Annotated in this window: 54 protein-coding genes and 1 riboswitch (2 of these 55 running past the window's edge); of the genes, 3 read left to right on the top strand and 51 right to left on the bottom strand. The window is 41.7% G+C overall.

From position 1 onward, the window contains the following. The 21 genes from atpD to prfA all read right to left on the bottom strand — a co-directional run. A protein-coding gene (atpD, locus tag ACFSFY_RS15060; RefSeq protein WP_381539429.1) for a F0F1 ATP synthase subunit beta crosses the window boundary here: on the bottom strand, position 1 shows a 1-nt sliver of it. Its footprint begins 1,415 nt before the window's first position; only 1 of the gene's 1,416 nt is visible here; its start codon straddles the left edge of the window (only 1 of its three bases is visible, at position 1); the stop codon falls past the left edge of the window. A gap of 137 nt (positions 2–138) precedes the next feature. Beyond that, positions 139–996 (bottom strand): ATP synthase F1 subunit gamma, encoded by an 858-nt coding sequence (gene atpG / locus ACFSFY_RS15065; RefSeq protein ID WP_381539430.1) that lies wholly within the window; start codon positions 994–996, stop codon positions 139–141. Positions 997–1,056: 60 nt separating this feature from the next. Continuing rightward, on the bottom strand, positions 1,057–2,568 hold the full coding sequence (gene atpA / locus ACFSFY_RS15070) for a F0F1 ATP synthase subunit alpha (RefSeq protein WP_381539432.1): 1,512 nt from the start codon (positions 2,566–2,568) through the stop codon (positions 1,057–1,059). A 19-nt stretch (positions 2,569–2,587) separates the two neighbouring features. Continuing rightward, positions 2,588–3,133 (bottom strand): F0F1 ATP synthase subunit delta, encoded by a 546-nt coding sequence (locus ACFSFY_RS15075; RefSeq protein ID WP_381539434.1) that lies wholly within the window; start codon positions 3,131–3,133, stop codon positions 2,588–2,590. Beyond that, positions 3,130–3,690, bottom strand: coding sequence for a F0F1 ATP synthase subunit B (atpF, locus tag ACFSFY_RS15080; RefSeq protein ID WP_381539436.1), 561 nt, complete (start codon positions 3,688–3,690; stop codon positions 3,130–3,132). Before atpF ends, ACFSFY_RS15075 begins: the two co-directional genes overlap by 4 nt. A 149-nt stretch (positions 3,691–3,839) precedes the next feature. After that, complete coding sequence (atpE, locus tag ACFSFY_RS15085; protein WP_381539437.1) at positions 3,840–4,064, bottom strand: F0F1 ATP synthase subunit C; 225 nt, start codon at positions 4,062–4,064, stop codon at positions 3,840–3,842. A 125-nt stretch (positions 4,065–4,189) separates the two neighbouring features. After that, positions 4,190–4,897 (bottom strand): F0F1 ATP synthase subunit A, encoded by a 708-nt coding sequence (gene atpB, locus ACFSFY_RS15090; protein WP_381539439.1) that lies wholly within the window; start codon positions 4,895–4,897, stop codon positions 4,190–4,192. 7 nt (positions 4,898–4,904) lie between these two features. Beyond that, positions 4,905–5,285 carry an ATP synthase subunit I gene (locus ACFSFY_RS15095; RefSeq protein ID WP_381539441.1) on the bottom strand — a complete coding sequence of 127 codons (381 nt, stop codon included), beginning with the start codon at positions 5,283–5,285 and terminating at the stop codon, positions 4,905–4,907. 457 nt (positions 5,286–5,742) lie between these two features. Further along, a complete protein-coding gene (gene wecB, locus ACFSFY_RS15100) occupies positions 5,743–6,864 on the bottom strand; it encodes a non-hydrolyzing UDP-N-acetylglucosamine 2-epimerase (protein ID WP_381539647.1) in 1,122 nt (373 codons plus the stop codon). A gap of 25 nt (positions 6,865–6,889) precedes the next feature. After that, complete coding sequence (gene upp, locus ACFSFY_RS15105; RefSeq protein ID WP_381539443.1) at positions 6,890–7,519, bottom strand: uracil phosphoribosyltransferase; 630 nt, start codon at positions 7,517–7,519, stop codon at positions 6,890–6,892. A 204-nt stretch (positions 7,520–7,723) separates the two neighbouring features. After that, entirely contained in the window at positions 7,724–9,928 is a 2,205-nt protein-coding gene (locus ACFSFY_RS15110) for an EAL domain-containing protein (RefSeq protein ID WP_381539445.1), read from the bottom strand. Between the two features lie 83 nt (positions 9,929–10,011). Continuing rightward, on the bottom strand, positions 10,012–11,253 hold the full coding sequence (locus tag ACFSFY_RS15115) for a serine hydroxymethyltransferase (protein ID WP_381539447.1): 1,242 nt from the start codon (positions 11,251–11,253) through the stop codon (positions 10,012–10,014). A 67-nt stretch (positions 11,254–11,320) separates the two neighbouring features. Then, on the bottom strand, positions 11,321–11,869 hold the full coding sequence (locus tag ACFSFY_RS15120) for a TIGR01440 family protein (protein ID WP_381539449.1): 549 nt from the start codon (positions 11,867–11,869) through the stop codon (positions 11,321–11,323). Positions 11,870–11,888: 19 nt separating this feature from the next. Next, positions 11,889–12,326, bottom strand: a complete 438-nt coding sequence (gene rpiB / locus ACFSFY_RS15125) for a ribose 5-phosphate isomerase B (RefSeq protein ID WP_381539451.1) — start codon at positions 12,324–12,326, stop codon at positions 11,889–11,891. 97 nt (positions 12,327–12,423) lie between these two features. Then, positions 12,424–13,722, bottom strand: a complete 1,299-nt coding sequence (locus ACFSFY_RS15130) for a methyl-accepting chemotaxis protein (protein WP_381539453.1) — start codon at positions 13,720–13,722, stop codon at positions 12,424–12,426. A 2-nt stretch (positions 13,723–13,724) separates the two neighbouring features. After that, entirely contained in the window at positions 13,725–14,165 is a 441-nt protein-coding gene (locus tag ACFSFY_RS15135) for a low molecular weight protein arginine phosphatase (RefSeq protein ID WP_381539455.1), read from the bottom strand. A gap of 58 nt (positions 14,166–14,223) precedes the next feature. Next, on the bottom strand, positions 14,224–14,727 hold the full coding sequence (locus ACFSFY_RS15140; RefSeq protein WP_381539457.1) for a manganese efflux pump MntP: 504 nt from the start codon (positions 14,725–14,727) through the stop codon (positions 14,224–14,226). 69 nt (positions 14,728–14,796) lie between these two features. Continuing rightward, entirely contained in the window at positions 14,797–15,825 is a 1,029-nt protein-coding gene (locus tag ACFSFY_RS15145; RefSeq protein WP_381539459.1) for an L-threonylcarbamoyladenylate synthase, read from the bottom strand. A 59-nt stretch (positions 15,826–15,884) separates the two neighbouring features. After that, positions 15,885–16,457, bottom strand: coding sequence for a stage II sporulation protein R (locus ACFSFY_RS15150; protein ID WP_381539461.1), 573 nt, complete (start codon positions 16,455–16,457; stop codon positions 15,885–15,887). Positions 16,458–16,501: 44 nt separating this feature from the next. Next, positions 16,502–17,356 (bottom strand): peptide chain release factor N(5)-glutamine methyltransferase, encoded by an 855-nt coding sequence (prmC, locus tag ACFSFY_RS15155; protein ID WP_381539463.1) that lies wholly within the window; start codon positions 17,354–17,356, stop codon positions 16,502–16,504. Beyond that, entirely contained in the window at positions 17,349–18,425 is a 1,077-nt protein-coding gene (prfA, locus tag ACFSFY_RS15160; protein WP_381539465.1) for a peptide chain release factor 1, read from the bottom strand. The genes prmC and prfA overlap by 8 nt, the downstream gene beginning before the upstream one ends. A gap of 480 nt (positions 18,426–18,905) precedes the next feature. On the opposite strand from prfA, the gene ACFSFY_RS15165 reads away from it, so the two are divergent. After that, positions 18,906–19,778 (top strand): nuclease-related domain-containing protein, encoded by an 873-nt coding sequence (locus ACFSFY_RS15165; protein WP_381539467.1) that lies wholly within the window; start codon positions 18,906–18,908, stop codon positions 19,776–19,778. A gap of 344 nt (positions 19,779–20,122) precedes the next feature. Here ACFSFY_RS15165 and ACFSFY_RS15170 read toward each other — a convergent pair whose 3' ends face one another. From ACFSFY_RS15170 to ACFSFY_RS15205, 8 genes are all read right to left on the bottom strand, one after another. Beyond that, positions 20,123–20,731 carry a thymidine kinase gene (locus ACFSFY_RS15170; RefSeq protein ID WP_381539469.1) on the bottom strand — a complete coding sequence of 203 codons (609 nt, stop codon included), beginning with the start codon at positions 20,729–20,731 and terminating at the stop codon, positions 20,123–20,125. An 849-nt stretch (positions 20,732–21,580) separates the two neighbouring features. Next, complete coding sequence (gene rpmE / locus ACFSFY_RS15175) at positions 21,581–21,817, bottom strand: 50S ribosomal protein L31 (RefSeq protein ID WP_381539470.1); 237 nt, start codon at positions 21,815–21,817, stop codon at positions 21,581–21,583. Between the two features lie 185 nt (positions 21,818–22,002). Continuing rightward, the gene (gene rho, locus ACFSFY_RS15180; protein WP_381539472.1) at positions 22,003–23,286 is read right to left on the bottom strand and encodes a transcription termination factor Rho; all 1,284 of its coding nucleotides are present in this window, start codon (positions 23,284–23,286) and stop codon (positions 22,003–22,005) included. 111 nt (positions 23,287–23,397) lie between these two features. Further along, complete coding sequence (gene glpX, locus ACFSFY_RS15185) at positions 23,398–24,363, bottom strand: class II fructose-bisphosphatase (RefSeq protein WP_381539474.1); 966 nt, start codon at positions 24,361–24,363, stop codon at positions 23,398–23,400. An 82-nt stretch (positions 24,364–24,445) separates the two neighbouring features. Then, positions 24,446–25,723: a UDP-N-acetylglucosamine 1-carboxyvinyltransferase gene (locus ACFSFY_RS15190; RefSeq protein ID WP_381539476.1), complete on the bottom strand. Its 1,278-nt coding sequence runs from the start codon at positions 25,721–25,723 to the stop codon at positions 24,446–24,448. A gap of 19 nt (positions 25,724–25,742) precedes the next feature. Then, positions 25,743–26,390, bottom strand: a complete 648-nt coding sequence (fsa, locus tag ACFSFY_RS15195; RefSeq protein WP_381539478.1) for a fructose-6-phosphate aldolase — start codon at positions 26,388–26,390, stop codon at positions 25,743–25,745. A gap of 79 nt (positions 26,391–26,469) precedes the next feature. After that, positions 26,470–27,327 (bottom strand): class II fructose-bisphosphate aldolase, encoded by an 858-nt coding sequence (locus ACFSFY_RS15200; protein WP_381539480.1) that lies wholly within the window; start codon positions 27,325–27,327, stop codon positions 26,470–26,472. Positions 27,328–27,435: 108 nt separating this feature from the next. Further along, positions 27,436–27,801 carry a response regulator gene (locus ACFSFY_RS15205; RefSeq protein ID WP_381539481.1) on the bottom strand — a complete coding sequence of 122 codons (366 nt, stop codon included), beginning with the start codon at positions 27,799–27,801 and terminating at the stop codon, positions 27,436–27,438. A gap of 143 nt (positions 27,802–27,944) precedes the next feature. On the opposite strand from ACFSFY_RS15205, the gene ACFSFY_RS15210 reads away from it, so the two are divergent. Then, entirely contained in the window at positions 27,945–28,460 is a 516-nt protein-coding gene (locus ACFSFY_RS15210; protein WP_381539483.1) for a DUF2529 family protein, read from the top strand. Positions 28,461–28,511: 51 nt separating this feature from the next. Here the strand turns inward: ACFSFY_RS15210 and ACFSFY_RS15215 are convergent, their stop codons facing one another. From ACFSFY_RS15215 to ACFSFY_RS15320, 22 genes are all read right to left on the bottom strand, one after another. Then, the gene (locus ACFSFY_RS15215) at positions 28,512–30,107 is read right to left on the bottom strand and encodes a CTP synthase (protein ID WP_381539484.1); all 1,596 of its coding nucleotides are present in this window, start codon (positions 30,105–30,107) and stop codon (positions 28,512–28,514) included. A 157-nt stretch (positions 30,108–30,264) separates the two neighbouring features. Beyond that, entirely contained in the window at positions 30,265–30,849 is a 585-nt protein-coding gene (gene rpoE, locus ACFSFY_RS15220; protein ID WP_381539486.1) for a DNA-directed RNA polymerase subunit delta, read from the bottom strand. Positions 30,850–31,674: 825 nt separating this feature from the next. Beyond that, on the bottom strand, positions 31,675–34,932 hold the full coding sequence (icmF, locus tag ACFSFY_RS15225; protein ID WP_381539488.1) for a fused isobutyryl-CoA mutase/GTPase IcmF: 3,258 nt from the start codon (positions 34,930–34,932) through the stop codon (positions 31,675–31,677). Between the two features lie 21 nt (positions 34,933–34,953). After that, complete coding sequence (locus tag ACFSFY_RS15230; protein ID WP_381539491.1) at positions 34,954–35,580, bottom strand: TetR/AcrR family transcriptional regulator; 627 nt, start codon at positions 35,578–35,580, stop codon at positions 34,954–34,956. Positions 35,581–35,594: 14 nt separating this feature from the next. Then, entirely contained in the window at positions 35,595–36,734 is a 1,140-nt protein-coding gene (locus ACFSFY_RS15235) for an acyl-CoA dehydrogenase (RefSeq protein ID WP_381539493.1), read from the bottom strand. A 199-nt stretch (positions 36,735–36,933) separates the two neighbouring features. After that, entirely contained in the window at positions 36,934–38,073 is a 1,140-nt protein-coding gene (locus ACFSFY_RS15240; RefSeq protein WP_381539495.1) for an acyl-CoA dehydrogenase, read from the bottom strand. 30 nt (positions 38,074–38,103) lie between these two features. Further along, the gene (locus tag ACFSFY_RS15245; protein ID WP_381539497.1) at positions 38,104–38,955 is read right to left on the bottom strand and encodes a 3-hydroxybutyryl-CoA dehydrogenase; all 852 of its coding nucleotides are present in this window, start codon (positions 38,953–38,955) and stop codon (positions 38,104–38,106) included. Continuing rightward, positions 38,945–40,150 carry an acetyl-CoA C-acetyltransferase gene (locus tag ACFSFY_RS15250; RefSeq protein ID WP_381539499.1) on the bottom strand — a complete coding sequence of 402 codons (1,206 nt, stop codon included), beginning with the start codon at positions 40,148–40,150 and terminating at the stop codon, positions 38,945–38,947. The genes ACFSFY_RS15245 and ACFSFY_RS15250 overlap by 11 nt, the downstream gene beginning before the upstream one ends. Positions 40,151–40,300: 150 nt before the next feature. Next, entirely contained in the window at positions 40,301–42,451 is a 2,151-nt protein-coding gene (locus tag ACFSFY_RS15255) for a (Fe-S)-binding protein (RefSeq protein ID WP_381539500.1), read from the bottom strand. A 341-nt stretch (positions 42,452–42,792) separates the two neighbouring features. Beyond that, positions 42,793–43,383 (bottom strand): cob(I)yrinic acid a,c-diamide adenosyltransferase, encoded by a 591-nt coding sequence (locus ACFSFY_RS15260; RefSeq protein WP_381539502.1) that lies wholly within the window; start codon positions 43,381–43,383, stop codon positions 42,793–42,795. A gap of 2 nt (positions 43,384–43,385) precedes the next feature. Further along, on the bottom strand, positions 43,386–43,775 hold the full coding sequence (locus ACFSFY_RS15265; protein WP_381539504.1) for a bifunctional adenosylcobinamide kinase/adenosylcobinamide-phosphate guanylyltransferase: 390 nt from the start codon (positions 43,773–43,775) through the stop codon (positions 43,386–43,388). Further along, on the bottom strand, positions 43,727–44,317 hold the full coding sequence (locus ACFSFY_RS15270) for a histidine phosphatase family protein (protein ID WP_381539506.1): 591 nt from the start codon (positions 44,315–44,317) through the stop codon (positions 43,727–43,729). Before ACFSFY_RS15270 ends, ACFSFY_RS15265 begins: the two co-directional genes overlap by 49 nt. Further along, the gene (cobS, locus tag ACFSFY_RS15275) at positions 44,290–45,054 is read right to left on the bottom strand and encodes an adenosylcobinamide-GDP ribazoletransferase (RefSeq protein ID WP_381539508.1); all 765 of its coding nucleotides are present in this window, start codon (positions 45,052–45,054) and stop codon (positions 44,290–44,292) included. Before cobS ends, ACFSFY_RS15270 begins: the two co-directional genes overlap by 28 nt. Further along, positions 45,051–45,605 carry a bifunctional adenosylcobinamide kinase/adenosylcobinamide-phosphate guanylyltransferase gene (locus tag ACFSFY_RS15280; RefSeq protein ID WP_381539510.1) on the bottom strand — a complete coding sequence of 185 codons (555 nt, stop codon included), beginning with the start codon at positions 45,603–45,605 and terminating at the stop codon, positions 45,051–45,053. The genes cobS and ACFSFY_RS15280 overlap by 4 nt, the downstream gene beginning before the upstream one ends. Then, complete coding sequence (locus tag ACFSFY_RS15285; RefSeq protein WP_381539512.1) at positions 45,587–46,666, bottom strand: pyridoxal phosphate-dependent aminotransferase; 1,080 nt, start codon at positions 46,664–46,666, stop codon at positions 45,587–45,589. Before ACFSFY_RS15285 ends, ACFSFY_RS15280 begins: the two co-directional genes overlap by 19 nt. Continuing rightward, on the bottom strand, positions 46,653–47,609 hold the full coding sequence (gene cbiB, locus ACFSFY_RS15290) for an adenosylcobinamide-phosphate synthase CbiB (RefSeq protein ID WP_381539649.1): 957 nt from the start codon (positions 47,607–47,609) through the stop codon (positions 46,653–46,655). Before cbiB ends, ACFSFY_RS15285 begins: the two co-directional genes overlap by 14 nt. Beyond that, positions 47,609–49,081, bottom strand: coding sequence for an adenosylcobinamide amidohydrolase (locus ACFSFY_RS15295; RefSeq protein ID WP_381539514.1), 1,473 nt, complete (start codon positions 49,079–49,081; stop codon positions 47,609–47,611). The genes cbiB and ACFSFY_RS15295 overlap by 1 nt, the downstream gene beginning before the upstream one ends. A gap of 1 nt (position 49,082) precedes the next feature. Next, positions 49,083–50,078, bottom strand: coding sequence for a FecCD family ABC transporter permease (locus ACFSFY_RS15300; RefSeq protein ID WP_381539515.1), 996 nt, complete (start codon positions 50,076–50,078; stop codon positions 49,083–49,085). Beyond that, positions 50,071–51,042 carry an ABC transporter substrate-binding protein gene (locus tag ACFSFY_RS15305; protein ID WP_381539517.1) on the bottom strand — a complete coding sequence of 324 codons (972 nt, stop codon included), beginning with the start codon at positions 51,040–51,042 and terminating at the stop codon, positions 50,071–50,073. Before ACFSFY_RS15305 ends, ACFSFY_RS15300 begins: the two co-directional genes overlap by 8 nt. A gap of 209 nt (positions 51,043–51,251) precedes the next feature. Beyond that, positions 51,252–51,436: riboswitch (cobalamin riboswitch) on the bottom strand. 1,114 nt (positions 51,437–52,550) lie between these two features. Then, complete coding sequence (locus tag ACFSFY_RS15310; RefSeq protein ID WP_381539519.1) at positions 52,551–53,756, bottom strand: IS256 family transposase; 1,206 nt, start codon at positions 53,754–53,756, stop codon at positions 52,551–52,553. 254 nt (positions 53,757–54,010) lie between these two features. Next, positions 54,011–55,678 (bottom strand): arginine--tRNA ligase, encoded by a 1,668-nt coding sequence (gene argS / locus ACFSFY_RS15315; RefSeq protein WP_381539521.1) that lies wholly within the window; start codon positions 55,676–55,678, stop codon positions 54,011–54,013. Then, on the bottom strand, positions 55,675–56,106 hold the full coding sequence (locus ACFSFY_RS15320; RefSeq protein ID WP_381539523.1) for a YwiB family protein: 432 nt from the start codon (positions 56,104–56,106) through the stop codon (positions 55,675–55,677). Before ACFSFY_RS15320 ends, argS begins: the two co-directional genes overlap by 4 nt. A gap of 254 nt (positions 56,107–56,360) precedes the next feature. On the opposite strand from ACFSFY_RS15320, the gene ACFSFY_RS15325 reads away from it, so the two are divergent. Further along, positions 56,361–57,671: the 5' portion of a transglycosylase domain-containing protein gene (locus ACFSFY_RS15325; RefSeq protein WP_381539525.1), read on the top strand. The gene runs 747 nt beyond the window's last position; 1,311 of the gene's 2,058 nt are visible here — the first part of the coding sequence; its start codon is at positions 56,361–56,363; its stop codon lies off the right edge, out of view.

Raw genomic sequence — 57,671 nt, forward strand, 5'->3', positions numbered from 1 at the left:
TGTTGTTTCCTCCTGTCTTACTAGATAACTTTTATGTTCTGTGATTCATTGATTGTATGGTGTTTCCTTTTTGGCTCTAAGTGCCAAAAAGTTTTGGCCCCAACTTTTTCCGAGCCGTAAAGCAGAGTTTAGGCGGCTTTACTCTAAAGCCGCTACCCCACCGACAATCTCTGTAATTTGTTGTGTGATGGATGCTTGGCGTGCTCTGTTGAATGAGAGTGTTAGTGAATCGATTAAATCGCCAGCATTATCTGTTGCGCTCTTCATCGCTGTCATACGTGAAGCATGTTCACTCGCCTTACTATCGAGCAACGCACCGTAGATTAGGCTTTCCGCGTATTGCGGAAGTAATACTTCTAGAATTGCTTGGCCGGATGGCTCGAATTCATATGAAGTAGTTGCCGATTCTGATGCGATGTCGGTTAGTGGAAGTACCTTTTTCTCTGTTATTTCATGAGATATGGCACTAACGAAGTGGCTATAGTACATATAAAGTTCATCATACGTACCGTCAGCGAACATACCAACAGCTTTCTTCGCGATTTCTTTTATTTCAGCAAATGACGGTTGGTCGCTTAAACCAATTACACTGTCAACGACACTGAATCCGCGTTTCGTGAAAAATTCATAGCCGATACGTCCGATTGCAACAATCACTACATCTTCTTTTGCGTTGTGACGCTCCGTAATCGTGTTTGCAGCTGCACGTAAAATATTACTATTGTACGCTCCAGCAAGTCCACGATCAGATGTAATTATGATGTAAGCAGACTTTTTAACTTCCCGAGATATAAGCATTGGATGCGACAAATCTGTTGTGCCGGCTGCGATTGATGACGTAACTTCTTGGATTTTCTCCATATAAGGTACATATGCTTTCGCATTCAATTCAGCACGGTTCAGTTTCGAAGCCGATACCATTTGCATTGCTCGTGTAATCTGACTTGTTTTTTTCGTCGAAACAATACGGTTTTGTATTTCGCGTAATGATCCCATTGGTATTTCACCACCTTATTGTATTAGATTCCGCTCACGGCTTTCACCGAGTTACGGGGCTTAAGATTCTGTACGAGCGAATGTCTTCTTGAATGCATTGAGGGCTTCAGCCATCGCTTCATCAGCAGGAAGGTCTTTCGTCGTGCGGATATGATCTAAAATACTTGTGTGGTTCGATGCTAGCCAGCTTTCAAGTTCTGACTCAAAACGTAGGATATCAACGACAGGAATATCATCAAGGAATCCACGTGTAAGTGCATAAAGAATTGCTACTTGTATTTCAACACGAACAGGTTTGTTTAGATCTTGTTTCAAGATTTCAACTGTACGTACTCCGCGATCTAGTTTTGCTTGCGTTGCCGCATCAAGGTCAGATCCGAATTGTGAGAATGCTTCAAGTTCACGGAACGCAGCAAGGTCAAGACGCAGTGTACCTGCAACCTTTTTCATTGCTTTGATCTGAGCTGAACCACCAACACGTGAAACGGAAAGTCCCGCGTTTATAGCAGGTCGTACACCTGAGAAGAATAGGTCAGATTGAAGGAATATTTGTCCATCTGTAATTGAAATAACGTTTGTTGGAATGTAAGCAGAAATATCGCCCGCTTGTGTTTCAACAAATGGTAGTGCCGTAATTGAACCGCCACCTAGTGAGTCATTCAATTTCGCAGCACGTTCAAGTAAACGTGAGTGCAAGTAGAATACATCTCCTGGGTATGCTTCACGACCTGGTGGACGACGAAGTAGTAAAGACAGTTCACGGTAAGCCGCTGCTTGCTTCGATAGATCATCGTATACAATTAGAACGTGTTTACCTTGGAACATGAATTCTTCAGCCATTGTAATTCCTGTATATGGTGCAAGGAATAGAAGTGGAGCAGGTTGTGAAGCAGAAGCCGTAACGACGATTGTGTAATCAAGTGCGCCGTTTTTACGGAATGTTTCAACAACACCACGTACTGTAGATTCTTTTTGCCCGATTGCTACATAAATACAAATCATATCTTGGTCTGCTTGGTTAAGAATCGTGTCAATCGCAACAGTTGTTTTACCTGTTTGACGGTCACCGATAATTAACTCACGCTGTCCACGACCGATTGGTACAAGTGCGTCAATCGCTTTAATACCTGTTTGAAGTGGTTCATGTACTGATTTACGTGCCATAACCCCTTGTGCTGGGCTTTCAATAGGACGTGTTCTAGTTGTTGCGATTGGTCCAAGACCATCCACTGGTTGACCTAATGGATTTACTACACGACCGATTAATTCTTCGCCAACTGGTACTTCCATGATACGACCTGTACGACGTACTTCATCGCCTTCTTTAATGTCTGTGTATGGGCCTAGAATAATAATACCAACGTTGTTGGCTTCTAAGTTTTGTGCCATACCCATGACACCAGTAGAGAATTCTAAAAGTTCTCCGGCCATGACGTTGTCGAGGCCATGAGCACGTGCGATACCATCACCAATTGTAATAACTGTACCAACATCGCTAACTTTCATCTCAGACTCGTAATTTTCAATCTGCTGCTTTATTAGTACGCTGATTTCTTCAGCTTTGATGCTCATGTATGTCACCCCTTAAATTTCAGTTTTGAGATCCAATAAGATCCTGTTTTAGACGCTCAAGCTTACCGCTTATGCTGCTATCATAAATTTTATTTCCAATTTGAAGACGAATGCCGCCAATTAGACTTGGATCAATAATGTTTTCGATTTTCAATGAAACTTTACCAACTACTTTTCCGAAAGTTGTGGAAATAGACGCAGATTCAGCTTCTGTAAGCGGACGGGTAGAATAGACTTTCGCTTCAGCAATACCAGATGCATCATTTGCAAGTGTAATGAACTCATCAATACAATTCACAATTTCATCCATACGTTTTCGGTCAAGAAGAACATAGAGTAAATTCAAAATTAATGGATTTACATCTTTGAATATTCCTGCAAGTAGTTCCTTTTTACGAGCCATTGACAATTTTGGGTTTCCAAGCAATTGTCCAAGTTCTTTATTCTCTTTATACACAATTTTCATTTGAATAAGATCATTAAGAACTGAAGTTGTTTGCCCTTTTTCCTGCGCTAATTCAAACAGCGCTTGTGCGTAACGTTTTGCTGCTATTGACTGACTCACAGAGCATCGCCTGCCTTCGCAATCGTTTCCTCAATCAATGCACGGTTATCATCCTCGGAAATTTCTTTACCAAGTACTTTAGACGCTGCAAGAATGGAAAGAGATACGAATTCTTCGCGAACTGCTGATACAGCTTTTTCTTTTTCTGAAGCAATTTCAAGCATTGCTTCCTCTTTTAAGCGAACAACTTCATTGCGTGCTGCCTTGATGATGTCTTCACGTTGTTTTTCACCTTGTTCATGGGCGTTTTCAACAATCGACTGAGCGTCATTGCGCGCTTCTTTTAACAAGTTACGCTGCTCTTCAAGAAGGTCTTTTGATTCGATGCGGCTTTTTTCAGCAGCTTCGATTTCGTTGGAAATCATTTGAGCTCGTTGATCCATAACACCCATTAGCGGTCCCCATGCAAATTTCTTGAGTAGGACCATGAGTAGAAGGAATAAAAAGACTGTAACGATAATATCTCCGAGGTTTAGACCATCGGGGTTGTTTAATTTCTGTAAAAATCCTGCATCAGCTACGTTTGTAGCTCCGAGGACGAAGGTATCCAAAAACACGATTGTTTCACTCCCTTCAAGAGCACACGACTCTTTTAAATATAAGCTGTATTTTAGTTACTCATTCATGAGTTAGTATTTCGGCAATTCCTTATTAAAAAGCGAAGATTCTACACTCAAATCTTCGCCTCTTAAAATTCTTTAACTACTTATCGGTTCATAACGATAAACGCAATTACTGCTGCGAAAATCGGAACAACTTCAACAAGTGCTACTCCAACGAACATGTTTGTTTGAAGAATACCGCGTGCTTCTGGTTGACGTGCGATTCCTTCTTGTGTTTTCGAAACTACTAGACCTGCACCTAAACCTGCACCAAGTGCTCCAAGACCGATTGCGATTGCTGCTGCTAATAAACCAACTGAACCTACCATAGTATATTTCCTCCTAAAGTTTCTTATAGTTTTTTTATTCTGTCGTGGGAGCACTAGGCTCCCGTATTTCTCCCTACTAGGGTAAAAGTATTTTACCTTGACCTTTTCGGGGAACTCTATGTGTATTAGTCCGTTCTAACTTTATCGGACATATAGACCATTGATAACATAACGAAAATAAAGGACTGTATCGCTCCTACGAAGATGGAGAAGCCCATCCAAGCCATTCCCGGTACGATTGCTCCAATTAATCCAAACACACTTGATGCACCAAGACTTGCGATTAACGCGATTAAAACTTCACCAGCGTAGATGTTACCGTACAAACGTAGACCAAGTGTCAACGTACTTGCAAATTCCGCGATGAGATTAAGTGGCATTAAAAAAGGTAGCGGTTGAAAAAAACCTTGAGTATATCCTTTAGCACCCTTAATTTTAACCCCGTAATAATGTGTTAGAACAATTACCATAACTGCAAGTGTCAGTGTAATCATTGGGTCTGCTGTAGGTGATTTCCACCAGAGATCCCCTTTCCATACGACGGCAAATGGTAATCCAAGCACGTTCGATACGAAAAGAAACAGAATAAGTGTAATTCCTAATATGTGAAAACGTCCACCCGTTTTCCAATCCATATTGCTCTTTATAATCCCTTTGACGAAATCCATGATCCATTCAAAGAAGTTTTGCATGCCTGATGGTTTAATTTGTAAATTACGCGTTGAAATAAATGCGATAAGAAATACAACTATACAGGTTACCAAAAGCATCATGACGTTCGATGGATTGTAGTATATCCCAAATATTGATTCTACAGGATTCCCATGCTCCATGTTTCGTTCACCTCCCTTGTTCGTGTCTAACGTGGTAAATGATCCTGTCAACTAATAAGATGACATACGGTAGCCCGAACCCAGATACCGTACCGATCAGGTCAAACTGTTCCGGCATCGAAGTTGCAATTGCTGCTGCTGCAATACCAGATGCGAAACGCAACGCAGTTCCAAGCGAAACACTTCTCTTCCCATTCTCAATCGAAAGGTTGAAACGCTCCGACCTTCGAACGAGTAGCCAGAAATTGTACAAGCCAAACAGAGAACCCAGTATGAGCCCAGCAAATACAGTTTTCCATTCCGTAAATCCCCAACCGAGGACGAACAGTGCAAGCAATGGATATAAGGCTCTTCGTTGCCTGCTATGGATTTCCCGTAATGTTTGCATAGTTAGTAATTCTCCTGCTTCGTATTTCTGGAATTCGGATAAATATTTCGTGTAAGGACTTGCGGAGTGGTTCCCGTTTCGCTGTCCAGCCTTAAACCGGCGTAGACTCCGAAAAAGGTAAAAAGATGATAGATTTTGTATGTTAATACGCCATTGGTTTAGGTTCCATATGTATGAAACGCCTATCATTCTTACCATTAGTAATGATACAGTAGCAGAAAAATGAAGTCAATTGATTCCTATGAGATTTTCATGTCTGATTTGCACGCCGTCAAAAAATGGACAAATTTAAATTCAAAAAGACGTATAAGTTAGTGTAACCGAAGATAAACGCCGTTATACGTAGGCTTAGAGGCAAAGATACACGAGCAGTACATAGACTTTCCCGGGTTTACTGCTTTTATTTAAAATAGAAAAACGGCCCGAACACATGACTATTCTGAGGCCGTTTGCTTAATTAATTCAACATATGCAGATATTCTTTTAACGCTTTGACAATTCGTTCAGAAGCATGGCCATCTCCGTAAGGGTTGGACGCCTGCGCCATTTTTCGATATTCAATGTCGTTTGTTAGAAGTTCATCGGTTAACGTGAAAATCGTTTCTTCATCTGTTCCAGCAAGCTTCAATGTACCCGCTTCGATTCCTTCAGGCCGTTCTGTCGTGTCCCGTAACACAATTACTGGTTTTCCGAGTGATGGAGCTTCTTCTTGAATACCACCTGAATCGGTTAGGATAATATGAGATGCCGCAGCAAAGTTATGGAAGTCAACAACTTCTAACGGTTCGATTAAATGAACTCGTTCATTGTTCCCAAGAACCTCATCTGCAATTTCACGAACGACTGGGTTCATATGAACTGGATAGACAACTTGAATATCGTTGTGTTTTTCCAGCAGACGATTAATCGCTCTGAACATATTCCTCATAGGTTCCCCAAGGTTTTCTCTTCGATGCGCAGTTAGAAGTATTAACTTATCCGTTCCAATCTGTTCAAGGATTGGATGGGTATAGCCTTCACGCACTGTTGTTTGAAGTGCATCAATCGCAGTATTCCCTGTTATGTAAATGCGATTTTGCGGCTTCCCTTCATTTAATAAGTTTTGCGCAGATGCTTCAGTCGGTGAAAAATGGAGATCTGCGATTACACCTGTTAATTGACGGTTGATTTCTTCTGGGTACGGTGAGTATTTATCCCATGTTCGAAGACCAGCCTCAACATGTCCAACTGCAATCTGATTGTAAAATGCGGCAAGACTTCCGATAAACGTCGTTGAAGTATCTCCATGCACAAGGACGATATCCGGTTGTGCTTCTTTCATGATCTTATCAAGACCTTCAAGTCCCCGTGTTGCTACATCGACAAGCGTTTGACGGCTTTTCATAATATTTAAGTCATAATTGGGTATAATGCCAAACGTCTCAAGCACTTGGTCAAGCATCTCACGGTGTTGAGCGGTTACGGTAACAATGGATTCAATTTCATCTGAATGTTTTTCAAGTTCGAGTACCAGTGGTGCCATTTTAATAGCTTCCGGACGTGTACCGAAAATAGTCATTACTTTCCACTTCTTTTGCAAAGTCAAAGTATTCCCACCTTCCAAATCATTTTGTACCAAAAAGTCTGTCGCCTGCATCGCCCAATCCTGGAACGATATAACCTTTTTCATCCAACTTTTCATCAAGTGCAGCAATGTACACGTCAACATCTGGATGTGCTTCTGTAAATGCTTTAACACCTTCTGGAGCTGCGATTAAACACATAAACTGGATGTTTTTTGCCCCACGCTTCTTAAGCGAGTCTGTTGCTGCAATTGCTGAACCGCCTGTAGCAAGCATAGGATCAACAAGTATAAAATGACGTTCAGATACATCTGACGGAAGTTTAATATAATATTCCACAGGTAACAGTGTTTCCGGATCGCGGTAAAGTCCAATATGGCCCACTTTTGCTGCCGGAATTAAGTTCAAAATCCCTTCAACCATTCCGATGCCTGCACGTAAAATCGGTACAATTCCAAGCTTTTTGCCTGCAAGTACATTCGACGTTGCTTTACAAACAGGTGTATCAATCTCTTTTTCCATAAGCGGAAGTTCACGTGTGATTTCATAAGCCATTAATGTTGCGACTTCATCAACGAGCTCACGAAACTCTTTCGTTCCTGTGTTTTTATCCCGTATGTACGTAAGTTTGTGCTGAATAAGTGGGTGATCGAAAACATGTACTTTAGCCATTTTTTTATTCGCTCCTTTTGAAATATCTTTTTTCAGTATAGCAGAACTTCTCCTCTTCTACACACCATTAACTCGACCGACTATTCCAAAAGCGGAGGCACCTGGTCAGCCTCGACAGGCACAAGACGGTTTGCTTAAGTGGCGTTCTTCAGACACATAAGAAAAATGACTTGTGACCCGAGAGGTTAGGTGCCGGAGACTAGACTATTCCAAAAGTGGAGGCACCTGATCGCCATCTAGAAGCAAGCTCGCTTCATGAAGTGGCATCGGCTTGTAGTAGTAGAATCCTTGTCCGACCCCGCAGCCTAACGACAACAGTATATCTATATGTCTTTGTTCTTCAATCCCCTCAGCTACTGTTGTTAAACCTAAGTTTTTTGCCAGTTGAATAATGGTTTGAACAACAGCACGTGTTTCCGGTTCATCCAGAGCCTGAACGAAGGATCGATCTATTTTCAACTCGTTTACTTTTAGTTGCGCCAAATAACTTAAAGATGAAAATCCCACGCCAAAATCATCAATCGATATATCAAAACCGGCTTCTTTTAAGTGTTTAAATATCACTTTGGCCCCCGGATAATCGACAAGTCCAATGCTTTCCGTAATTTCAATACGGATGTATTCTGCTGGAACTTCATATTGTCGGACTAAGTCCAGTAATCTAGAAACAAAACCTGGATTGTAGAAATGATCCACGGAAATATTAATTGCAATTTGAAATACCTTCACGCCCGACCGCAAGCGCTCTCGCAACCAACTCAACACTTTTTTCAGGATTACCATTTCAAGACTGATTATTTTACCCGTGTTTTCAGCGACTGGAATAAAAATGCTTGGTGGAACTTGACCTAGTATAGAACAATTCCAGCGTGCCAGTGCTTCGAATGATGTAATTTCACCGTTTTCAAGATTTACTTTAGGTTGTACATACACTTCAAGTTCTTCATTCGTAATTGCTTTCCTTAGTTCATGAGACATCCTTACATCTCGAATCATTTCTAAATTAGTATCATTTTCATAAAGTCTTATCAAAGTTCCAGGCATTTTGCTAGCCTCAGATACAGCCACATCCGCACGTCTCATAAGTTCTTCAGCTTTTATCGATTCATCTGACGAGATTGCAACCCCAATTTTCAATGTCAAAAACATCTCATGGTTGAAGATCATAAACGGCTTAGCAACAATTTTTCGTAGCTCAGGGATATAAAACTCCCCATTTTCTTCATCAATATAATCATTCATTACAACTAGCGAAGAACTGGAATAACGCCCAATAAAGTTATCTTTCCCTCGTCCCACCTTTTCAATTCGCTTAGATAGCTGGATAAACAGTTCATCTCCGACAGCCCTACCGTATAAATCTACAATTTGAGAATATTCACCCGGTAATATAACCGCCACAAAGCAAGGTTCTCCTGTTTTTAATTTCGCTTCCAACTTTCTTGAAAAAGCATAGTTATTTGGCAATCCAGTTTCCGGATTTGTATAAGCTAGAAGCAGAAATTGTTTTCGTTGTTCAGAATACGTTTTCGCCATATGAATAATCGGTACTAAGCTATGCATGAACTCTAATTGAAATTCGTTCGGGGTACCTGTTTTTTTACGAAATACAGTGAAAAAATCATTTTGAGAAGCATCCTCATTCCCCATTGAAAGAATCCAACTTGAGTTAAAGCTTAATTTCTCAGAGTCCTTCGCTTCCAATTCGCGACCCATTACAGCCTCTAAATCCTCGATACAAATAATTTCATCCTTTATATAACCCTTTTCATTCCCCACTTTATGTATAACTTCTTGAATTTGCTTTATTGAAATTGGATCTGTCTCATTCGCTATCCTTACACCGTCTTCATCTGTTAAATGAATGGAACAACTCGAACCCTTCGAACAATAGGATTCAGCAACCGTACAGATTTTCTGCAGCAGTACACTAAGCTCTTCGCCATCATTAATTCCCTTGAAAATTTGTTTTGTTAAATCAAGTAAGGATTCATCCGTTTTCCTTTTCGTAATATCAAGAATATAGGATGCGATGAGTAAGGTTTCCCCATTTCCATTCACTAGTGGTTGAATGACAAGTTCACTCCAAAAAGGTGTTCCGTCTTTTCGATACAGCAAGAGTTCCGCATTTGCATGAATCGATTTTTTTAGATTACGATTCACTTCATGAACGACATTCATATTCGTACGTTCACCATGCAAGAACCGTAAGTTCTTTCCTTTGATTTCCTTATAGGTGTATCCTGACATTTCCATGAAAGCTTCATTGGAAAATACAATCTCATCTTTTCCCTCTTGGGGATCCGTTACTACAAAACCAAGTTGGAATCGGCTTCCGAAATTTCTGAGCCAATTGATCAAAGTTGTTTTCTCTGCAGTTCTTATTCTGTTATTTTCTGATTGGTCCAAAACGATTCGCCACCTTTTCCTTCAACTAAGTTTAATAAAAAACAAGCCGCCTTCCCGCGAACGGTAAGCGGCTTGTTGCCTAATTATGCATATAGTGGAAACCTGTCTGTGAGCGCATGCACACGGTCAAGAGACTCTTTTTTCACATTTTCATCTTCATGGTTCTTTAAAAGTGTTGCAATAATCGATGCAATCTCTTTCATTTCTTCTTCTTTAAATCCACGACTCGTAACAGCCGGTGTACCGATACGAACACCTGATGTAACAAATGGACTTTCCAAATCGTATGGAATCGTGTTTTTATTCACAGTAATTCCAACTTCATCAAGAACATGTTCTGCAACTTTACCCGTTAGTCCAAGTGAACGAAGGTTGATGAGCAGTAAATGATTGTCCGTTCCACCTGATACAATGTCAACTCCCTCAGCCATAAGTGACTCAGCAAGTTGCTTTGCGTTTTTCTTTACTTGTTGAATATATGTTTTGAATTCAGGTTGTTGTGCTTCTCCAAATGCGACCGCTTTTGCAGAAATAACGTGCATCAATGGACCACCCTGAACTCCAGGGAAGATTGATTTATTGATTTTTTTGCCGTCTTCTTCTGAACAAAGAATGAATCCACCACGTGGACCACGCAATGTTTTATGTGTAGTTGAAGTAACAAAGTGCGCGTGTGGAACTGGATTTGGATGTTCTCCAACTGCGACAAGACCTGCAATATGTGCCATATCGACAAATAGAATTGCGCCGACTTCGTCTGCAATTTCACGGAATTTAGCAAAATCAATTTCACGTGGGTAAGCACTTGCGCCCGCAACGATCATTTTTGGCTTATGCTCTAAAGCTTTTTGACGAACATCTTCGTAATCAATCAACTCGTCTTCTTTGCTCACACCGTAATCAACAAAGTTATAAAGTTCTCCTGAGAAATTCACTGGGCTACCGTGTGTTAAGTGACCTCCGTGTGAAAGATTCATGCCGAGTACTGTATCACCTGGTTCTAGGGTTGCAAAATACACTGCCATATTCGCTTGCGCACCTGAGTGGGGCTGAACGTTTGCAAATTCTGCACCAAAAATTTCTTTGAGGCGATCGCGTGCAATATTCTCAACGATGTCTACGTGCTCACAACCACCGTAATAACGTTTACCTGGATAGCCTTCAGCATATTTATTCGTAAGTACAGAACCTTGTGCTTCCATTACCGCCTCAGAAACGAAGTTCTCAGATGCTATCAACTCAATATTTGTTTGCTGACGTTTTTTCTCCGCCATGATTGCATCGTAAATTACTGAATCCTGTTGTTTAACATGTTCTAAGCTCATTATTTTGTCCCCTTTTTAAGTGATATATAGATCTGCATATAGCAGGAATAACCCTTTTTCAACGTACTCATTTTGAGTAGACGGCTCGTTCCCCGCCGATATTTTTAGGGCGAGTCGTTGCAATTGTAACAACCGCATCCCCAATTTTCGTGACGGATGTACGTAATGGAACGGCAACTGCCTTTAAATGCATCCCAATTAATGTTTGCCCAATATCAATTCCAGCATGGGCACTAATTTCTTCGACTACGACTGGATCTTTCAATTGCTTATAAGCATAAGCGGACATCGATCCACCCGCTTGAACAACCGGTACGACCGAAACGGGTTCGAGATGATACTTCATCGCCGCTTCACGCTCAATTGTTAATGCTCGATTAATATGTTCGCATCCTTGAAATGCTAAGTACAACTTATGTTCTTCTGCAAACTTTTTCAAAGGCTCGTAAAGTGTTTCTCCAATTTCAAATGCTCCTGCTGTACCAATTCGACTGCCAGCCACTTCAGATGTCGAACACCCAACGACGAACAATCCACCAGGTGCGAACTGAGTTTGTTCCGCCATTTCAACTAAAAGTTGTTCAAGCTGAAGCTTCCATTCATTTAGAGTATCCACAATAGTTCCCTCCTGCAGGTTAGTTCTCGAGTTTCATCATCTTCTCCACACGGCGTTCGTGACGACCGCCTTCAAAAGAAGTGTTTAACCACGTAGTTACAATTTCTCTTGCTAGACCCGGGCCGATTACACGCTCTCCCATGGCAAGTATGTTTGAATCATTATGCTCTCGAGTTGCTTTTGCACTAAAAACGTCATGGACGAGTGCACAGCGAATTCCTTTGACTTTATTTGCTGCAATAGACATGCCAATACCTGTTCCACAAATTAGAATACCACGGTCATACTTACCCGCTGCAACTCCATGTGCGACAGGTGTGGAGAAATCCGAGTAATCGACGGAGTCATCTGTAGCTGGACCGAGATCGTCGAATTGCACGTTTAGTTCAGTTAACAATTGAATGATTTCCATACGGAGCCTATTTCCCCCGTGATCAGAAGATATCGCGATTTTCATCATGTCCCTACTTTCTCAATATAGATACAACTCATTCTATCACTTATTCAACAAAAAAACACAGCCCCGAACAAAATTCGAGGCTGTTTTTTATAAATCATCTTTTTGTTAAGTCGAACTGGTTGATCACTTCGTATAGTTCTTCCGATTGTCTCTTTAAATCACTCGCAAGTGAATCTGCTTGTCCTATAGCACGAACTTGGTCTTCCGTCGCAGATGCAACTTCTTGTGCCCCAGCAGAAGTTTCTTCCGCAATGGCAGCAACTTCTTGGGATTGACGTGCCGTCGTTTCAATGTTTTTCAGCTGTAGTTCGACAAACTTTGTAATTTCAATGACTGAATCTGCCATCCCATTGACTTTTCCAGACATCGCTTCTACATTTCCTGTTGTTTCCGTTGCTCGGTCTGCTTCATTCATTGCCGTATGTACTTGTTGTTCAATTTCCACAACTACTTTAGAAACATCAGTTTGAATGGAAGCGACAAGACCTGATATTCCTTGCACAGCACGAGCACTTTCATCCGCTAGCTTACGTACTTCTTCTGCAACAACGGCAAATCCAGCACCGTGCTCACCTGCTCGAGCAGCTTCGATGGACGCGTTGAGGGCAAGAAGATTCGTTTGCGCAGCAATATTTCCAACCAATTGAACAATTTCACTAATTTTCTTTGCATTTTCATCGAGTTGCCGGATTGTGCCCAGCGATCTTTCACTTTGCGTCGACATAGTACGAATGCCTTCAACGAGGGAATGAAAAACAGCTGTTGTCGTACCTAACTCTTCCAGCATTTCTTTAGAACGTTCCGACGATTCTTCAGCTCTACTACTTACTTCAACTGCCAATAAACGTACGTCTTCAATTGCTTCAGCTGTTTCTTGAATCGCAATTGCCGATTCTTCAGCACCGGAAGAAATTTCAATAATTGTGGATGAAACAGCATGTGCTTGTCGAGCAGCCGAACCCGTTTCAGCTGATAAATTCCCTACAGTAGTGGCAGTCTTTTCAAAGTTTGTTTCAATTTGACCGACAATTGTTCGCAAATTAACGACCATATGTTGGAACGCCTCTGCTACAGAACGAATTTCATCCGACGAATTCGGCAACTTAATGTCGGTTCCAATGTCGCCATCCGCAACTTTAATCGCAGCAGCCTCAAGATCTTGCAACGGTTTCGTTAGAATTGTTCCAAATATCCCCGCTAGAACACCTGACCAAGCAATCCCCAATCCATACGTCATAACTCCAAACCAAAACGTGTTTGCATTCGGAAAAAACTGCGGCTGAATGATGTTAATAAATACTGCACTCGTCGAATACGTTGCAATTGCAAGTGCCGTTATGAAGATAACTAGCTTTAATCGCAAACCAAACTTCTTTTTCCCCCGTGTCTTCATTACTACCCCTCCGTCAGTTTCCGCTCAAGCGCTTCAATTGTTGTCGACAACTCACCAAATGTATATCGGTACGTCTCCAAATCACCGCCGAATGGATCATGTATATCTTTATCAAAGCCCGGTTTCACAAAGTCTTTTAATGTCCATACTTTTCCATCCACTTCTGGAAATGTTTCAATTAAGATTGCTCTATGAATTTCAGTCATCGTTAAAATGACATCCGCCCAGCCAAGGTCTTCTTTTGTTACTGCTTTAGAAACGGGTGTGTACGGCATCCCCGCTTCTTCAATAAGTGTTTTCGCATTTCTTGCAACCTGGTCCCCATTTGACGCATAAATACCTGCTGATTTAACAACCACATCTGCAATCTCTTTAGAACGGAGTATCGCTTCAGCCATTGGACTTCTACACGTATTTCCTGTGCATATAAAATAAATATTCATTTTCATCACCTACTTCATTCATAATACCCGACTTTTCTAAATAAAGAAATAGAGCTTTTCAACGAAAGAATGACATTACACCCATTCCGATTAAAGCCACTCCTACTAAACTCCTTAAAATTCTACTACCTTTGACACCCATATTCCCTTTATATCTAAGAGCCGCATACGACAATACTAATGTAAATAAGCCCGATGCAACAATAAAAATTAGTTTGTTCATATGAATCATACCAAATGAAACACTTACTGAAAAGGTGTCTACACTCACAGCCAACGCAATAATTAAGGGATTTACTCTTCCCACTTGGGAGCCATCATCACTTTCCTGCAAGATCATATGTAAACCAATTAAACATAATAAAGTTCCCGATAGCAGCGAACTCCAACCAATGAAGTAATGCGAGGAAAATTCGCCGGTTATGAATCCCAATAACGGAAAAGCCATATTTAAGAACGAAGTCGAAAGTGCAAGCAAAAACTTTCCTCTTCTGATTCGTAAAAAAGTATACACAATGATGACGTCTAATGAAGTAACGAAGGCAGCAAATATCTCGTTCAAAATAAAACCTCCCCGAATATCGCATCTTTTTATACTATGCGGCGTTCGGGGAGGTCATACGTATTCAGTTTAGTCGATATAATTTTTGCCTTCAGAAGCCTTAGATAATCGATTCATAACCGCTGCTCCAAAACCACTTAAGTCTGTTTCAACAGCAAGTATAATATCTGCTTCTGTCGAGTCACATTGACGTAAGGCACGATATAAGTTGACAGCCATTTTCTCACTGTCATGGATCGGTCCGACAGCAAAATACCAATCTGCATCCGTTGATTGAAATTCATCTGGGCCAATGACCGCGACTTTCTTACCTTGATTTTTGAGCGTCATTACAGCGCTACGAATTTTTTCTTCATTTGGAGAAATGACGTATAAAGGAGCTTCTGGTGCATAATGTAAGTACTTCATTCCAGGTGAACGAGGTGTTTTGTCACCCGTTTCACCCGCACTCGATTGTACAGGCCCGATCACTTCCTCAATCATTTCTCGTGTCGCACCACCAGGCCTCAAAATTACTGGTGGGTTTATCGTCATGTCAATTACGGTAGATTCAAGTCCGATACCCGTTTGTCCACCATCCAATATTAACGGAATTAAACCTTTTAAATCTTCTTCAACATGAGCAGCTTCGGTTGGACTCGGCTTACCGCTCCGATTCGCACTTGGTGCCGCAAGCGCCATTCCAAGTTCACGTAACAATCTTAGCGCAACGGGATGATCCGGCATTCGAAGTCCGACGGTATTTACTCCAGGTGTAACGTTCTCTGCAACAACCCCCGGAATTTTATCAAACACCAACGTTAATGGACCTGGCCAAAAAGCATCCATCAGTTTTTCTGCCGCTTCCGAAATGCCCGTCGCATATTTTGAGACGTCTTCTTTATTACCAATATGTACAATGAGTGGATTATCAGATGGCCGGCCTTTCGCTTCAAAAATTTTCTGTACGGCTTGCTCGTCTGTAGCAATAGCACCAAGCCCATAAACCGTTTCTGTCGGAAAGGCGACCACTCCACCATTTTTCAATATTTCCACAGCCTGTTCATAACTATCTTTGTTATCCAGAAAGTTATCCACTGAAATTAGTTTAGTGTTCATGTGTTACTCCTTTCTTATACACAGTTCATCGTTGTTATCCACAACTTTTGTTAGTAACCTTAAGAAAAGACTCCTTTTATCCACTCCCAAATAAAGAATGTGACCTCTTCCTCTTCTTTTGGTGCTTGTTCAGGAAAACAAATCTTCGGAAAAATCGAACACCACCAGTTATCCCCACGTCCGCTACCAATTGTTAATATATAAGAATCGTGCATAGATTGTGGATGAATAAAAAAACCGGATCTTTTTGGTGGAAATAACGCTTCTTTTCTCTCAAGCTTTATTGAATTTCCGTTTGAATGCACACTGGCTACTTCGATAATTGTCTTTTCGATTGCTGCTAAATTTGTCTCAAGTTCCGAAACGGACTGAGAAGTTGCCACAGCATTTTGAATGAGTGGCTCGATTTCCGCTTGGATTGCCAATTTTACTTGCTGGTCCACTTGAGCGTTTGAGTGGGCTAGAAGACGAAAGCGAATGACCTCTTCGTCCTCCGCCGCACCACTTGTCATAAATATAAGTGCAGATTGAAGTATGATTAATAATAAAATAAATTCAATATAAGGTACGATTCGTTCATATCGAGTCTTTTTTGGAATCGCGCTTTCACTAATCTGGTAATCTGTTAACATTATGATCCCCTCCTACTTCGCATTGTTGCCGAAGTAGAAAGATTTTATTCACAACTCTTACAAAATACTATTCTATCCTTGCCGTTAATATCTTTCACAGTCTCAACCACGGACCCCGGAAATGCATCTTGAAATAACTTATGCACAGCTGGTCCTTGCAAATAGCCAATTTCCACTCCAATGAGTGAACATTTGTTCATAAGTTGTGGAAGACTTTTTGCAAGTTTCCGATAAAAGTACAAACCATCTTCATCTGCAAATAAAGCCGAGTGCGGTTCGTGTGCTAAAACCGTTTCCGACATTTCCACAGCCTCACTACGCGCAATATACGGTGGGTTGGACAAGATAACATCCCACTTACTTTCTGAAAGTGGATCCGCCAAATCTCCTTCTAAAAATGCGATGTCCGCTTCAAGCGTTTGCGCATTTCGTTTCGCAACAGTGAGTGCTTCACCGCTTATATCCGTTGCTGTCACCAACGCTTCTGGCCATTCTTTTTTAAATGTAATCGCGATGGCTCCGCTTCCAGTACCAATGTCCGCAACGTTTATTTTTTTATTCGGAAAAAGAGATGCACATCGTTCGATGGCACCGTAAACAAGTTCCTCCGTTTCAGGACGCGGAATCAGGACATGTTCATTCACTTCAAACATACGCCCATAAAAACTTTCTTCACCAATAATGTATTGAACGGGTTTCCCTTGAAACAATTCTTCCGCTTTCACCCAAAACTCTTCTTGCTGCTCTGCCGGAAGGAAGTCTCGTATATCCGTGAACAGATCTGTACGAGACTTCTGTGTAATAAATTCCATTAAAATGCGTGCTGCGCCAGGGTCTAATTCCTTTTCCTCAAGTAAAGTCGAGGCCTTATTCAAAGCCTCATAGATGCGCTCAGTCATTTTGGTCCAAGTTTTCCAGACGGTATGCTTGTTCCTCAAGCGTAAGTGCATCAATTATTTCATCCAATTTACCTTCAATGATTTGGTCCAACTTTTGAATGGTAAGTCCGATGCGATGATCCGTCACACGATTTTGCGGAAAGTTATACGTGCGAATTCGTTCAGAACGATCCCCGGTACCTACTGCAGATTTCCGCTTCTCATCATACTTTGCTTGCGCTTCTCGCGTAATTTTGTCTGCGATACGCGCGCGGAGTACCTTCATCGCTTTTTCTTTATTTTTAATCTGAGATTTCTCATCTTGACACGAAACCGTAATTCCCGTTGGTGCATGGTAAAGTCGGACGGCTGACATTGTCGTGTTTACGGACTGTCCACCAGGTCCAGATGAAGCGAATGTATCCGTTCGAATGTCTTTTTCATGAATTTCAATTTCTACTTCTTCAGTTTCAGGAAGACAGGCAACAGTCGCTGTGGATGTATGCGTTCTTCCACCGGACTCCGTTTCAGGAACACGTTGAACTCGGTGTGCACCGTTCTCAAATTTCAATTTGGAATACGCACCCTTGCCGGTAATCATAAATATTATTTCCTTATAGCCGCCCAGTTCTGTTGGCGACGAATCCATCACTTCTACTTTCCAGTGATGAGCTTCCGCAAAACGTGTATACATCCGGTAAAGACTGCCTGCAAATAAAGCCGCTTCGTCCCCACCCGCTGCCCCGCGTATTTCCATAATGACGTTTTTTTCATCATTCGGGTCTTTCGGAACAAGGAGCATTGTTAATCTCTCTTCAATTGTTTCAATCTCATCATCCAGTTCCGAAATCTCGAGTTTCACCAACTCTTTCATTTCAGAATCCAGCGGTTCATCTAATAAACTCTTAGCGCTTTTCAGCTCATTTAGCTTCAATTTATATTGACGATACGTATCCACAGTTTCTTGTAATCCCGATTGCTCTTTCGAATACTCACGGAGTTTTGCTACATCGCTCACGATATCTGGATCACTGAGCATTTCGTTCAAATGATCGTATCGATCTTCCACCACTTCTAAACGTTCAAACATCGTACGCACCTCATTCCAAAAACTATTTTATCTATAATTGTACGGGAATTGCACCGCTAAATACAGTTTAAGCCTCATTAACCCACAATTCACACCACACGCGCAAAACTTCGCAACGCTTCCAGGAAACTTCGCAACGCTAAAGCTAAACCTCACAACGTTAATGCCAAACTTCACAACGTTTCACAAACCTCGCAACGCTTTCCGGAAACTTCGCAATACTCAAGCTTAACCTTACAACGTTTCTGATAAACTTCGCAACACTGTCAGTAAACCTCACAACGTTTTGCAAATTGATACATTATTATCTTCTCTTCGTAAATAAGACTTGATTCTTTCCATAGACTTATATATGATATGTTTGAATATTCGAAAAGGAAGTGATAATAAATTCATACAAAAAGACATCCGCCACCCGAATTGTTTGCATTAAAACGATTGCTTGCACGGCTACCCGTAAATCATAAGCTGGTAAATGCAATGACCTTAAAAGCCTATCAAATTGAAGCTGGCTATTCTGGAGAGCTCGACGTCGATCGCATATTACATGAGATCGAATTCCCCCGCGACACCAAAATCCTGAAAAATATCACTTTACAAATTAATCCCCTATATACGTTCCAAATCGACACACTCATCCTAACTCCAACCCGAGCAATAATTCTAGAAATCAAAAAGTATTCAGGCACAATACAATTTGACGAAGCCGGCGGAAAAACAATTAAGATATCCAATGACGGTTTTGTTGAAAAGTTCGATTGCGTCATTCACCAACTAATTCGCGCGAAAGAGGGTCTACGACGCTGGATGGAACTTCGCAATTTTAATATTCATATCGATGAAATACTTGTCATGGCTAATCAAAAAACCAATTTAGATAGTATCCCTGAGACCGTTCATATGATGTATGGGAAGCAACTTCCACGATATATAAGTGAACTTCCAGAATTAAATAGTTCTCTCAGTGCTCAGGAAATCAAATCACTCGCCTCACAAATAATGAAAAGTCAAGTTACCTGGAACCAAACACCACTTTGCGTAAAATACGAGATTAACCCAATGCTTTTAAGAAATGGCGTTCTTTGTCACTCCTGCAATGAAGTAATGTACAGAACTCAAGGGAGAAAATGGCACTGTGCTCAATGTGGTAAATACGGCGACCATGAAGTCGCACACTCTCTGCATGATTGGTTTTTACTCATCAAACCAACCATTTCAAATAAGGAATGTATGGATTTCCTTCTCTTGAAATCAAAATTCGCAGCAAGTACCACACTACGTAAATCGTCTCTTAAGCGGATAGGAAATCCCCCCGCTAGCATCTATATATTGAATTATAAACGCGATATATAATTGAACAGCTGCGCTAATTAAGGCAGTTGCTTTTTTTCAAATGAAAAGGAGTCTCTTTGCCGTTCTTTTTACGAACTTCGCAACGTTCTAGGGAAACTTCGCAACACAAAAGCTGAACCTCACAACGTTTTTGCTAAACTTCACAACGTTTCACAAACCTCGCAACGTTTTAGGGAAACTTCGCAACACTCAAGTCAAACCTCGCAACACTCCAGTCAAACCTCACAACGTTGTCAGCAAACTTCGCAACGCTCTAGTATATTCATAGCATTCTTACACAGCTCTTTAAATCCACTAAAATATAAAAAACCCGTCGAAGTTGCTGGACGGGCTAGGTATTTCATTTAGTTGGTATGCGCGTGGCTAGCTATGGATTGACCTTTTGGAATTTCATGGTGTTTGCGGCATCTTGCTTCATATGCTTCAGATGCACCAACTAAGATTACGGGATCTTCTTCACCAGCAGGTACGCCGTTTATGAGACGTTGAGTTCTGCTTGCCGCGGCTCCGCAAACCATGCAGACGGCTTGTAATTTTGTTACTTGTTCGGCAACTGCCATTAGTTCCGGCATCGGTCCGAATGGCTTTCCGCGAAAATCTTGGTCCAGTCCAGCGATGATTACCCGGAATCCACGGTCTGCCAAATCCATTACTACTTCAACAATGCCATCATCGAAAAACTGTGCTTCATCGATTGCAACGACATCATAGTCCTCCGTTACGGACTCGATGATGTGTAACGAACTCGCAACCGGGTTTGCGATTACTGTCGTTCCATTATGACTCACAACTGCTTCTTCACTAAAGCGATCATCTATTTCAGGTTTAAAAACAATGATTCTTTGTTTCGCAAATTGCGCTCTTCTCACGCGCCGAATGAGCTCCTCTGACTTACCCGAAAACATACTGCCACACACTATTTCAATCCAACCACCACGCAAAATTGGTTGCATATTAATTCCCCTTCCATTTCAAACGTTTTATATCGTCTTTCTTAGTTTCCTATGTGAGTCTTAATTATACTTGAAAACTCATTGAATGTGACCCCTCTTTTAAATGTTTGAAATGCGTCACAACTCTCGATAGAATACCCACAATTTACGCAATTATTTTAAGCCAAACAAAATGGTTCTTTGGCAAATGACTTTGATGAAAAAATTTAGCCAACTATAATTGAAGTTTTTAATTTGTTACAGGCGTGTCTAAATAGTCTACAAAAACTGATTTTAGAGCTGTCCTTTTCACATGGTATTTCAAGTACACCGTTGGTTGTTTCACCTGTCCCCGGGAAGAATTGAAATTCATTCTTCCTAAATCCTCCCAGAGTCATCTTTAGCCGCGGGCCCACACGAAGTGGGTCATGCAGTCGTTACGACAGGACGTCGTGGTTTTAGACTGCCTTGCACTCCAAGCATCTAAGATTGCACGTTGAAAAGTAAAGAGAGCTATATGGAAATTGCTCGAGTATGAGCCTTACTAGATCTTTTAAAAAACGCACTTATATTTCCCGCAAATTCTTGCTGATTGGAGTGCAGACCGGCGACTCCAATGGGATCAGCACGAATGTCGAGACCCCACAGGAGCGTGGTTTTCGCGACGAGGAGGCTCAACGAGTGGCCCTAAGAAGAATGGTTTTTATTCTTCGACACTGGAACGCGTCCGGTCGGAACGGAAATCAGCGAGTAGCAACACAATTCTTTTGTTCAGTATATACTTATTAAAAACTTCACCATCGTCATTTGACAAAGAACAAACAAAAATATCCGTCAGATGCATAGGCACCTGACGGATATTGGAAAGACTTATTCTTTGTCTTCTGTTTCTTCTTCGCGTCCTTCTTCTTTGAGGCCATACTTTTTGTTGAAACGGTCGACACGGCCGTCCGCTTGAGCAAATTTCTGACGTCCAGTGTAGAATGGATGACAATCTGAACAAACTTCGATACGAATGTCCTCTCTTACTGAACCTGTTTCAAATGAGTTTCCACATGAACAAGTAACTGTTGCAAGTTTGTAATCTGGGTGTATTCCTGTTTTCATCGGTCTTTTCTCCTCTCGCCCTGAACCATCTGGAACAGAGTTTTTATTAAGACTGATGCCTTACACGGCCCGTTTATGTCAGCCGGATATGCAGCAAATCGATTAATTATTACTAAATGAATTATAACAAGTATTTTTTTAGAATGCAACTATTTAATTTCGGAAGCATTCTTGTCTATTTACTTTTATAAAAGTCCTTTTCCATTGCGATGAGTTTTCATTTCCGAGTCTAGTTTCTCAAAGAATTCTTCGTTTGTTTTGGATTGACGAAGTTTTTTCAAGAAGCGTTCGACAAAGTCTGGTGCATCAGAAAATGTTTTTCGGATTGCCCATAACTTCGTAAGCTGATCCTCTGGAATTAAAAGCTCTTCTTTTCGTGTTCCTGAGCGACGAATATCAAGTGCTGGGAAAATTCGTCGCTCTGCGAGATGACGGTCAAGATGGAGCTCTAAGTTACCAGTTCCTTTGAATTCTTCATAAATTACTTCATCCATTCTTGAGCCTGTATCAATTAGTGCTGTGGCTAGAATAGTTAAGCTGCCGCCTTCTTCAAGGTTACGAGCTGCTCCAAAAAATCGTTTTGGACGATGAAATGCGGCGGGATCGATTCCTCCTGAAAGTGTTCGACCACTTGGCGGAATAATGAGGTTATACGCTCGTGCCAAACGTGTTATGGAGTCCATTAAAATAATGACATCCCGCTTGTGCTCTACAAGTCTCATCGCTCTTTCAAGTACAAGTTCCGCAACTTTAACATGATTTTCCGGCAATTCATCAAACGTTGAACTTACAACGTCTGCTTTAACCGAACGTTCAATGTCCGTCACTTCTTCCGGTCTCTCGTCAATTAATAGGACAATGAGTTCAGCATCCGGATAGTTTGTTGTAATTGAGTTCGCAATTTCTTTTAGCAGCAACGTTTTACCTGCTTTAGGCGGTGCAACTATCAAACCACGTTGGCCAAATCCCACGGGTGCAACAAGATCCATAATACGTGTTGATAGACTCGAAGCATCTGTTTCAAGTTTGATATGACGTTCTGGGTAAAGCGGCGTAAGTGCTGGAAAATGCACACGGCCACGAGCTTCTTCAGGGTCGTCTCCGTTTACAGCTTCAACTTGAAGAAGTCCATAATACCTTTCAGACTCTTTTGGAGGTCGTACTTTCCCAGTTACTTTGTCACCGTTTCGAAGATCAAAGCGGCGGATTTGTGAGGCAGAAATATAGATGTCTTCTGAACTTGAAGAGTAGTTGATAGGACGTAAAAATCCATACCCTTCTGATTGAATGATTTCAAGAACGCCTTCCATGAAAAAGAAGCCATCCTGTTCAGCTCTCGCCTTTAGAATAGAATACACCAGTTCTTTTTTTGTTAATTTAGCATAATAAGAGATTTTGAATTCTTTAGCAAGGGCGTACAACTCTTTTAGAGTCATGTTTTCAAGCACCGACATTGTCAATATTGTCATTTAATGCACCACTCTTTAATTTAATGGGTATGAATTTTGAGGTTTTCGTAAACTTAATAACGCAAAATACGAACGAAGATGCCCGGCATAGTCGCCGGACATAGAGGTTAGTTAGTCTTGCATAACAAGTAGAGGTTTTTTCTTCATGCTGTGTCGACCTTCAACGAATCGAATTGTTCCTGATTTGGAACGCATAACAAGTGAATGTGTTTCACTGTATCCGCCTTTAAATTGCACTCCGCGAAGAAGCTCACCGTCTGTTACACCAGTTGCGGCAAAAATAGCGTCATCGCCTTTAACAAGATCATCCATATAAAGGATTTTCTCTACGTCTAGACCCATTTTTATGCAACGTGCGCGTTCTTCATCATTCGAAGGAACAAGTCTTCCTTGAATTTCACCACCGAGACATTTTAAACCGACTGCAGCGATAACGCCTTCAGGGGCACCACCAAGTCCAAATAAAATATCAACGCCTGTATTATCGAATGCTGTATTGATAGCCGCTGCTACATCACCATCATTGATGAGTTTAATACGAGCACCTGCTGCACGAATTTCAGCAATAATATCTGCATGACGTTCTCTGTTAAGAACCGTTGCAACTACGTCTCCGATGTCTTTGTTTTTTGCTTTGGCAACCGCAAGTAAGTTTTCAGTTACGGTAGCATCAAGGCTGATTTTACCTACAGCTTCTGGGCCAACAGCAATTTTATCCATATACATATCCGGTGCATTCAAAAGGTTTCCTTTGTCTGCAATCGCAATTACTGCAAGTGCGTTCCAGCCACCTGCTGCAACGATATTCGTTCCTTCAAGCGGATCTACTGCAACGTCCACTTCTGGACCGACTCCAGTTCCAAGCTTTTCTCCGATATAAAGCATTGGCGCCTCGTCCATCTCGCCTTCTCCAATAACAACCACACCTTGCATTGGAATTGTATCAAAAACGACGCGCATCGCTGTAGTTGCTGCATCGTCTGCTTCGTTTTTCAAGCCGCGCCCCATCCAACGTGCCGATGATACTGCTGCTGCTTCCGTTACACGAACTAACTCCATTGATAAACTACGTTCCATTTTTGTTCCTCCTGTTTTTACGAAAACATCCGCAATATTTATTACTTGAATTATTGTATCACAAAATAAATGGAGATTTTATTTAATCGCGAACAATCGCTTCTTCTGAAACCGATACTTTACGAATATCTGCTCCAATACCTTGAAGTTTTTCGATGAGCGAACTATATCCACGTTCAATGTGTTGGATTTCTTGTACTTCAGTTTCTCCTTCAGCAAGAAGACCTGCAAGAACAAGAGCTGCCCCAGCACGGAGGTCTGACGCCACTACAGTTGCGGCTTGAAGTTTTGTCGGGCCAGACAAAATGGCTGAACGGCCTTCGATACGTCCGTCTGCATTCATTCTGCTGATTTCGTCGATTTGCTTGAATCTTGCTGAATATACCGTATCCGTGATGATTGACGACCCAATGGCTTGAGTTAAGAGGACAGAAAAAGGTTGTTGGAGATCTGTTGGAAATCCTGGATAGACAAGTGTTTTTACATCAACAGCTTGTAACTTTTCAGTCTTCGGAATGAAAATACGTTCATCTTCCTCGACAACGTTAACACCCATTTCCCGAAGCTTCGCAGTTAATGCTTCTACGTGAAAAGGAATTACGTTATCAATTGTGACGCCGTCTCCTGCTGCTGCTGCCATAATCATAAACGTTCCAGCTTCAATACGGTCTGGAATGATTGTATGTCTTGTGCCGTGTAATTTTTCAACGCCTTCAATACGAATTACATTTGTTCCGGCACCTTTAATATTGGCACCCATATTGGATAGCAATGTAGCAACATCAATAATTTCAGGCTCTTTTGCTGCGTTTTCAATTGTTGTACGACCCTTTGCTAAAACCGCCGCAAGCATAATATTAATGGTTGCCCCTACACTTACTACGTCTAAATATATTTTTGCTCCGCGTAGTTCTTCAGCACGCAAATAAATTGCACCGTGTTCATTTGTTACTTTGGCTCCAAGTGCTTCGAACCCTTTAATATGCTGATCAATAGGTCTTGGACCGAGATGACAACCGCCTGGAAGACCAATTACTGCATGTTTAAAGCGACCGAGCATCGCACCCATCAAATAATAAGAGGCACGTAATTTCTTCACATTTCCATTGGGTAGCGGCATAGAAATCATTTCAGAAGGATCGATTGTCATCTGTCCGTTTTCAAAATTCACTTTCCCGCCAATATCTTCCAGTAAGGCTTGCAAAGTGTGTACATCTGAAATTTCGGGAAGCCCATCGATTGTAACCATCGAATCCGCTAAAATGGAAGCAGGTATAAGAGCCACTGCACTGTTCTTAGCCCCACTTACTTTAATTGTACCTTGTAGGCGTTTGCCGCCTTTTATTTTATAAACGTCCATTTTGCTCTCCTTTAGTACATTACTTATTCTTTCTTGTTTCCCAATCCGATAGAAACGCTTCGATTCCTTTATCTGTTAAAGGATGCTTAAACATTTGTTGAAGTATATTGAACGGTATCGTCGCTATGTGCGCACCGTTTAATGCTGCATCCGTAACATGCTGTGGACTGCGAATCGATGCTGCGATAATCTCAGACTTAATATCATGAAGCATAAAAATATCAGCAATCGTGGCGATTAAAGTCATTCCATCCTGACCGATATCATCCAATCTTCCAAGAAACGGGGAAACATATGAAGCACCTGCCCGGGCTGCAAGAAGGGCTTGGTTTGCACTGAAAATGAGCGTGACATTCGTTTTAATGCCTTCATCTCTAAAAACAGAACATGCTTTTAATCCTTCAGGTGTCATCGGTAGTTTTACTGTGATGTTTGGAGCGATTTTTGCAAGCTCGCGACCTTCTTTTAGCATCCCTTCCGCATCCAAAGAAATTACTTCCGCACTAACGGAATTGTCAACAAGCTCCGTAATTTGTTTCAAACGTTCATGAAACGGCACATCTTCCTTTGCAACAAGAGAAGGGTTTGTCGTTACACCCGAAAGTATTCCCCAGCTGTGGGCTTCTTTAATTTCTTCAAAGTTTGCTGTATCAATAAAAAACTTCATGATTTTAACCTCCATTTAGTATCAAAAAAAGAGGAGAAATCTACCATTCTCGGTGCTTCTCCTCTTCAATAAAACAAACTCACGCTTTTCCGGAACTACCAAATTCACGCATTTTGCCGATAACCGTTTTTTTAATGGCATCTCGCATTGGTGTTAAATATTTTCTTGGATCATAAACTTCTGAATCTGCATTTAGTGTATCACGAACAGCTTGCGTACCTGTAATCTGACTCTCCGTGTTGACATTGATTTTCGCCGATCCCAGAGAAATTGCACGTTTAATGTCCTTCGTTGGAATTCCAGTTCCACCGTGTAAAACAAGTGGTAAATCCGATTGTTTCGAAATGACTTCCATTTCCTCAAAACCTAGATTCGGTTCGCCTTGATAGGGTCCGTGGACCGATCCAAGGGCAGGCGCAAGACAATCAATTCCAGTCTTATCGACAAGCTCCTTACATTCCGCTGGGTCCGCATAAATTACGCCATCTGCGATAACATCGTCTTCTTGTCCTCCAACAACACCAAGTTCCGCTTCAACGGATACACCGCGTTCATGTGCATACTCTACAACACTTTTTGTAATTCGAATATTTTCTTCAAGTGGTTTTGTTGATGCATCAATCATTACTGAAGTAAATCCAGCTTCAATGGCCTCTTTGCATTTCTCAAAGCTTGAGCCGTGATCCAGATGAATCGCTACTGGAACAGTTGTTTTATAATCGTGCATGAGTCCTTTAACCATATGAACGACAGTAGTAAAGCCGCCCATATATCTTGCAGCACCTTCTGATACGCCAAGGATTACCGGTGATTGTTCTTCTTCTGCTGCTTGTAAAATCGCTTGTGTAAATTCGAGATTATTTAAGTTAAATTGACCGATTGCATATCCTTCTTTTTTACCTTTTATCATCATTTCTTTCATTGAAACTAAAGCCATTGATGTTCCTCCTTGGATGTCTTGCTGTGTCATTCGCTTCTAAGTGATCCTGTTATTTACTACTATTATCATACCAAAAGCAGACAGTGTTTACCACTGTCTGCTTAGTTAGCTTCGCAAGATTTCGTTCACCGTACTCACCAATTCGGCAATATTAAACGGCTTTTCAAAAAAGGCATTTGCGCCATTTCTGATTATTTCCTCTTGTAATTCAGAATCAGAGTAAGCAGTCATCATTAAAACAGGCACTTCTGGCCATCTTTGTTTCATTCTTCTTAAAACTTCAAGACCATCCATCCCAGGCATGTTCATGTCCAAAAGTACGCAATCTGGGGTTTTCTGTTCCATTTCTTGGATTGCTTTCAATCCATTTGCTACAAGTGTTGTTAGATGTCCCTCTGTACGAAATATTTCATCAAGTAGAAGACGGATACCTGTTTGATCGTCAACAATTAACAGATTTTTCACATGCATCCTCTCTTTCTAGTAGCTCGTTGGCATTTCGCTTCATAATGGTATATTCTTCACTATAAGCGTAACATCCTTTTTTTAAGCTTATTTTCCTAAGATTAAGTTAAGGTTAAATAGTACTTCAATTATTTATCGGAGGGTCCAAAATGAAAATGTTAACCACACAAATCAATGGTTTATTGCAACGAATTGGTGCAAATAACGCAGATTCCATTGAAGAAACTGCAAGACTTCTGGCACAAGCGTCCATTGGTGAGGGACGAGTCATTCTTGCTGGTTTCGATGAAATGGAAGCAGTGTATTTATTAGCCAAACTCGGTGTCGAACCGTTCGAAAACATCCATCCCTATGTAATCGGCATGTCCATTGGAAAAGCAGATCGTGTATGGATTTTATCGAGAAACGAGGCCGATTTACGCGTTTTAGAACTTGCTCGACGTCTCGCAAGCGAGTTCATTCCATTCGCCGCTGTCGCTTCCGGAAAGCCTGAAGCGAACAATGAACTTGCAGACCTTGCAACAACATATATCTACACTGGATTAGCGCAAGGACTACTCCCCGGTGACGACAACAAGCGCATCGTTCAACCACATCTGCTTGCGACACTCTATGTATATGAGGGTGTTAAGCTCAGTTATGATGAAATGCTTTCAGATGAGTAAATAAAAAAGCATTAAAACGGTTTTTCCCGCTTTAATGCTTTTTTAATACTTCTATTCGTTTTTCATTGCTAACGCTGCACCAATAAACTCTTTGAATAAAGGCTGTGGGCGTGTAGGTCGTGATGCAAATTCAGCATGGAACTGGCATCCAACAAAAAACGGTCTGTCTTTAAGCTCAATAATTTCAACTAGGTGATCATCTGGACTCATTCCCGAGAAAATCAGTCCAACATTTTCCAATGGTTCACGGAATTCATTGTTGAACTCATACTCATGACGATGACGTTCATAAATCAATTCTTCACCGTATGCTTCGCTCGCCATTGTTCCTGGTGTTACTTTACATGGGAATAAACCAAGACGTCTTGTCCCACCATTGTCATCATTATAAGCGGGCACACTGATGATTGCATTTTTTGTTTCCGGATTAAATTCAGTCGAATGTGCATCTTTTAAGCCAACTACATTTCGAGCAAATTCAATTGCCGCTAACTGCATACCAAGTGCAATTCCGAAAAACGGAACATTTTGTTCACGGGCATACGTGATTGCTTCAATTTTCCCATCGATTCCACGATCTCCGAAACCGCCTGGAACAATAACGCCATCCACATCGCTTAAGAACTCCGCTACGTTTTCGCGCGTTACTTCTTCAGAATTAATCCACTTCACTTCAATTTCAGCATCATAGCTAAATCCAGCATGACGAAGTGATTCTACTACCGAGATATATGCATCTTGAAGTTCAACATATTTCCCTACAAGGCCAATGCGAACTTTTTTCGAAAGAGATTTCACAAGCGTTACAAGCTCTCTCAGTTCAGTCATATCTGGTTCATCCGTTTCAAGCTCAAGGAAATCAACGACAATCTTGTCCATATTTTGCTCATGCAATAACAAAGGAACTTCGTATAGTGAATCGGCATCAATTGCTTCAATAACCTCTTCAGGTTTTATGCTGCAAAACAGAGCAATTTTATCTTTCATATCTTGTGGAAGGTGATATTCACTTCGAACCACAATAATATTCGGTTGAATTCCAAGTCCACGAAGTTCTTTAACACTGTGTTGTGTAGGCTTTGTTTTCAGTTCACCCGCAGCTTGAAGATAAGGAACTAATGTACAGTGAATAAAGAGCACATCGTTTTTACCAAGATCCATTTTCATTTGACGGATTGCTTCGATGTATGGAAGTGATTCGATATCCCCTACACTTCCGCCTATTTCTGTAATGACGACATCCGCATTTGTTTCCTTACCCGCACGCAATATACGTTCTTTTATTTCATTCGTAATGTGAGGAATTACTTGAACGGTTGCACCATCATAATCTCCACGACGTTCTTTTTTCAGAACAGATGAATAGACTTTCCCCATCGTTACGTTGGAGTATTTATTTAATTTAATATCAATGAAACGCTCATAATGACCTAAGTCTAAATCTGTCTCAGCACCATCTTCGGTAACAAAAACTTCACCGTGTTGGTATGGACTCATTGTTCCAGGATCAACGTTTATGTACGGGTCAAATTTCTGAATGGTTACTTGAAGACCGCGACTTTTCAGCAAGCGACCGAGTGATGCCGCCGTAATTCCTTTACCCAATGAGGATACGACCCCACCTGTTACGAATATATATTTTGTCATTGCTTATTCCTCCGTTCGTTCGATTTATAAAATTAAAAAAAGCGCCCCGTCTGCAGTTTTGCCAGCAGTAGGAGCGCATATGCACTGATTTTCATGTGTCCTTAATTTTAAGGAGCCCAGTAAAATCTTATATTGCGCTGTCGCTGAAGTCAAGGATTTATTCTTCCTCTTCTTCCTCTTCTTCATCGTCGTCAAGTTCCACATCGTCTGGAATGACTTCTAAGTCGTCATCAGGGTCAAGAAGATCTTCATCGATTTCAACGACTTCTTCTTCCTCGTCGTCTTCATCGTCATCTTCTTCTGTATCAATTTCGTCAAACCCTTCAACAACTAGGTCATCCTCTTCTTCATCATCATCGTCGTCCTCATCGTCATCGTCTTCTAGATCATCGAAATCGTCGTCAAGAAGGACTTTCTTTTTCTTACGTTTCCTACGTACTTTTACGACAGGAGCCGTTTCTTCTTCAAGCGTGTCCACTGGATACCACTCGCGAAGTCCCCAACGAATGTCGTCAATGGAAAGAAAACGTCCGTCGATATTCATGTCCGTGTAAAACTGTTGCATATTATCTGCCATTGCTTTTACAGTTACTCCATTAAGCTTACGAACTTCGTCCATTAGTTGGCGTAATGTTAAATGTTCTCCTTTGCCTCTTTCAGTTAAGACTGCATAGGCGATATCAATCATCGATTCTTCCGAAAGTTGTTCTTTCGTCATTTCACGGATATTCAATAAACACACGTCCCTTCTTTAAAGATAGATAACCATCATTAAAAAAAGAGACCAGACAAACCCAGCCTCTTTTATGTACAAGTCAAATCTACATTACTGTATTCATCATACTATATCTTAAAAATAAGGATACGTAAAGTATTGTGTATTAATCAATTATTTTTCGCTTTTCAATTTCTTCCACTCTTTAAGTTGCTTGTAAGCGATGAATGCTAAGTAAATTGTGATTAGGGAAAATGCAATCGCGCCTAATCCATTCCCGTAAAGATAGTATGTGAGAGTAATAAGTATAGCGATAATCAATATGTGTAGATACAACTTCATAGCAGCACCACTTTCCAAGCGATTCTTTATTTTGTTCTAGATTCTATTATACGTATCTACTTCCGCTAATATCCATTCTCTCACAATCTTTAGAAAGTTTCTATGATGGTTTTTGGATTGGATTAGTTAATTCTTTGATTCTTTAATTGGGTGTACTTCCCAAATCCGCTTGGCGCTTGCGCCTGCAGGATGCAGGTGTGCAGCCATTGCCGCATGGAGGCGGCGTTCTTTGGCTGCCCTCCTTTATTTGACGCTTTGGCGCTAGATGGATCATTCTCAGTGAATTGTAGGAGTGCCTAGTGCACAAAGAAATCTGGTTGGACCAAAAACGGTTTGGTTGTACTATCCCGGCGCTTGGTTGGATAAACCAGAGTCTTGGTTGGACTAACCGATTTTGGTTGCACTAAATAAAAATTGGTTGGACTAACCCGTTGGTTGATTGTACTATCCACCAAGTTGGTTGGATGAACGCAAGTTTCGTTGCACACACAGCACCCACAGTACTTCCACTTACATATTTCGTCTGTATTGTCCGCCTACTTCGTACAAGGCGTTTGTGATTTGGCCTAGGCTTGCTACTTTTACGGTTTCCATTAGCTCGGCGAAGATGTTGCCGCCTGTTACGGCTACTTCTTTAAGTTGTTTTAAAGCGTTGTCGAGTTCGCTTTCGTTTCTCTTTTGGAATGCCCGTAGGTTTAAGATTTGTGTTTCTTTTTCTTCTTTTGTTGCACGTGCAATTTCCATGTTGTCGACGTCGTCTGCTGATGGTGGATTTGGATTCAAGTACGTGTTCACACCAATGATTGGGAGTTCGCCTGTATGTTTTTTCATTTCATAAAACATGGATTCTTCTTGAATTTTACCTCTTTGGTATTGTGTTTCCATTGCTCCGAGAACGCCGCCGCGGTCATTCATGCGATTGAATTCGACGAGAACTGCTTCTTCGACAAGGTCCGTCACTTCATCAATGATGAATGCTCCTTGAAGTGGATTTTCGTTTTTCGAAAGGCCGTGTTCTTTTGTAATGATCATCTGAATGGCCATTGCACGACGAACAGACTCTTCTGTAGGCGTTGTAATGGCTTCGTCGTATGCATTTGTATGAAGCGAGTTACAGTTGTCCTGGAGTGCCATGAGCGCTTGTAGCGTTGTGCGAATATCGTTAAAGTCGATTTCCTGCGCATGCAGGCTTCGTCCGGATGTTTGGACGTGGTATTTCAACTTTTGGCTTCGTTCGTTTGCGCCGTATTTCTCACGCATTGCAACTGCCCAAATGCGACGAGCTACGCGGCCAATTACCGTGTACTCTGGATCTAAACCATTCGAGAAAAAGAAAGATAGATTGGGTGCGAAATCATCGATGTTCATTCCTCGGCTTAAATAATACTCGACATACGTAAAACCGTTGGCCAATGTAAATGCGAGCTGTGAAATCGGATTCGCTCCGGCTTCTGCAATATGGTAGCCCGAAATTGAAACCGAATAGTAATTGCGAATTTTTTCGTCAATGAAATACTGCTGAATATCGCCCATGAGCCTGAGTGCAAATTCTGTTGAGAAAATACATGTGTTTTGCCCTTGGTCCTCTTTCAATATATCCGCTTGCACTGTGCCTCGAACAACTTGCATCGTTCCCTCTTTGACCGCTGTATACTCTTCAAGCGTCAATGTACGACCAAGTTCTTCTTCGTTTTTCTTCACTTGTTGATCGATTGCGGTATTCATAAACATCGCTAGAATAATTGGAGCAGGTCCGTTAATGGTCATTGAAACAGACGTTGCAGGTGCACAAAGATCGAAACCTTCATACAACTTCTTCATATCTTCAAGCGTACAAATGCTGACACCAGATTCTCCAACTTTCCCGTAAATATCGGGACGCTCGTGTGGATCTTCACCGTACAACGTTACTGAGTCGAATGCTGTCGATAAACGCTTGGCATCATCGTCTTTGGATAAATAATGAAAACGGCGGTTCGTTCGCTCAGGCGTTCCTTCTCCCGCAAATTGACGTTTTGGATCTTCCCCCTCACGTTTAAACGGGAACACACCCGCCGTATACGGATAAGAACCTGGAACGTTTTCACGATATACCCAGCGAATAATTTCTCCGTAATCTTTAAACTTCGGAAGCGAAACTTTGGGAATTTTCGAGCCAGACAGACTTACCGTCCGAAGAATTGTCCGAATTTCCTTATCGCGTACTTTGGTTACAAGTTCATCGCCAGCATACGATTCCTTCAACTGCTCCCAGTTTGCTAAAATGCGCTTGGATTCAGCTGTCAGTTCGTCACGAACACCATCTGCGAGTGAGTTTAACGATGCAACAAGTGCGTCGTCTGGAGCTTTTTCTAGAACAACATCCCGTGCCCCTTCAAGTTGAAACAATTTGCGTGCGAGCTCTTCTTGAACTTCGGACTTTTTATGATATCCCCGAACCGAATCGGTAATTTCACGTAAGTAATGAAGACGCTCTGTTGGAATGATGACGTTTTGTTTCTGCGTTTTTACAAATTCAGTATATGAAGTTTCCCAGTCCAAACCGCATTTTTCATTCAAAACATTGACGATTGCACCAAAAAGGTAATTCGTTCCTTTGTCATTGAACTGACTTGCGATTGTTCCGTAAACCGGCATTTGATCGATTTCTTTATCCCATAACAGACGACTGCGTTGGAACTGTTTTTGTACTTGGCGCATCGCGTCTTCTGAGCCTTTACGTTCAAACTTATTGATGGCAATTAAATCCGCATAATCAATCATGTCGATTTTCTCCAGTTGTGTTGGCGCACCAAATTCACTCGTCATTACATACATCGAAACGTCTGCAATGTCCGCAATATCGGCATCCCCTTGACCAATACCACTTGTTTCAACAACAATTAAATCGAATCCCGCAACTTTCACGATATCCAGTACATCTTTAATAGCACCCGAAAGTTCCGAACGAGAACCCCTTGTTGCAAGACTGCGCATGAATACTCGCTTGTTGAAAATCGAATTCATCCGTATCCGGTCCCCGAGAAGCGCGCCGCCTGTTTTCTGCTTCGTTGGATCAATCGAAAGGATCGCGACTTTCTTATCCGGAAGTTCATGAAGAAATCTCCGAATTAATTCATCCGTAAGAGAACTTTTCCCCGCTCCACCCGTACCGGTAATTCCAAGTATCGGAGTGTCTTTCGACATTTCTCTCGCTTTTTGAATCAGTGCTTTTGCGTCGGAATTGTCTTTGTCGTACGTTTCTTCAGCATACGTAATTAAGTTTGCGAGCACTTCTGGGTTTTCAGTAGTTACCTTTTCAAGATTCGCCATTTCATCATCAATTTCTGTGAGGAAATCGCACTCTTCCATCATTTGGTTAATCATCCCTTGAAGGCCTAATTTTCGACCGTCTTCAGGCGAGAACACCCATGAAATTCCATACTCATGCAGTTCCTTGATTTCCTTTGGGATAATAACGCCGCCGCCACCTACATAAATACGGATATGAGGCGCATTGCGTTCTTGCAGCAAGTCGTACATATATTTGAAGTATTCAACATGTCCGCCTTGGTACGAAGACATTGCAATCGCTTGTACATCTTCTTGGATTGCAGCATTTACAATTTCCTCGACCGAGCGATTATGCCCAAGATGAATGACTTCTGCACCTGTTGATTGCAAAATACGACGCATAATATTAATGGATGCATCATGCCCGTCAAACAAACTTGATGCCGTCACAAAACGTATATGATGTTTCGGTTTATACACTTCTACTGTCGCCATTTATAGTACACCCCTTTTTAATTAATGAACGTTTACCATTCCATTCATAAGCTGATCTGTTTGAACTTGAATGTATTCTTCAATTGAATAATTTGCATGAAGTGCCCATCTGCGAAATGCCCACATTTGACCTTGAACAACGATGTGGTGTGCAGTTAAGTTTATATTCTTTTTTTCGGTACGCAGTTCCCCCGACTTAACGCACGATTCTAGAAGATTCTCAAACAGAGCAACCATAAGCATTTCCTTCTTCAGCACATATTGCAACGCATCTTTTGGTAAGGACTTCGATTCTTGATACATCACGAGAAACTCGTCCGACATATCATCGATTAAACTAAAGTACTGATGGATTGCTAATTTTAGACCATTCAGCGTTCCGTCCGTCAAGGAAAGCGCGGAGAGACGATTGTTCACTTCGTCGTAAATACTGTCACAAACGAGGAACAGCACATCTTCCTTCGTTCGAATGTATTCGTAAAGTGTACCAATACTAAAACCCGCTTCTTTCGCAATTTCACGCGTTGTCGTCCGGTGAAAACCTTTTTCTTTAAACAGTTTTACCGATCCCTGAATCATTTGGTTGCGACGTATTTCAATTAAGTTCTCATCTTTTACCGATGATTTCACTTCACGTTTCATAGTCACTTCTGCACCTCTACTCATTTTGTAAGCATGCGTGAAATCACAAGACGTTGAATTTCTTGCGTTCCTTCATAAATTTGAGTGATTTTCGCGTCGCGCATATAGCGTTCTACCGGATAATCTTTTGTATATCCATATCCACCAAATACTTGAACAGCATCCGTTGTAACTTTCATTGCAGTGTCTCCAGCCATTAGTTTCGCCATAGCGGACTCTTTACCATAAGGCAGACCGTTCGACTCGAGCCAAGCTGCTTGGTACGTCAGAAGACGTGATGCTTCAATAGACGTTGCCATATCCGCTAGTTTAAAACCGATTCCTTGGTTGGCAGCGATTGGTTTACCGAACTGTTCGCGTCCTTTTGCATATTCCACAGAAGCATCCAGTGCACCTTGTGCGATTCCCACAGCTTGTGCCGCGATACCGTTACGCCCACCGTCCAATGTTTTCATTGCAATGACAAAGCCATCGCCGATATTTCCAAGTAAGTTTTCTTTTGGTACACGACAATTATCGAACATAATTTCAGTCGTTGGTGATGAACGAATTCCAAGTTTGCGTTCTTTTTTCCCAACAGAGAAACCTGGGAAGTCTTTTTCGACAATAAATGCACTCGTTTCAGGACGCTTGCCTTCTGAATTGGTCACTGCAAAAACGACGTAAATGTCTGCAATACCACCATTTGTAATAAAGATTTTCGAACCATTAAGGACATAGTCGTCTCCGTCGAGTTTCGCAGTTGTTCTCATTGCGCCAGCGTCTGAACCGGAAGCAGGTTCCGTCAATCCGTAAGCACCGATTTTCGTTCCTTCTGCCATTGGGCGAAGGTATTTCTGCTTTTGCTCTTCTGTTCCATATTTATAAACCGGCCACCCTGCAAGAGATGTATGAGCTGAAAGCGTTACTCCCATTGATGCACACACGCGTGAAAGCTCTTCAACCGCAATCACATACGCAAGGAAGTCACTTCCGATACCGCCGTATTCTTCCGGCCAAGGAATACCTGTTAAACCGAGGTCCGCCATTTTTTTGAATAAATCCATATCAAATCGTTCTTCTTCATCACGTTCTGCTGCAGTCGGCGCAACTTCCTTCATTGCAAAATCACGTACCATTTTCCGGATCATTTCATGTTCTTCTGATAGTTTAAAATTCATTTGTTTTCCCACCTATGATTTATTTTTTTGGTTTCTCTATTTATTGATTTCGTTGGACTAAGTACAGTTCTGGTTGGACTAATCCGATTCTGGTTGGACTATCGGTTTGCTTCGTTGGACTAAACCGTTCTGGTTGGATCATCCGCTCGCTTCGTTGGACTAAACCGATTCTGGTTGGACAATCCAACCCCTACACTTCCTATTGCCTCGTTAAGAATTTGCTAATAACAATGCGCTGAATTTCGCTTGTACCTTCGTAGATTTCCGTTACTTTCGCGTCGCGGAAATAGCGTTCTACCGGATAATCTTCTGTATAACCGTATCCTCCAAACACTTGAACTGCTTCGATGGATCCATCGACAGCTGCTTTTGAGGCGAATAGTTTTGCCATGGATGCTTCTTTTCCACACGGCAACCCCTCTGAGCGGAGCTGTGCAGCGCGGTAGACGAGTAATCTTGCTGCTTCCACTGCCGTCGCCATATCAGCGAGTTTGAATCCAATTCCTTGTTGCTCTGAGATCGGTTTGCCGAACTGGACACGTTGTTTTGCGTAGCCGGTTGCCGCTTCAAGCGAGGCTTCTGCAATGCCGAGCGCTTGAGCTGCGATGCCGATTCGACCAACGTCTAAGTTTGCCATCGCAATTTTAAACCCTCCACCTTCTTCACCAAGAAGATTTTTGGCAGGCACTTTCATGTTGTCAAAAATCAATTCAACGGTACGAGAACCGTGTAGTCCCATTTTACGTTCATCTTTTCCGATAATTAAACCAGGTGTGTTTTTATCGACAATAAAAGCCGAAATGCCGTACGTTTTCTTAGAAGGATCCGTCGATGCAAAAACAATATATACATCTGCTTCCCCACCATTTGTAATAAACATTTTCGAACCGTTTAAAATGTATTCATCACCGGATTTCACCGCGCGTGTTTTTAATGAACCCGCATCAGAACCTGAAGAAGATTCGGTTAAACAAAAGGCACCTAGGTATTCACCACTCGCCATTTTGGGTAAATAATGATTTTTCTGTTCTTCATTTCCAAAATACATGATTGGGTTTGTGCCTACAGAAGTGTGTACGGATAAGATTACTCCGACAACTGCACTCACTTTGGACAGCTCATGAATTGCGGTAATATAAGAAACGAAATCCATATTTGAACCGCCGTATTCTTCTGGAACAGTAATGCCCATCAAACCAATCTCGCCCATTTTCTTCAAGATCCCTCTAGGAAACTCGCCGGCTTCCATATTCGGAATAAAGGGTTCAATTTCTTTCTTCGCAAAAGTACGGACCATATCACGCATCATCAGTTGTTCTTCAGTATGTGCTAAATTCATATGCGCTTCTCCTTAAAGGTCATTAACCTTTTATTCATAACTGTAAAATCCGCGACCTGATTTCTTGCCATACCAACCCGCATTGACATACTTTCTAAGCAGTGGACACGGTCTATATTTGGAGTCTCCGAATCCTTCATGCAATGTTTCCATAATATAAAGACATGTATCGAGTCCAATGAAGTCCGCGAGTTGTAGGGGGCCCATTGGGTGATTCATACCCAGTTTCATAACGTCGTCAATGGCTTCTTTTGTAGCGACACCTTCATAAAGTGTGTAAATCGCTTCGTTGATCATCGGCATAAGTACGCGATTTGCAACGAAACCAGGGAAATCGTTTACTTCCACCGGAACTTTTGTTAGATCCCTTGTTAAATCTTCAACGGCTTTATACACTTCATCTGTTGTCGCAAGTCCTCGAATAATTTCTACGAGTTTCATAACAGGTACTGGATTCATAAAGTGCATGCCGATTACTTTTTCCGGACGAGCTGTAACCGCAGCGAGCTCGGTGATCGACAAAGATGAAGTATTTGTAGCAAGAATCGTATGTGATGGTGCTATTGCATCTAACTTCTTAAAAATCGTCTTTTTAATGTCCATATTTTCAACAGCTGCTTCGATAATTAAATCCACATTTTCAGCATCTTGAAGATCGAGTGACTTACTAATCCTCGCTAGTATGGCATTTTTTTCATCTTCCGTCATTCGTTCTTTTTCGACACTTCTAGACAAGTTTTTCGTAATTCCAGCAAGCCCTTTTGCAAAGGACTCTTCTTTAATATCGTTTAAATAAACCGCGTAGCCTGCCTGAGCGCATACTTGAGCGATTCCTGAACCCATTTGTCCTGCACCGATGACCATTATTTTGTTAATTTCCATTACTTGGTCCCCCCACTTCAATCATAACTGCGTCGCCTTGACCGCCACCCGAGCAAATCGATGCAATACCGATTCCACCGCCGCGGCGTTTGAGTTCATAGGCTAGTGTCAAGATAATGCGAGCACCACTAGCTCCAATTGGATGTCCGAGTGCGACTGCGCCCCCGTTGACGTTCACTTTTTCAGGATCCAGTCCTGCGATTTCCGAACTTGCAAGTGCAACTGCCGCAAATGCTTCATTTATTTCAAAGAGGTCAATCTCTTCAAGTTTTTTACCTGTCTTTTTCAATAATTCATTAATCACAAGCCCTGGTGTTTGAGGGAAGTTCTTCGGTTCAATCGCCACTTCCGCATGACCAATAATCGTTGCGAGAGGTGTTTTCCCTTCACTTTTCGCACGAGATTCACTCATAAGAACAAGAGCACATGCCCCGTCATTCACTCCAGGTGCATTGCCTGCTGTAATTGTTCCGTCTTTACCAAATGCAGGACGCAATTTCGCAAGCGTTTCAAGTGACGTATCCGAGCGCGGTGCTTCGTCTGTATCGACGATTAACGGGTCGCCTTTTCTCTGTTTGAGTTCAACAGGAACAATTTCTTCTTGAAATAAACCGCCATTAATTGCCTGTAATGCACGTTCATGACTGCGAAGAGACCATGCATCTTGAGCTTCTCTTGTTAATGAAAATTCTTCGGCCGTAGAATTCCCGTATGTTCCCATATGGACGTTGTCCGGTGAAAATGAGCATGTAAGACCGTCGTAGATCATTCCGTCAATCAGTTGAGCATCGCCCATCCTCAGTCCGAATCGACCTTTTGGTAAGTAATAAGGCGCATTCGACATCGACTCCATTCCACCCGCAACGATAACTTCTTCGTCTCCGAGTCGGATGAGTTGGTCGCCAAGTGTAACGGCTCTCATTCCGGATGCACATACTTTATTAATCGTTTCAGTTTTGACACTCCACGGAATGCCCGCTTTTGTTGCCGCTTGCCTTGATGGAATTTGGCCTTGCCCTGCCTGAAGAACCGTACCGATGATCACTTCGTCAATTTCGGTTTCTTTAACGTCTGTTCGGTTAAGTGCCTCACGTATTGCCATTCCGCCTAGATCGCTTGCGGAAAGTGTTTGAAGTGAGCCTCCGAGTTTCCCAAATGGTGTACGTGCTCCCCCTAGAATAACCGTTCGAATCATTTCCATCGCCTCCAATTTTTGTTTGATAACGCTTTCAAGTGTTCACTGAATCACACGACTGAACGCTCGCTCAGTACTATTACAAAGAAAAAAGGAAGTGCGAACACTTCCTTTTTATCTAATTCATTCTATTATATCGAGTTTCTTCTGTTATTGCAAAATCGGTTCAACTTCTTCTGCCAACTCAGGTTTCCAGTCACTTCCGAAAATTGAGCGTTCAAGAAGTTCTGCAATATCATATGTGCCAACAGAGTTTTCTACTTCTTTCGCTTTCGTTCCATCTGACAACATTGTCAGACAGTACGGACAACCGGAAGAAATAATTCCTGGGCTCACTTCAAGTGCTTGTTCAGTACGGGCAACGTTTACGCGCTGTCCTACATCTTCTTCCATCCACATCATTCCGCCACCAGCTCCACAACACATTCCGTCTTCACGGCTACGTTCCATTTCAACAAGCTTTACACCTGGAATGGCTCTTAGAATTTCACGTGGTGGATCATAAACGTCATTATAACGTCCTAAATAACAAGAATCATGGAACGTAATCGTTTCGTCAATTTCATGTTCTGGCTTCAGAATCCCTTTTGACACTAAGTCATAAAGCATTTCAGTATGATGAAGGACCTCTGCTTTAAATCCAAAATCCGGGTATTCGTTTTTAAAGATGTTGTATGCGTGCGGATCGATTGTAACAATCTTCGTAATGCCCGCTTTTTCAAACTCTTCGATATTCGACGTAGCCAGTTCTTGGAATAAGAATTCATTTCCTAAACGGCGCGGTGTATCTCCAGAGTTCTTTTCTTTATTACCAAGAATAGCAAAGCTGATATCGGCCTTATTCATAAGATGTACAAAAGATTCGACAATTTTCTGAGATCTGCTGTCAAATGAACCCATTGAACCAACCCATAATAAGAATTCGAATTCTTTGCCTTCTTTTTTCAATTCTTTCACTGTTGGAATGTAAAGGTCTGGACGTGCTTCTCTCCATTTTTCCTTTTCTTTCCGGTTCAAGCCCCATGGATTACCTTGACGCTCGATGTTTGTCATCGCACGCTGTGCATCCGGGTTCACTTTTCCTTCAACCATAACAAGGTGACGACGTAGGTCGATAATTTTATCGACATGTTCGTTCATAACTGGACACTGATCTTCACAGTTACGGCAAGTCGTACAAGCCCAAATTTCTTCTTCAGTAATAATATCACCGATTAACGAAGGGTTGTATATATCGTCCATTGATGCGCCTTCAAGTCCCGCTGCAAATGCAATTTGATTCCCTTGCGAATTGTTAAACGCTAATGACGGAACCCATGGCTTTTGCTTTGTCACAAGTGCACCTGTATTTGTTAAGTTATCACGTAGTTTTGTGATTAAATCCATTGGAGACAACATTTTTCCTGTTCCAGTGGCAGGACACATATTCGTACAGCGTCCACACTCAACACAGGCGTAAAAATCAATCATTTGAATTTGTGTAAAGTCCGTAATTTTACCTACCCCAAGAGCAGGCATGTCCTCTTCGCTTTCAGCATTTTCCATCGCTTCGAAATCGATTGGAATAAGTCTTCCAGCATTATCAAGACGGTGAAAGTATGTATTTACCGGTCCTGCAATTAAGTGAGCATGCTTCGATTGTGGTACGTAAACTAAGAACGTTAATAGTATTAATAGGTGAACCCACCAGCCAATGAAAAAGATCACTGCTGCTCCAGTTGTTGGCATAAAGCCAAAGATGAGAGCAATTGCGGATGCAACCGGTTCAGTCCATGTTGCTGCATGACCGTGCCAAATCATATTCATACCGTTTGCTACAAGAGTTGAAAGCATTAAGCCTCCGATGAAAATAAGAACAAGTCCCGATTTCCATCCTCGTTTCAAACGTACGAGTTTTTCAATATAACGACGGTGAAACGCCCAAACTACTGCGACAAGTATCGTCAATACTACAATCTCTTGGAAAAAAGTGAAAAATCCGTAAACTGGACCTAGTGGTAGATGCGATCCCGGTTTCAACCCTTTCCAAACAAGGTCGATTGCCCCAAATTGAACCATTAAAAATCCGTAAAAGAACATAACATGAATCGTTCCACTTTTCTTGTCTTTCAATAGTTTCTTTTGACCGAATACATATATCCAAATATTACGAAGTCTTTCCGCAATATTATGATCAAATTCTACTTTCTTTCCAAGCTTAATGAACTGGATTCTTGTCTTAATTAAATGTGTAAATAATGCGAGTGCGTATGCGACAACTGCAAGAAATAGTACCCAATTCGCGATAAGTAGTGGTCCCACTAACCTTCTCCCCTTCCATGAAGTTAAATGCTATAGACTAGTGTAGTAGATACTTCACAATATGTCGATAGTGTATTTCCAATTATAAGTTATGAATGAGCGTTCAGTCAACACCCCTATTTTGGTATACAGCATGAATCAGCTTGCTACTTCACGCCATTTATCTGATAACAAAGGGTTTTGTGAGCATTAAGAAAGCTAGGGGGTAGTGACTATATTTATTTACAAGTATAAAAACCTTTGTTTAAATATTTTTAGAACTTTTTAAAAAATCTATAAGTAAATGAAAAAACAGCGTTTTCTATGTATCTCACACTCGTTTTTTGAATGTGAGAACTTAATTAAGATTCTGATTTTTTCTCGCTTTTTTCTGTTCTAAATACTTTTGCACTGCGAACGTATTCGTTATCCGCGATATTTAAACGAGCATTTACGATTCGAGCCGCAACGAAGAAGTAATCCGACAATCGGTTTAAATAACGAGCCACAATTGGCGATACATCTTCACTCGCTTTCATCAAAGTAACCGTTTGACGTTCAACACGTCTCGTTACAGTGCGCGCAATATGAAGCGTAGCAGCAGCAGGCGATCCTCCAGGTAATATAAACTTCTCAAGCGGTGGTGCTTCTTCCATTAAAGCGTCAATTCTTTGCTCCAATACTTCAACCGGTTCATCCGATAATTTATAATGGCGGTCTTTCATTACATTCGCAAGATCTGTTCCAGCATCGAACAACTCATTTTGAATGGCTTCAAGATCTACAAGCATATCCGCAAACAAAGTTGTATCCAGTTCCGTCATTGCTTTCCCAACGAATGAATTCAATTCATCCAACGTGCCGTAAGCTTCTACACGTAAATCGTCTTTGTCCACACGACCGCCTATTAAACTTGTTTGACCTTTATCCCCTGTTTTTGTATATATTTTCATACTCAATCTCCCCTTTTCTTCAAGTTTTGTGCAAGACCATACCAAATGCGCGTAACTTCATCCGCTTCCAAAATCAATCTTTGATACAAGCGTCCGCATACATCTCGTAGGTTTCTTTGTGCTGCCTCCATAGGAACAATGCCGCGGTTCATATCCGTTAAGATGATGACTGCATTTTGACCTTTTACACTGCTCACGATTAAGTCAATTGCTTGTTGTTCAGGTAAATCCGTGTGAAGAAGCCAGTTTTCAAGACCCGCTACAACAAAATGCTGATTAGAATTCACCTCATCCGGCAATTCCCCTTCAAACCACTGAACACGTTGATTTTTAAGTACTTTTCTTACATACGCTCGTTTGCCGTTATGGGCACCGCCAATATAGATGTGCATTTTTTTCCCTCCTGAAATGCCTTTTTACTTTCCCATTCAAGTCGGTAACAGGATCCATGAGGGACATCCCAAGACCAAAACTCCTTTTCTTCGGATGAAAACAGCGTCATAATGATGCGAATCGGACCGCCGTGTGTAACAACAACTGATTGGTCCGGTATCTTCATAAGTGCAGGTACAATACGGGTTTCTACGTCCAACAGACTTTCTCCACCTCTGGGAGCTTTGCCAAACGGATCGTCAATCCAATCTCGGTACTCTAAATCTTTTTCAAGATGCGCATATGTTTTTCCTTCAAATTCTCCAAAATAACATTCTCGCCAAGCGCGGTCTTCATTATAAACGGTATTTGGAAAATAAATTTCCGCGGTCTGCTTGGCCCGCAAGAGATCACTTCCATACAGTTTCGAGACGTTTAGTGTACATTTCAACACACTGCTTGGCTCCAAAATCGGTTCATCCGTCCAACCAATGTACCGCCGCTTTTTATTGCCCTCAGTAGGTAAATGACGAATTAAATGAATACAATAACCGTTGCCCATAAAATCGTCTCCAGTCCTTCGATAAATGCTCCAGCCAAATCACCTGTAACACCCCCGAAATGCTTCACGGACCATCTTTTATACAACACTAACGATAGTGCGAGAACACCTAGGAAAACAGATGGAATCAGTACGCTTTCCAACACAACTCCCATTGCAATCAACATCAGAATCCCGCCCAGTAAAGAAATCCCATTCACCCATCGATTCGCGATTTTCTCTTTAAAGAAGTGCGCGATTCCTGTGTCTTTCGCTAAACGTGAAGTTGTGAAATACAGATTCATTGTCCCTCTTGCTAAAAAAGGGACCGCAATGAACAGCACACTACTGCCTGCCTCTTTCATCAGAACTTCATTCAGCAAAGCGATTTTCAGAAGGACCAACATCAAGATCGAGAGTGTACCGAATGCTCCAATTCGCGGATCCTCTAAAATCTCAAGTCGCTTCAAACGATCCCGGTATGAAAAAAAGGCATCGCCCGTATCTGCAAAACCGTCTACATGCAAACCACCTGTTAAAACGATTCCTGCAACAACCAAAACTACCGCAACGAGCAGTGTCCCTAGATTTAACGAACTCAGCAGAAAAACCGACAGAAGAAATACGATAAAACCAATTGCCGCTCCGACGAAAGGAAGTGCACTATACATTGAAGTGACTTCTTTTCGGCCAAGGAGCAATTCTTTCTTAATCGGAAGTACCGTGAAAAATTGGAGTGCCAGTAAAATACCGTTCATAAACCGTCCTCCCCTTTCCAAAATGTCGCCAGCCCGTAGTCCATTTCAATTGCCGTAGTTGAGTTTTTGACAAGTTCTGTATGAATTCGGCCAAGCGCTTCACTGTACGTTCGAACTTCCGAATAAACAGACGGCGGTTCATCCAGCACTTCATTCGACACAATCACGAAATGACTCGCGAGTGCGCGCACCTCTTCAATCGTTTTATAAAGCTGAACTTCAGTCTGTTCGATACATTCAGCCGCCAAATACAATTCATTTGCGAGCCACGTCGTTACACAATCCCATAACACCAAGTCTCCTCGACGAATATGCGGAAGGATTTCTTCTAAGTTTACGGGTTGTTCAATCGTTGTCCAATTGAATTTCGATCGGTCAAGACGATGCTTCTCAATGCGTTCCATCATTTCAGAGTCCGTTTTAGAACCCGATGCAATGTAAACGAGACGACCACTATTTTGCTTCGCTTCCTCAACAAGTATTTTTTCAGCATATGTACTTTTCCCGCTTCGCGCACCACCGCTTATGAACGTCAGTTTTCCTCGAACCACTCCGCCAACACCTCTTTCAACACCGTCATTTCAGGCTCATTCTTCATACCGATTCGGAACCAACGGCCGTCCATTCCGAGAAAGTTTTCAGAGTGCCGAAGAACAATTCCCTTACGAAGTAAATCTACGTACAATTTCTTCGAATCCCGGTGTGCTCCTACTGTAAACGACAAAAAGTTTGTGACGGATGCCGTTACCTCACAACCCTTTTCAAGCAGAAAACCGCTCAACTTTTCACGTTCCCGATTGCTGTGCTCAATTGCCTGTTGACGATACTCATCTTCCTGTAAACAGATCGCCCCAATATGAGCTGCAATTCCGTTGACATTCCAGTGCGGAGCGAGCGTTTTCATTTCCGAAATAACCGTTTTGTTTGCTGCGACATATCCAAGACGAATTCCAGGTACCGCATACATTTTCGTCATCGATCGAACGACAATAACATGGGGGTATTCCGTCAATTTGGGAATGAAAGAAAGCGATTCATCCACAAAATCAATAAATGCTTCATCCAGCACAATTTCACAACTCACTTCAACGCCGTACTGAATGATTTTTAGCAAATCTATTTCATTCGGCATCATTCCTGTCGGGTTATTCGGAGTGCATAAGTAGAGCACATCTGATGTACCCATTTCTTCCATAATCTGTTCAACAGGGAATTGAAATCCCAGCTTTTCTTCGGATAAAACCCGAATGACTTCCACATTTTTCGCTGAAAGAGTCGCTTCGTATTCTGAGAACGTAGGATGAACAACTATCGCTCGCTTCCCGCGATACCTTTCCGCAACAAAGGTCAGCAGTTCCGCAGCCCCATTTCCTGCAAATAAACAGTCGGTGTCAATAAGATGGAATTTACCTACTGCCGATAAAAACGGTTCTCCTTGTGGATCCGGATAGACCGATAATTTCTCCATTAATTGTGGCCACTCATTTGCAACTTCCTTCGGAGGTCCCGCGGGATTCACGTTCTCGCTGAAATCCATCACATGAGTAGGTTGTTTCATATTTAATTTTTCATAAACAGTATGCGGATTCGCACCGTGTTCAGGCAAGGCCATAAAACAACACTCCAATTAAAGTCATTATGAACCAAAATACGAAGGACACTGTATGCATTTCAGTAATCGTGGATTTGATATGTTTAGCTGTTAGTGGTGCATTTTCTGGGCCGAATTCAGGCTTGTTGGAAACAACACCGCGATACGTACTTTTCCCACCTAAAGTGATTCCAAGTTGCCAAGCAGTTGCTGCTTCCAAAAATCCGCTGTTCGGACTTGGATGACGTCTTGCATCCCGGCTCCAACGCGCAAACCGTTTCATGAAAGGCATTTGTCCTTCATTCGGAGTGTACAGTAAAATCAACAAACCCGTAATTCGTGCTGGAATGAAATTGAGTACATCGTCCATTCGGGCAGAAACCTTCCCGAATTTCTCAAATCGTTCGTCTCGATATCCTACCATCGAGTCAAGCGTGTTCACCGTTTTGTAGAGCCATAATCCAGGAGCTCCTAAAAGGAATGCCCAGAAAAGTGGCGCTGTGACACCGTCAGATGTGTTCTCAGAAACCGTTTCAACAGCACCCCGCGCAATCGCGCTTTCATTCAAATGTTTTGTGTCGCGACCGACAATCCATGATAACTTCTCACGCGCTTCCGGTAAATTTCCCAATTCAAGCGGACGATACACTTCGAGTGCTGCATCCCGCAAGCTTTTTTGTGCGAGTCCAATGGCAATTAAAACCGCTTCAACAGCAATTCCGAGAATCGGATGGAACTTGTAAGCAAATCCTACAACGAAAAATACAAGTACGAAAACCATTGCTATTGTGAGAATTAATAAGAACGCGCCTTTTGCGATGCGAAATCGTCCTTTATTCAACACGGTTGTTGCTTTTGAAATGAATGTCCCAAGGAAGCGGATTGGATGCGGCCATTTCGGTGGGTCACCAATGATCCGGTCCAGTAAAAAACCGAGTGCGATGGCGATAAAATGTGCTGGAATCATACCGTCCATCCTTTCGCGGCTTTATATGCTTGAATGGCCCGCACCGTGCAGTCGTAAACACCATGCCCGATTTGTTTTCCAAGATCCGTAATCGGACCTGCGTACGGCAAATATTCACCTGTCTGCGTTGCCGCAATGAGCAGACTATCCGTGGATGTTCCCGTCGCAATCGTATTTGTGAGCGGATCTAGTACTCCTTCGGTTTGAAGCGCTTTCGCTTTTGCTTCTGTTGCCGTAATCATCGCTTGGATAAAGGCCTCATCCGGAAGTTCACCGTTAATAATGACCCATGTATTGATGGTTCCGACTTTCGGTTTTTCATCACGCTTAAGCGCTTGGGATACGTCCACTGCGTTTCCAATACCCGCAGTCACTGCGATTAAAACGGATCCGAAGTCCCCTGTATATTCCTCAACTTCTGCGTGTTCCGTCAAAACTGCCGTCATCATTCCAACCGTATCCGATGTATGAAAGTTTTTCATCTCAAGATAATTGGCCATTTCTAGTTTCACGTCTTCACAGGCGTAATCTACATCCACATGGCGATTGACAAACGCTTTATACCAACCCATTCCCGCATTATGAACTGCTGAAGACAGTGTTTTCAGTGAGTGCTTTGTTTGCAGAGAAACATATTCAGATGTAATGTTAAAATCTTTTTTTGTAACAACAAATGGTTCGATTTTAACTTTCGAATCCGCCAGAAGTGTAATTTGTGGCTTAGGAAGCTCTGGATGAGGTTGCGTTTTCACTCGTGCTTTGTAAACGTTTAGAATGGCTTCCTCTTTTATTACGTCTTGAGGTGTACCAATACTGGAGATTTTACCGTTGTCCAACAATAAAAGGCGATCGCAATAGACAGAAGCTAAGTTAATGTCATGGAAAACGGAAACGACGGTCAATTCTTTTTCGATCGCTTGTTGTCGAATCGTATCAAGAAGCTGTTGCTGATGGGCAATGTCTAAATGGTTTGTCGGTTCATCTAACAATAAAATAGGAGCTTCTTGTGCGAGAGCTTGCGCTACAAAAACGCGTTGCTGCTCACCACCGGATAGAAGTTCAATCGGTGTTTTCTCATAACGAGTTATAGATGTATTGTGCATCGCTTCTTGAACAGCACGCTGATCTTCATCCGACCAAGATGAAAAAATTCCACTTTGGTGCGGATACCTTCCAAGAGCAACGGTATCGGTGACCGTATGTGAAAATGCATGTGCATGTAGTTGTGGCAAAACAGCTACTTTCCTCGCAAATTCTTTTTGAGAGTATTTCGTAGACAATTTCCCATCAATTGTAACGGTTCCTTCTGTTGCTGGAAGAATACCGGATATGATTTTGAGTAAAGTAGACTTCCCACTGCCGTTCGGGCCAAGGATGCCGAGCACTTCTCCTTTATTTACAGAGAACGTTATGGACTTTACGATGGGTACTTTTCCGTAACCACCTGAAATATTTTCGACGTGCAGCATATTACATGGCCCCCTTTCTGCGTTGCTTGTAAAAGATAAGTGCGAATACCGGCGCACCAATAAACGCAGTAATGACACCGACTGGAAGTTCCGTTGGTGATATTATGGTCCGTGCGACTAAGTCACAAAGGATGAGAAGTGTTGCCCCGTTTAAAAAGGACAATGTGAGTAAATGACGATGATCGGAACCCCATAGAAGCCGAGTCATATGCGGGACAACGAGCCCTACAAAACCGATTGTACCAGAAACAGCGACTGCCGCCCCCGTAAGAATCGATCCACCGATTAAAATCATGAATTTACGTCTTCTTACATTGACCCCTAAATGATGCGCACGTTCTTCACCAAATAACATCGCATTCAGTTCCCTACGGTTCATCCAAAGAAGGAATGTACCAATGAAGACAAAAGGTAAAATCATATTGACGTATTTCCACCCTCGCATCGAGACACTTCCAAGAAGCCAACTTATAATTTGCCTCAACTCTTCACCCGTTAACGCAATCATAAGCGATAAAACCGAACCTAAGAAGGAACCGAAAATAATCCCTGTTAATATAATGGTTTCCATCTTCATCGATCGGTCCACTAAACGCGCAAAACCGATAACGAGAAACATCGTAAGTGCTGCTCCAATCATACTGAAAACGGGAAGCGTATAACTGCCTAAAATTGGAAGCGATATACTGAAAAAAAGTGTCATCACAGCACCTACAGAGGCACCGGACGACACTCCGAGGGTATATGGATCTGCAAGAGGATTTTTAAGTAATCCTTGAAATGCTGCTCCAGAAATTGCAAGTGATGCTCCGACAAGCCCAGCAAGAACAACGCGTGGCATTCGGATTTTCCACAATATATTTGCGGAGATTGGATCCGCTCCCGCATTCCAAAATGTTTCAATCGGAATTTTCACCGTACCGATTGAAGTCCCTAGCCAAACCGCCACAACAAGCGTGGCGATGGATACTAGGTAGGCAACGCTTGATTTACTCACCAAAAACCTCTGGGTAAACCGCTTTAGCAAACGCTTCAAGCCCATCCGCTAAACGTGGCCCTTGACGGCTCGTTATATTTTCATCCACTTGGACAACTTCTTTGTTCTTTATTGCAGTAATTGTATCGAAACCATCACGTGCATAAACGTCTTCGACTGCTGTTTCAATATAACTGTACATTACAAGAATAACGTCTGGATTTTGTTTCACAATTTCTTCCGGACTCATTACAAACCAACCGTCTTCTGTTGCAATATTGTCCGCGCCAATTAGGTCCATCATTTGTTGTGTAAATGTATTTTTTCCAGGTGTGTAAATGTCTGGAGCTGGTGATGTCTCAATGAAGACAGTTTTCTTTTCTTCAACTTTTGCTACTTTAGCTACAACTTCATCCACTTTCGCTTTCATTTCTGCGATGATTTTGTCTGCCTCTTCTGTTTTTCCTGTTGCTTTACCAATTATTTCAATTGTCGCATACGTTTCTTCAAAGTTCTTCGCGTCTTTTACAATAAATACTGGAATTCCAGCATCACGAATTTGTTGAATTCCTTCACCTGTTCCAACTGCAATTTCGTGTGCAAAGACCATTTCAGGATTCATCGAGATGATTTTTTCAATGTTTAATTCAAATCCACCGATGGATTCTTTTTCTGAAGCCTCGGCTGGAAAATCATCATTGTCTGTGACTGCAACAACTTCATTTGCAAGGCCAAGTTCGAATAGAATTTCTGTATTACTTGGTACTAAAGAAATGATTGTTGCGGGTGCTGTTTCAATCGTTATTTCATTATCCGCGGCGTCTGTAAGAGTTACTGGGAATGCTTCCTCAACAACGACTACTGGTGTTTCTTCTTTCGATGTATCGTCTACTGCTGGTTTTTCTGGTGCTGCCGTTGTTCCACATGCTGTTAGTAAAAATACAGCTAAGATGGATGTTAAAAGTAATTGCCATGTCTTCTTCATGTTTTTTTCCTCCTATTTTTTTCAAATCAAGTCCGCTTCACAAGGTATATTTTGTGATATCCGTCGGAGGTTTTGTCTTTATCCAGAAGGTGTTTATCAATCTGTTAAATGAAAACAAAAAACCTCCGTGTGAGTACGGAGGAATGTTCTAAGTAAAAATCTGGACGCACAAAAGTGCTGATTTTCACCAATCCTATCCTCGTAGGTTTACGGGCGATTTCATAAAGGCAGGTCTCCTGGCTTGTGCTCACAGCTTTTCGCATCTTCCCAGACGTTGTCCAGTGATTTTTCGCGATTGGCTAACACTTACAGTGGCGGGACCGCACCGGTGTTGAACCGGTTTCCCTTTTAACCCCTACCGTGAAGGCGGGGCACCTTTATGTATGATATGTAATTTGTGTACGTTTCTAATTATACTACATATTTTGTTCGTGTCGAGGGGGTTGGTTTTCGGGTATTGAACTGTCGGTGGGTTATATCCGACACTTTGGGTTCGATATCCGACAGTTCGAGTGTTATATCAGACACTCTCAGTCCCATATCCGACACTCCAAGCGTTATATCAGACACTCTCAGACTTATATCCGAATTTCATGACTTTTTACCCACAATAAAACAAATCACACAATTGAATGTGGCGCTCGTTGACTGCCTTCCTTGGTGTGACTTGTTTTCGGGGTTCGAGATTTATTGTGGTTTGTGATTCCCATATCCGCTTGGCGCTTGGCGATGGCCTTACGTAATGAGCTCGACAGAAGTGCACTGCCGATCTCCTTACTTCGGCTCACGCTTGTCGCTTCTTCACTGGAGTGGTTCATTTTCCTAGATTGAGTTTTCTAGGGTTCTATTGGAGTATTGGTTGGAGATTATGTTTGATTGTGGGATTGGGACTCTAATGGTTTGGTTGATTAATCTCGGGATTGTACAGTGTCGGGATTACGTTCAAAGTCTAGATTGAATGTGCGGAGTGCAAAAGTCATGATAGTCAACAACTACAGATAGAAAGAGATAATTACTTAAATGCATTCGGGCAATTAGGAAAAGCCAATAGTGATTTTATGGAACGTGTGCAATGAGTTAGTTAAAGAATGACTCAACAAAATGAAGTGTTGCGAAGTTTATTGAAAACGTTGTGAGGTTTGATCAAAACGTTGCGAAGTTTCCCGTAAATGTTGCGAGGTTTGTTCGAAACGTTGTGAAGTTCCTAAAACGTTGCAAGGTTTGGTGAAAACGTTGTGAAGTATTCGAAGAACGTTGCGAGGTTTGTTCAAAGCGTTGCGAAGTTTAAGGGAAAATAAGTCAAGTCCATAGTCTTGTGTACTTTTCCTTAATCGTGTTTTCAACTTTTCACTTTGTATATAGAATTCACACGAAGCTAGCTAACTCGCGACTTTACTTGGAGTGGTGGGCATGATAGCCTGTCTGGGCAGAGCCGACTTTTTTGAAAAAGCCGGCTCTTTAGGCTGGATGATTATGCCCGCAGAGGCTCCATGTCAAGTCGCTACTGGTCATACTTGTGCGTCCTGCTGTTTTTGGGAACCGGCAGATTGGCCGAAAACATTTCTTTCCCACCCTTTGTTTCCCTTTGTATAACTCATTAAAACTGCCCCAATTAAACGAAAAGCCGATTGGGTATTCGGGAAAATCCTGATAACTTGTTCACGTCGGCGCACCTCTTGATTAAGACGTTCCAAATGATTTGTAGAACGAATAAATTTACGATGTCTTAACGGGAAATTCAGGTTTTGTATCGCATCATCGAATCCATCATCTAGTATAGTTAGTGCTTTTTCAAATCGTTTTTCCTCTGAATATTTATCGAAAAATAGATCTTTCAGTCGGCGAATAGTGTCTACATCTTCTGCAGCAAAAATACTGTTTAGAAGACTTCTAGCTTCATCACAATCTTTTTTAGGAAAACAATCTACAATATTCCTTCTAAAATGAACAGTACAACGTTGCCAAGCCGTTCCTAAAAGCTTTTCTTGGATTGCTTTTTTTAAGCCTTTATGCGCATCCGAGGTGACCAGTTTTGGGGACTGTAAGCCTCTAGAAATAAGGCTTTGTAAGAAGTTAGCCCAACTTTCATAACTCTCGTTATGATCCACTTTCATACCTAGAATTTCCCTGTATCCAGTCTCACTTATCGCAATTGCGATATAAACTGCTTTCGATACAACACGATGGTGTTCACGTACTTTAATATACATTGCATCCACAAAAAGATAAGGATAATAAGTTGTATTTAAAGGTCTCTCAGCCCACTCTTTCACGATTGGATCCAACTTGGCAGTTAAGGATGAAACGAATGATTTAGAAACACTTTCTCCACAAAGCTGTTCCACAATGTTGGTCACCTTGCGAGTCGAGACGCCATTTACAACCATCTCAAGCATAGATACTACTAAAGCTTGTTCACACCGAGCGTAACGTTCAAAAACAGAAGGTGAGAACTCACCTTGTCTTGTGCGCGGTACCTTTAATGTGATTCGACCAACACTAATCGTATAATCCCTTTCGTAATAGCCGTTACGGTAGTCGACACGATCCTCAGATCTTTCATAGGATTCTGCTTTCAAATAGTCATCACGTTCTTTTTCCATGTACTCATTCAGCACTAAAACAATTGTTGATTTAACAACCGATTCCATATTTGAATTCATAACTGTATCTTTTAAATTATCTAGATCTATAGTAAAATTAAGTAAGGCCATTTTCCATTCCTCCTAAATGTTTATCGTCGTTGAAAACATTTTATCATAAGGAATGGAAAATGCCTTTTCCTATTTACACAATTATATGGACTCCATCGTGAAATATGCAGTGTGCAACAAAATCATAAACGTCAGATAGAAAAAGATAATTACCTAAATGCATTTGGCTAAGTTGACGGTTGTACTCAATAAAATACGCCACCACACATAATCGTGTGGTGGCGTATTTTAATATTTACGTGTCCTGACAGTTGCTACATTCTCTCAGGTGCAGATACCCCAATCAGATTCAGTGCATTCGCAATTGTTGTGCGTGCTGCTGTGATGAGTGCGATTCTTGCTTCGGAAAGTTCTTGATTGTTTGCGTCCAGTACTTTTTCTGCGTTGTAAAATGAGTGGAATGTCGCAGCGAGTTCTTGGATATATGTTGCTACGCGATGTGGTGCGCGCATGCGTGCAGAGTCTGATACAAGGGCTGGGAAATCGCCTATTTTCTTCAATAACTCGATTTCTTTTTCCGATGTTAACAATGCTGCACCGCCTGCGTTTGCAGTCATTTTCAATTCTTCCGCTTGGCGTAGAATTGATGAAATTCGTGCGTGTGCATATTGCGCGTAATATACAGGGTTTTCATTTGAATGGGAAACGGCCAAATCTAGGTCGAAGTCCATTTGCGCATCGCCGGAACGCATGACGAAGAAATAACGTACGGCATCTAGACCGACTTCATCCACCAATTCACGTAGTGTTACAGCTTTACCTGTACGTTTACTCATCATCATTCGCTCGCCGTCTTTATACAGATGAACCATTTGAGCAACGATTACTTCTAATTTGTCTTTACCGTATCCAAGTGCTTCGATTGCTGCTTTCATACGCGGAATGTAGCCGTGGTGATCCGCACCCCAAATGTTAATAAGTGTATCGAACCCACGTGAAATTTTATCTTCATGATACGCGATGTCCGGCAAGATGTATGTGAAAGATCCGTCTTTTTTAATCAACACACGATCTTTGTCGTCGCCAAATGTAGTCGAACGGAACCAAGTTGCACCGTCCTCTTCAAAGATATGACCGTTTGCTTTTAGTTTTTCCATTGCAATTTCAATTTTACCGCTGCCGTATAATGTTGTTTCTGAAAACCAGCTGTCGAACGGTACACGGAAGTCTTCTAAGTCTTGTTTTAATTTTGCAAGTTCGTATTTAAGACCGTAAGAACGGAAGAAATCAAAGCGTTCTTCTGCAGAGACTTCTTTGTATTTGTCACCGAACTCTTCGACTAATTTCTTACCAAGTTCGATAATGTCTTGTCCGTGGTATCCGTCCGCCGGCATTTCACATTCTTCGCCAAGAGCTTGGAAATAACGTGCTTCAACGGATTTTGCAAGATTGTCAATTTGATTTCCAGCGTCGTTAATGTAATATTCTCTTTCGACGTTGTATCCCGCCATGTCTAGTACATTACTAAGGGAATCTCCAACTGACGCTCCTCGTGCGTGCCCAAGATGAAGGTCACCTGTCGGATTTGCAGAAACGAATTCGACCTGGATCTTTTCTCCAGCGCCAGCAGTTGAACGACCATAATCAGCACCATTATCGAGTACTGTTTTAACAATTTCTTGGAGGTAGTCTTTATTTAAAGTGATGTTGATAAAACCCGGTCCTGCAATTTCGATTTTTTCGATTGAAGCACTTGCCTTGTCGATATGCTCTACAATCGCTTCTGCAACTGCACGGGGTGGTTTTTTCGCTAATTTAGTAATTTGCATTGCAAGGTTTGTTGCGTAGTCTCCGTTTTCTTTACTTCTTGGTGTTTCAAGTAATATTTCTGGAATCTCAGCTTCCTCTACAAGTTTTGCTTCAAGGACAGCTTTTCGAAGAGCGTTTTTCACTTCTTGTTGAATTTTTTCGACTGCGTTCATAATGTTCCCTCCGTATATGTAAATAGTAGTTTATATATCCCAAGCACAGATCCCTCTGCCATCAAATCATAATTCACAGTAAAGCTACCGCTGTTTCCATCCTCTTGTTCAATAAATTCAAGTAGGTTTGTTTTCACAATTAAGTTGAAATTTGCGGGTCCACTGCCGTATGTACCGTGTCGTTCTCCATCCAAATCAAAAGGAAGACGCATGTCCGTTGCGCCTTTACGCATAATAAGTGCATCTTCTTCTCCCATTTTAACGGTCGTTTGAATTGGTTCGCCGCTTTGGTCTTCAATGAACTTCAAATAGACTCTGTCGGATTTTTTAATGTATTGTCCTGCAGCACGGATTTCATGTGTTTCCTCGTCCTGTCCAGGATGACAGATTGTTGAACTCAGCCGTATTGTCACATCTTTCGTTTCCAAACAATCTCCGTCCTTATCCTTCGGGTGACAGAACTGGCATCCCGTTATTCGTATAATCTTTACTCAATAATGACTCGTGTTTTTCTTCGCTTATCAAACGGAAAGAAATTAAAAATATCTATTCATTATATCCTTGTTTGACAGTACTTTTCAATAATGTTGGCTAAATACATAGAAATGTTCCTCTTTTACCCGTTTAATCTCTTGATTTGGGTCGCATACTACAGTTAGTTGCAAAAAGGGGGAACAATTATATGCGACGAACAGTATATATAAAAAAGAAAAAGAAGCGTGTTTTTTTTCGCAGATTATCTTTATTAACTCTAACCTTACTAACTGCAGCACTTACCATATTTTTTTCACTTAGATTGTATGCACAAATTACAGGCGCACCTTCGTTAAGCGTACCTAAAGCATCAGTTTTTCTTGATAAAAACGGCAAAGAAATTGGCGACCATTTTTTGGCGGAGCGCCGTTATTGGGTAAACCTTGATGAAATGTCTCCTTTTTTGATTGACGCTGTTATCGCAACAGAAGATCGTAAATTTTACAGTCATAACGGATTCGACTACAAACGAATTGCAGGAGCTGTTTTGAAAGATGTAAAGACGATGAGAAAAGCCGAAGGTGCAAGTTCAATCACACAACAATATGCCCGAAATCTTTACTTAACGCATGCAAAAACATGGTCGCGAAAAATTAGCGAAGCACTGTATGCATATCGAATGGAACGCTTTTATGAAAAGGATGTCATTTTGGAAGGGTATTTAAATACTGTCTATTTCGGACATGGAATGTATGGGGTTGAAGCAGCAAGCAAGTTTTATTTCGGCAAGTCCGCAATTGACTTAACTCTGGAAGAGTCTGCGGTAATTACCGCAATTGCAAAGGGGCCATCTGTTTATTCGCCTGTTGAAAACCCAGAAAACTCCGAGGAAAGAAAGCTCCTTGTTTTATCCTTAATGGAAAAACAGAAATACATTACGGAAAGACAAAAGGAACGAGCACAGGCTCAGCCCATTATACTTAAAAACCGCGAATGGGTGGATGCTTCACGTGTTGCACCTTATTTTCTAGATGCCGTTTGGAAAGAAGCCGAAAAAGTGTTGAGCGAAAAAGGACGCCATCCCGCTGAAGGCGGTTGGACAATCCGTACGACTTTGAATCCCCATCATCAACTAATTGCGGAAGAAATGGTTTCCAAATGGATGCCTGACAATGAGTTGCAAGTCGGATTTATATCCATTGAACCTGGAACAGGAGCCATCACATCACTTGTGGGCGGGGTTAATTACACAGAAAGTCCATTCAACCGCGCCACACAAGCAAAAAGACAACCCGGTTCTGCAATGAAACCCGTGCTGTATGCGGCTGCGCTGGAAAACGGATACAATCCATTGACCTTTTTATCAACGAAGAAAACCATTTTCACTTACGATGAAGGACGATCCTCATACGAACCAAAAAACATTAACGGGAAATTTGCAGATCATCCCATTTCTCTTGCTCAAGCTCTGGCTATTTCAGATAACGTCTTTGCGGTAAAAACACTTGAAGAGATTGGA

Source organism: Sporosarcina siberiensis (assembly GCF_042681925.1).
Lineage (GTDB): Bacteria > Bacillota > Bacilli > Bacillales_A > Planococcaceae > Sporosarcina > Sporosarcina siberiensis.

Bases quoted from the DNA above. Each gene is read 5' to 3' on its own strand.
- atpG (WP_381539430.1), bottom strand. From the start codon at position 996: ATGGGATCATTACGCGAAATACAAAACCGTATTGTTTCGACGAAAAAA.
- atpA (WP_381539432.1), bottom strand. From the start codon at position 2,568: ATGAGCATCAAAGCTGAAGAAATCAGCGTACTAATAAAGCAGCAGATT.
- atpE (WP_381539437.1), bottom strand. From the start codon at position 4,064: ATGGTAGGTTCAGTTGGTTTATTAGCAGCAGCAATCGCAATCGGTCTT.
- atpB (WP_381539439.1), bottom strand. From the start codon at position 4,897: ATGGAGCATGGGAATCCTGTAGAATCAATATTTGGGATATACTACAAT.
- ACFSFY_RS15095 (WP_381539441.1), bottom strand. From the start codon at position 5,285: ATGCAAACATTACGGGAAATCCATAGCAGGCAACGAAGAGCCTTATAT.
- upp (WP_381539443.1), bottom strand. From the start codon at position 7,519: ATGGCTAAAGTACATGTTTTCGATCACCCACTTATTCAGCACAAACTT.
- ACFSFY_RS15115 (WP_381539447.1), bottom strand. From the start codon at position 11,253: ATGAGCTTAGAACATGTTAAACAACAGGATTCAGTAATTTACGATGCA.
- rpiB (WP_381539451.1), bottom strand. From the start codon at position 12,326: ATGAAAATCGCGATATCTTCTGATCACGGGGGAAATAGGCTCCGTATG.
- ACFSFY_RS15130 (WP_381539453.1), bottom strand. From the start codon at position 13,722: ATGAAGACACGGGGGAAAAAGAAGTTTGGTTTGCGATTAAAGCTAGTT.
- ACFSFY_RS15135 (WP_381539455.1), bottom strand. From the start codon at position 14,165: ATGAATATTTATTTTATATGCACAGGAAATACGTGTAGAAGTCCAATG.
- ACFSFY_RS15145 (WP_381539459.1), bottom strand. From the start codon at position 15,825: ATGAACACTAAACTAATTTCAGTGGATAACTTTCTGGATAACAAAGAT.
- ACFSFY_RS15150 (WP_381539461.1), bottom strand. From the start codon at position 16,457: ATGTTAACAGATTACCAGATTAGTGAAAGCGCGATTCCAAAAAAGACT.
- prmC (WP_381539463.1), bottom strand. From the start codon at position 17,356: ATGACTGAGCGCATCTATGAGGCTTTGAATAAGGCCTCGACTTTACTT.
- prfA (WP_381539465.1), bottom strand. From the start codon at position 18,425: ATGTTTGAACGTTTAGAAGTGGTGGAAGATCGATACGATCATTTGAAC.
- ACFSFY_RS15165 (WP_381539467.1), top strand. From the start codon at position 18,906: ATGACCTTAAAAGCCTATCAAATTGAAGCTGGCTATTCTGGAGAGCTC.
- ACFSFY_RS15170 (WP_381539469.1), bottom strand. From the start codon at position 20,731: ATGCAACCAATTTTGCGTGGTGGTTGGATTGAAATAGTGTGTGGCAGT.
- rpmE (WP_381539470.1), bottom strand. From the start codon at position 21,817: ATGAAAACAGGAATACACCCAGATTACAAACTTGCAACAGTTACTTGT.
- rho (WP_381539472.1), bottom strand. From the start codon at position 23,286: ATGACAATATTGACAATGTCGGTGCTTGAAAACATGACTCTAAAAGAG.
- glpX (WP_381539474.1), bottom strand. From the start codon at position 24,363: ATGGAACGTAGTTTATCAATGGAGTTAGTTCGTGTAACGGAAGCAGCA.
- ACFSFY_RS15190 (WP_381539476.1), bottom strand. From the start codon at position 25,723: ATGGACGTTTATAAAATAAAAGGCGGCAAACGCCTACAAGGTACAATT.
- fsa (WP_381539478.1), bottom strand. From the start codon at position 26,390: ATGAAGTTTTTTATTGATACAGCAAACTTTGAAGAAATTAAAGAAGCC.
- ACFSFY_RS15200 (WP_381539480.1), bottom strand. From the start codon at position 27,327: ATGGCTTTAGTTTCAATGAAAGAAATGATGATAAAAGGTAAAAAAGAA.
- ACFSFY_RS15205 (WP_381539481.1), bottom strand. From the start codon at position 27,801: ATGCATGTGAAAAATCTGTTAATTGTTGACGATCAAACAGGTATCCGT.
- ACFSFY_RS15210 (WP_381539483.1), top strand. From the start codon at position 27,945: ATGAAAATGTTAACCACACAAATCAATGGTTTATTGCAACGAATTGGT.
- ACFSFY_RS15215 (WP_381539484.1), bottom strand. From the start codon at position 30,107: ATGACAAAATATATATTCGTAACAGGTGGGGTCGTATCCTCATTGGGT.
- icmF (WP_381539488.1), bottom strand. From the start codon at position 34,932: ATGGCGACAGTAGAAGTGTATAAACCGAAACATCATATACGTTTTGTG.
- ACFSFY_RS15235 (WP_381539493.1), bottom strand. From the start codon at position 36,734: ATGAATTTTAAACTATCAGAAGAACATGAAATGATCCGGAAAATGGTA.
- ACFSFY_RS15240 (WP_381539495.1), bottom strand. From the start codon at position 38,073: ATGAATTTAGCACATACTGAAGAACAACTGATGATGCGTGATATGGTC.
- ACFSFY_RS15245 (WP_381539497.1), bottom strand. From the start codon at position 38,955: ATGGAAATTAACAAAATAATGGTCATCGGTGCAGGACAAATGGGTTCA.
- ACFSFY_RS15250 (WP_381539499.1), bottom strand. From the start codon at position 40,150: ATGATTCGAACGGTTATTCTAGGGGGAGCACGTACACCATTTGGGAAA.
- ACFSFY_RS15260 (WP_381539502.1), bottom strand. From the start codon at position 43,383: ATGAAAATATATACAAAAACAGGGGATAAAGGTCAAACAAGTTTAATA.
- ACFSFY_RS15265 (WP_381539504.1), bottom strand. From the start codon at position 43,775: ATGCACATCTATATTGGCGGTGCCCATAACGGCAAACGAGCGTATGTA.
- ACFSFY_RS15270 (WP_381539506.1), bottom strand. From the start codon at position 44,317: ATGGGCAACGGTTATTGTATTCATTTAATTCGTCATTTACCTACTGAG.
- cobS (WP_381539508.1), bottom strand. From the start codon at position 45,054: ATGAACGGTATTTTACTGGCACTCCAATTTTTCACGGTACTTCCGATT.
- ACFSFY_RS15285 (WP_381539512.1), bottom strand. From the start codon at position 46,666: ATGGCCTTGCCTGAACACGGTGCGAATCCGCATACTGTTTATGAAAAA.
- ACFSFY_RS15295 (WP_381539514.1), bottom strand. From the start codon at position 49,081: ATGCTGCACGTCGAAAATATTTCAGGTGGTTACGGAAAAGTACCCATC.
- ACFSFY_RS15305 (WP_381539517.1), bottom strand. From the start codon at position 51,042: ATGAAGAAGACATGGCAATTACTTTTAACATCCATCTTAGCTGTATTT.
- ACFSFY_RS15310 (WP_381539519.1), bottom strand. From the start codon at position 53,756: ATGGCCTTACTTAATTTTACTATAGATCTAGATAATTTAAAAGATACA.
- argS (WP_381539521.1), bottom strand. From the start codon at position 55,678: ATGAACGCAGTCGAAAAAATTCAACAAGAAGTGAAAAACGCTCTTCGA.